At 62.4% G+C, this 47,694-nt stretch carries 50 protein-coding genes (1 of these 50 running past the window's edge); 36 read left to right on the plus strand and 14 right to left on the minus strand.

The window, feature by feature from the left end; translation table 11 throughout:
• The 12 genes from purH to FGU65_RS13560 form a co-directional block, all read left to right on the plus strand.
• Positions 1–853, plus strand: partial view of a bifunctional phosphoribosylaminoimidazolecarboxamide formyltransferase/IMP cyclohydrolase gene (gene purH / locus FGU65_RS13505; RefSeq protein WP_301665017.1) — the 3' portion only. Its footprint begins 632 nt before the window's first position; only the last 853 of its 1,485 coding nucleotides appear in the window; its start codon lies beyond the left edge, outside the window; its stop codon occupies positions 851–853.
• 55 nt (positions 854–908) lie between these two features.
• Positions 909–1,352, plus strand: coding sequence for a GNAT family N-acetyltransferase (locus FGU65_RS13510; protein WP_301665018.1), 444 nt, complete (start codon positions 909–911; stop codon positions 1,350–1,352).
• Between the two features lie 700 nt (positions 1,353–2,052).
• On the plus strand, positions 2,053–2,721 hold the full coding sequence (locus FGU65_RS13515) for a DUF4013 domain-containing protein (protein WP_301665019.1): 669 nt from the start codon (positions 2,053–2,055) through the stop codon (positions 2,719–2,721).
• Positions 2,722–2,935: 214 nt separating this feature from the next.
• Positions 2,936–3,631 (plus strand): DUF4013 domain-containing protein, encoded by a 696-nt coding sequence (locus FGU65_RS13520; protein WP_301665020.1) that lies wholly within the window; start codon positions 2,936–2,938, stop codon positions 3,629–3,631.
• 133 nt (positions 3,632–3,764) lie between these two features.
• On the plus strand, positions 3,765–4,451 hold the full coding sequence (locus FGU65_RS13525; protein WP_301665021.1) for a DUF4013 domain-containing protein: 687 nt from the start codon (positions 3,765–3,767) through the stop codon (positions 4,449–4,451).
• Positions 4,452–4,599: 148 nt separating this feature from the next.
• Positions 4,600–5,280, plus strand: a complete 681-nt coding sequence (locus FGU65_RS13530) for a DUF4013 domain-containing protein (protein ID WP_301665022.1) — start codon at positions 4,600–4,602, stop codon at positions 5,278–5,280.
• Between the two features lie 489 nt (positions 5,281–5,769).
• Positions 5,770–7,293, plus strand: coding sequence for a 2-isopropylmalate synthase (locus FGU65_RS13535; RefSeq protein ID WP_301665023.1), 1,524 nt, complete (start codon positions 5,770–5,772; stop codon positions 7,291–7,293).
• Entirely contained in the window at positions 7,265–8,941 is a 1,677-nt protein-coding gene (gene ilvB / locus FGU65_RS13540; RefSeq protein WP_301665024.1) for a biosynthetic-type acetolactate synthase large subunit, read from the plus strand. The genes FGU65_RS13535 and ilvB overlap by 29 nt, the downstream gene beginning before the upstream one ends.
• Complete coding sequence (gene ilvN / locus FGU65_RS13545; protein ID WP_301665025.1) at positions 8,938–9,441, plus strand: acetolactate synthase small subunit; 504 nt, start codon at positions 8,938–8,940, stop codon at positions 9,439–9,441. Before ilvB ends, ilvN begins: the two co-directional genes overlap by 4 nt.
• 207 nt (positions 9,442–9,648) lie before the next feature.
• Complete coding sequence (locus FGU65_RS13550) at positions 9,649–11,241, plus strand: sodium:solute symporter family protein (protein ID WP_301665026.1); 1,593 nt, start codon at positions 9,649–9,651, stop codon at positions 11,239–11,241.
• A 380-nt stretch (positions 11,242–11,621) separates the two neighbouring features.
• Positions 11,622–11,822 carry a hypothetical protein gene (locus tag FGU65_RS13555; protein ID WP_301665027.1) on the plus strand — a complete coding sequence of 67 codons (201 nt, stop codon included), beginning with the start codon at positions 11,622–11,624 and terminating at the stop codon, positions 11,820–11,822.
• Between the two features lie 13 nt (positions 11,823–11,835).
• Entirely contained in the window at positions 11,836–12,942 is a 1,107-nt protein-coding gene (locus FGU65_RS13560; RefSeq protein WP_301665028.1) for an FIST signal transduction protein, read from the plus strand.
• A gap of 53 nt (positions 12,943–12,995) precedes the next feature.
• On the opposite strand, the gene FGU65_RS13565 is transcribed toward FGU65_RS13560, so the two are convergent.
• From FGU65_RS13565 to FGU65_RS13580, 4 genes are all read right to left on the minus strand, one after another.
• Positions 12,996–15,833, minus strand: a complete 2,838-nt coding sequence (locus FGU65_RS13565; protein WP_301665029.1) for a PAS domain S-box protein — start codon at positions 15,831–15,833, stop codon at positions 12,996–12,998.
• Positions 15,834–16,026: 193 nt separating this feature from the next.
• Positions 16,027–16,308 carry an ATP cone domain-containing protein gene (locus tag FGU65_RS13570; RefSeq protein ID WP_301665030.1) on the minus strand — a complete coding sequence of 94 codons (282 nt, stop codon included), beginning with the start codon at positions 16,306–16,308 and terminating at the stop codon, positions 16,027–16,029.
• A gap of 70 nt (positions 16,309–16,378) precedes the next feature.
• Positions 16,379–18,088 carry a PAS domain S-box protein gene (locus FGU65_RS13575; protein WP_301665031.1) on the minus strand — a complete coding sequence of 570 codons (1,710 nt, stop codon included), beginning with the start codon at positions 18,086–18,088 and terminating at the stop codon, positions 16,379–16,381.
• A gap of 146 nt (positions 18,089–18,234) precedes the next feature.
• Positions 18,235–18,741: an HdeD family acid-resistance protein gene (locus tag FGU65_RS13580; protein ID WP_301665032.1), complete on the minus strand. Its 507-nt coding sequence runs from the start codon at positions 18,739–18,741 to the stop codon at positions 18,235–18,237.
• A 250-nt stretch (positions 18,742–18,991) separates the two neighbouring features.
• Here FGU65_RS13580 and FGU65_RS13585 point away from each other — a divergent pair, with 250 nt between their 5' ends.
• The 5 genes from FGU65_RS13585 (at position 18,992) to FGU65_RS13605 (ending at position 21,849) form a co-directional block, all read left to right on the plus strand.
• The gene (locus FGU65_RS13585) at positions 18,992–19,876 is read left to right on the plus strand and encodes a cation diffusion facilitator family transporter (protein ID WP_301665033.1); all 885 of its coding nucleotides are present in this window, start codon (positions 18,992–18,994) and stop codon (positions 19,874–19,876) included.
• A 92-nt stretch (positions 19,877–19,968) separates the two neighbouring features.
• Entirely contained in the window at positions 19,969–20,220 is a 252-nt protein-coding gene (locus tag FGU65_RS13590) for a hypothetical protein (RefSeq protein WP_301665034.1), read from the plus strand.
• Positions 20,221–20,513: 293 nt separating this feature from the next.
• Positions 20,514–20,816 carry a DUF2795 domain-containing protein gene (locus tag FGU65_RS13595; RefSeq protein WP_301665035.1) on the plus strand — a complete coding sequence of 101 codons (303 nt, stop codon included), beginning with the start codon at positions 20,514–20,516 and terminating at the stop codon, positions 20,814–20,816.
• A 40-nt stretch (positions 20,817–20,856) separates the two neighbouring features.
• Positions 20,857–21,561, plus strand: coding sequence for a 2'-5' RNA ligase family protein (locus FGU65_RS13600; RefSeq protein WP_301665036.1), 705 nt, complete (start codon positions 20,857–20,859; stop codon positions 21,559–21,561).
• A 75-nt stretch (positions 21,562–21,636) separates the two neighbouring features.
• Positions 21,637–21,849: a hypothetical protein gene (locus FGU65_RS13605; RefSeq protein ID WP_301665037.1), complete on the plus strand. Its 213-nt coding sequence runs from the start codon at positions 21,637–21,639 to the stop codon at positions 21,847–21,849.
• An 83-nt stretch (positions 21,850–21,932) separates the two neighbouring features.
• Here FGU65_RS13605 and rbcL read toward each other — a convergent pair whose 3' ends face one another.
• The 8 genes from rbcL to FGU65_RS13645 all read right to left on the minus strand — a co-directional run bounded on the left by rbcL (position 21,933) and on the right by FGU65_RS13645 (position 35,144).
• Positions 21,933–23,225: a type III ribulose-bisphosphate carboxylase gene (gene rbcL / locus FGU65_RS13610; protein WP_301665038.1), complete on the minus strand. Its 1,293-nt coding sequence runs from the start codon at positions 23,223–23,225 to the stop codon at positions 21,933–21,935.
• Positions 23,226–23,404: 179 nt separating this feature from the next.
• Positions 23,405–24,532, minus strand: a complete 1,128-nt coding sequence (locus tag FGU65_RS13615; RefSeq protein WP_301665039.1) for a hypothetical protein — start codon at positions 24,530–24,532, stop codon at positions 23,405–23,407.
• Positions 24,533–24,628: 96 nt separating this feature from the next.
• Entirely contained in the window at positions 24,629–26,485 is a 1,857-nt protein-coding gene (locus FGU65_RS13620; RefSeq protein ID WP_301665040.1) for a PAS domain-containing protein, read from the minus strand.
• A complete protein-coding gene (locus FGU65_RS13625; protein ID WP_301665041.1) occupies positions 26,482–28,746 on the minus strand; it encodes a PAS domain-containing sensor histidine kinase in 2,265 nt (754 codons plus the stop codon). Before FGU65_RS13625 ends, FGU65_RS13620 begins: the two co-directional genes overlap by 4 nt.
• Positions 28,747–28,840: 94 nt before the next feature.
• A complete protein-coding gene (locus tag FGU65_RS13630; protein ID WP_301665042.1) occupies positions 28,841–30,613 on the minus strand; it encodes a PAS domain S-box protein in 1,773 nt (590 codons plus the stop codon).
• A 35-nt stretch (positions 30,614–30,648) separates the two neighbouring features.
• Positions 30,649–32,508: a PAS domain S-box protein gene (locus FGU65_RS13635; protein WP_301665043.1), complete on the minus strand. Its 1,860-nt coding sequence runs from the start codon at positions 32,506–32,508 to the stop codon at positions 30,649–30,651.
• Between the two features lie 1,008 nt (positions 32,509–33,516).
• Entirely contained in the window at positions 33,517–34,680 is a 1,164-nt protein-coding gene (locus FGU65_RS13640) for a hypothetical protein (RefSeq protein WP_301665044.1), read from the minus strand.
• The gene (locus FGU65_RS13645; protein ID WP_301665045.1) at positions 34,677–35,144 is read right to left on the minus strand and encodes a hypothetical protein; all 468 of its coding nucleotides are present in this window, start codon (positions 35,142–35,144) and stop codon (positions 34,677–34,679) included. Before FGU65_RS13645 ends, FGU65_RS13640 begins: the two co-directional genes overlap by 4 nt.
• Before the next feature lie 251 nt (positions 35,145–35,395).
• Between FGU65_RS13645 and FGU65_RS13650 the strand changes: the two genes are divergently transcribed.
• The 17 genes from FGU65_RS13650 to FGU65_RS13730 all read left to right on the plus strand — a co-directional run bounded on the left by FGU65_RS13650 (position 35,396) and on the right by FGU65_RS13730 (position 45,607).
• Entirely contained in the window at positions 35,396–36,121 is a 726-nt protein-coding gene (locus tag FGU65_RS13650) for a hypothetical protein (protein ID WP_301665046.1), read from the plus strand.
• Positions 36,121–36,936, plus strand: coding sequence for a winged helix-turn-helix transcriptional regulator (locus FGU65_RS13655; protein WP_301665047.1), 816 nt, complete (start codon positions 36,121–36,123; stop codon positions 36,934–36,936). The genes FGU65_RS13650 and FGU65_RS13655 overlap by 1 nt, the downstream gene beginning before the upstream one ends.
• A 114-nt stretch (positions 36,937–37,050) precedes the next feature.
• The gene (locus FGU65_RS13660; protein ID WP_301665048.1) at positions 37,051–37,200 is read left to right on the plus strand and encodes a hypothetical protein; all 150 of its coding nucleotides are present in this window, start codon (positions 37,051–37,053) and stop codon (positions 37,198–37,200) included.
• Positions 37,201–37,486: 286 nt separating this feature from the next.
• Complete coding sequence (locus FGU65_RS13665; protein ID WP_301665049.1) at positions 37,487–38,014, plus strand: Na+/H+ antiporter subunit E; 528 nt, start codon at positions 37,487–37,489, stop codon at positions 38,012–38,014.
• Positions 38,011–38,268: a monovalent cation/H+ antiporter complex subunit F gene (locus FGU65_RS13670; RefSeq protein ID WP_301665050.1), complete on the plus strand. Its 258-nt coding sequence runs from the start codon at positions 38,011–38,013 to the stop codon at positions 38,266–38,268. Before FGU65_RS13665 ends, FGU65_RS13670 begins: the two co-directional genes overlap by 4 nt.
• The gene (mnhG, locus tag FGU65_RS13675; protein ID WP_301665051.1) at positions 38,265–38,627 is read left to right on the plus strand and encodes a monovalent cation/H(+) antiporter subunit G; all 363 of its coding nucleotides are present in this window, start codon (positions 38,265–38,267) and stop codon (positions 38,625–38,627) included. Before FGU65_RS13670 ends, mnhG begins: the two co-directional genes overlap by 4 nt.
• Positions 38,624–38,875 (plus strand): DUF4040 domain-containing protein, encoded by a 252-nt coding sequence (locus FGU65_RS13680; RefSeq protein ID WP_301665052.1) that lies wholly within the window; start codon positions 38,624–38,626, stop codon positions 38,873–38,875. Before mnhG ends, FGU65_RS13680 begins: the two co-directional genes overlap by 4 nt.
• Positions 38,872–39,156 (plus strand): hydrogen gas-evolving membrane-bound hydrogenase subunit E, encoded by a 285-nt coding sequence (gene mbhE, locus FGU65_RS13685; protein WP_301665053.1) that lies wholly within the window; start codon positions 38,872–38,874, stop codon positions 39,154–39,156. Before FGU65_RS13680 ends, mbhE begins: the two co-directional genes overlap by 4 nt.
• Positions 39,143–39,607, plus strand: coding sequence for an MnhB domain-containing protein (locus tag FGU65_RS13690; RefSeq protein WP_301665054.1), 465 nt, complete (start codon positions 39,143–39,145; stop codon positions 39,605–39,607). Before mbhE ends, FGU65_RS13690 begins: the two co-directional genes overlap by 14 nt.
• Positions 39,608–39,952 (plus strand): sodium:proton antiporter, encoded by a 345-nt coding sequence (locus FGU65_RS13695; protein ID WP_301665055.1) that lies wholly within the window; start codon positions 39,608–39,610, stop codon positions 39,950–39,952.
• Positions 39,949–41,523, plus strand: coding sequence for a proton-conducting transporter transmembrane domain-containing protein (locus tag FGU65_RS13700; RefSeq protein WP_301665056.1), 1,575 nt, complete (start codon positions 39,949–39,951; stop codon positions 41,521–41,523). The genes FGU65_RS13695 and FGU65_RS13700 overlap by 4 nt, the downstream gene beginning before the upstream one ends.
• A gap of 1 nt (position 41,524) precedes the next feature.
• Positions 41,525–41,869: a membrane-bound hydrogenase complex subunit MbhI gene (gene mbhI / locus FGU65_RS13705; RefSeq protein WP_301665057.1), complete on the plus strand. Its 345-nt coding sequence runs from the start codon at positions 41,525–41,527 to the stop codon at positions 41,867–41,869.
• Positions 41,869–42,303: an NADH-quinone oxidoreductase subunit B family protein gene (locus tag FGU65_RS13710; protein ID WP_301665058.1), complete on the plus strand. Its 435-nt coding sequence runs from the start codon at positions 41,869–41,871 to the stop codon at positions 42,301–42,303. The genes mbhI and FGU65_RS13710 overlap by 1 nt, the downstream gene beginning before the upstream one ends.
• Positions 42,300–42,965 carry an NADH-quinone oxidoreductase subunit C gene (locus FGU65_RS13715; protein WP_301665059.1) on the plus strand — a complete coding sequence of 222 codons (666 nt, stop codon included), beginning with the start codon at positions 42,300–42,302 and terminating at the stop codon, positions 42,963–42,965. Before FGU65_RS13710 ends, FGU65_RS13715 begins: the two co-directional genes overlap by 4 nt.
• Positions 42,958–44,193 carry a hydrogenase large subunit gene (locus FGU65_RS13720; RefSeq protein WP_301665060.1) on the plus strand — a complete coding sequence of 412 codons (1,236 nt, stop codon included), beginning with the start codon at positions 42,958–42,960 and terminating at the stop codon, positions 44,191–44,193. Before FGU65_RS13715 ends, FGU65_RS13720 begins: the two co-directional genes overlap by 8 nt.
• Complete coding sequence (locus FGU65_RS13725; RefSeq protein ID WP_301665061.1) at positions 44,190–45,197, plus strand: respiratory chain complex I subunit 1 family protein; 1,008 nt, start codon at positions 44,190–44,192, stop codon at positions 45,195–45,197. The genes FGU65_RS13720 and FGU65_RS13725 overlap by 4 nt, the downstream gene beginning before the upstream one ends.
• A gap of 5 nt (positions 45,198–45,202) precedes the next feature.
• Positions 45,203–45,607 (plus strand): 4Fe-4S dicluster domain-containing protein, encoded by a 405-nt coding sequence (locus FGU65_RS13730; protein WP_301665062.1) that lies wholly within the window; start codon positions 45,203–45,205, stop codon positions 45,605–45,607.
• On the opposite strand, the gene FGU65_RS13735 is transcribed toward FGU65_RS13730, so the two are convergent.
• Entirely contained in the window at positions 45,608–46,045 is a 438-nt protein-coding gene (locus tag FGU65_RS13735; protein WP_301665063.1) for a hydrogenase 3 maturation endopeptidase HyCI, read from the minus strand.
• Positions 46,046–46,168: 123 nt separating this feature from the next.
• On the opposite strand from FGU65_RS13735, the gene FGU65_RS13740 reads away from it, so the two are divergent.
• Complete coding sequence (locus FGU65_RS13740; RefSeq protein ID WP_301665064.1) at positions 46,169–46,345, plus strand: hypothetical protein; 177 nt, start codon at positions 46,169–46,171, stop codon at positions 46,343–46,345.
• Positions 46,346–46,466: 121 nt separating this feature from the next.
• Complete coding sequence (locus tag FGU65_RS13745) at positions 46,467–47,318, plus strand: PDC sensor domain-containing protein (RefSeq protein WP_301665065.1); 852 nt, start codon at positions 46,467–46,469, stop codon at positions 47,316–47,318.
• Positions 47,319–47,483: 165 nt separating this feature from the next.
• Here the strand turns inward: FGU65_RS13745 and FGU65_RS13750 are convergent.
• Positions 47,484–47,694: hypothetical protein (locus FGU65_RS13750; RefSeq protein WP_301665066.1), on the minus strand; the 211-nt coding region annotated here is incomplete at its 5' end.

Genomic DNA, 47,694 nt, shown 5'->3' on the forward strand with positions numbered 1-47,694 from the left:
CCCGCACCAGCAGGCGGCGGTCTACGGCGACACCGGCATCGCCGCAGAGGCGCCCCTGCAGGGCAAGCAGATGTCCTACAACAACTACCTGGACGTCAACGCCGCCGTCGGCCTGCTGCGGGAGTTCGACGAGCCCTGCGCCGTCGTCGTCAAGCACAACAACCCCTGCGGCGTGGCGACGGGCGACCGCCTGCTGGACGCCTACGTCGCGGCACGCGAGGTCGACCCGGTCTCTGCCTACGGGTCGATCGTCGCCCTGAACCGCGAGGTGACCCGCGAGGTCGCTGAGGAGATTACGAAGACCTTCGTCGAGGTCGTCGTGGCGCCGTCGTTCGCCCCCGACGCCCTCGAGGTGATGAAGCAGAAGGAGAACATGCGGATCCTCCGCCTCCCAACTCCATTGACCCAGGACGAGGTCAGGATGATCGACGGCGGCATCCTCCTGCAGCGGACGCCCGGATACCGGGAGACCTGGCAGGTCGTCAGCGAGCGCGAACCGACCGCCCACGAGATGCGGGCGATGCTGCTCGCCTGGAAGGTCTGCAAGCACACCAAGAGCAACACCATCATCTTCGCGAACGAATCTGCAGTCGTCGGCATCGGCGCCGGGCAGATGAGCAGGGTCGACTCGGCGAAGATCGCGATCGAGAAGGCCGGCACGCCCCTCGAAGGAACGGCGGTCGCCTCAGACGCCTTCCTCCCCTTCCCGGACACCCTGGAGGTCGCGGCGGCGGCGGGAGCGACCGCCCTCGTCCAGCCCGGCGGGTCGATCCGCGACGACGAGGTGATCGCGGCCGCAAACCGCCTCGATATCGCGATGATCTTCACCGGCGTGCGCTACTTCCGGCACTGAAAGACCGGCCTTCAATCTCCTTTTTCCGCAAAGCCGCATTCCGGCGGGGTCTCCTATGAAGATCGAACACATCTGGGAAGATCGGAAACGGTTCCTTGACCTGCTGCTCGCAGGGGACGAGCAGGAGTCCATGATCGATACCTACCTGGACCGCGGGGATATGTTCACCCTCTACGACGACGGTCTCAGGAGTGTCTGCGTGGTGACGTGCGAAGGCGACGGCATCTGTGAACTGAAGAACATAGCCACATACGAGGGGTTCCGGGGGCAGGGCTACGGCAGGCGGCTAATAGAATATATCTTCGAGCATTACCGGGGCAGGTGCCGCGTCATGCTCGTCGGCACGGGCGACTGCCCCCGTATCCTCCGGTTCTATGAGCGGTGCGGGTTTCGCGTCTCCCATCGCGTCGAGAACTTCTTTATCGATCACTACGACCACCCGATCTTTGACTGCGGCGAACGACTCGTCGATATGGTATACCTGAGAAAGGAACTCTGAATCTACGACGGAAAGTGCCGGCAGGAACAAACTCACGATTGTGCGAACCGATATATCCCCTGTTTTTTGGTAGTGCTCCAGCATATACCTGATACGTGATCTCAGAGAATCCGACCGAATTACGCTATCCACCAACCGGCGTTCATGACAAAAAAAGAACAGGGGGAGAAGATTGCCATTATCGGGCTTTGGCGAAGTTCTCTTCCGGCTGTCATGCTTCCCTGACGGGATTGGTGCCGAACCTGGCCTTTTTTCTCACGCATGCCCGCATGCCGTGGACCGTGGTGGCTATCGCCGTGGGGGCGGGGCTGACGGGGCTGACGGGGAGGAACCTCACCCCCCCACCTCGCCCGGCCTCCGCCCTCCTCCCCCGCCCCCAAGGGCGGGGGCAGTCATGCCGATACCCAGGGGAACGCCGTGCCCCGGGGTGCAATCAATCGGGAACACCCGGATGCGATCCCAACAAAGGTAGTAGCAGTTGTTTCGTAGGGCACTACCTGCTTTTTTCTCACGCCGGCCGCAGCCGGTAATGCAGGAAGAAAGGATCTCATAGCAGGATCCATGACAACCGCGGGGGATTATCTTCCCCGGAGAGTCCGCAGAATCTCATTTTCCTCCCGGAGAATTACTGAATTCCCGAAATACATTTCAAAACGCATTTATACCGATATCCTCCCATAATCCAATAGGTGTTTACCGCATGGATTACGGAGAGATGCTGAGCGATTCGTTCGGCTATGCAAAGGACGCTGTCTGGGGCAAGTGGACCCGCTGGGTTCTGCTGCTCATCAGCACGATCATCTTCCCGCTGATCATGGGCTATACCGTCCGTGTCTACAGCGGCGTGAAACCGGCTCCCGAGCTGGAGAACTGGGGAGGGCTCTTCATCGACGGCGTGAAGCTCTTCGTCATCGGCCTCATCTACGCCATTCCGGTCCTGATCATTGCGGCCATCTTCTTCATCCCGGCGATGCTGCTCGCCATCGGCAGCGGCGGAGATGACCCGGCCGCACTTGCCGCCGCCTTCGGCTCGTTCGGTATCGGCCTGCTGGTCATGATCGTCGTCGCGATCATCATCTCGCTGGTCTCGGCGATCGGTGTCATCCGGTTCGCACGCAAAGACAGCTTCGGCCAGGCATTCGCCTTCGGCGCTATCTTTGAGCACATCGGCACGATCGGCTGGGGAAGTTACATCATCGCCCTGATCATCCTCTGGATCGTCGGAGTCGTCTTCAGCGTCGTCATAACGCTGCTCGGCGCGATCCCGATCATCGGCTGGCTGATCACGCTTTTCCTCTACCCGCCCTGGATCATCTTCGCAGCACGCTACATGGCGCTAATCTACGAAAGCGCTCCGGCACCGGCATAAAACCCCATAACTCTTTTTACAGAAATTCCCGGCTGCGTTCAACCGTTCCCGGTTCTGCCCGGAGCCACAGGGAAAGGTGATCCCCAGAATGCTCCGAACCGAAAAAAGTATGACCCGAGCCGTCTGTTTCAGAATCAGGCACCTCGGAAACTGCAGATCAATTCAAATCTTTTATATAGGAGCGTTCTCCCATTATCGCATAGGTGTTTAACGTATGGAATTCGGTAACGTCATCGGTCAATCGATCGAGTACACCAAAGAGGGTCTCGTGGGCAAGTGGGGACGCTGGATCGTCCTGATTGTCCTCTCGCTCATCCAGATCTTTACCCTCTTCCTCGTCCCGCTCTACACCGGATACCTTGTCCGGGTGTACGGCGGAGCAAAGCCCGCTCCGGAAGTCGACCAGTGGGGCAAGCTCTTCGTCGACGGGTGGAAGCTGAACATCATCGGCCTGATCTACATGATCCCGGCGATCATCGTCTTCGTCATCTTCGGCGGCTTCGCCGTGCTCGGCGCCGTTGCATCCGAGGCGGCAGGCGGCGACCCATCGGCGGCGGCAGGAGCAGCGTTCAGCCTCATCAGCGGCATCCTCATCGCCGCCATTATTGCGCTCATCATCTCGATCATCGCAACCTTCGGCATGCTGCGCTTCGCCCACACGGAGAGCTTCGGCCAGGCTTTTGCCTTCGGCGCCATCCTCGAGCACATCGGCAAGGTCGGCTGGGGGACCTGGATCATCGCACTCATCATCCTCGTCGTCCTCTCGTTCGTCTACGGACTTATCGCCGGAATCCTGGGCATGATCCCGATCATCGGGTGGATCCTCGATCTCTTCCTCGCCGTGGCATTCGCAATCTTCTACGCACGCTACCTCGCCATCATCTACGAGAGCGAACCGGCACCCGCGTAACAAGGGCAAACCATCACCATTCTCCTTTTTTGTTCCGCAGCCTGATACTGCAATGCTTACAGCAGGGCACCCGCGGATAGGAATGTATAAATACTATGTTGCAAGCCTTCCCGCGAGGAGGGGAGACGCAACGATGGACGTCGCAAAGATGCTCGGTGACGCGTACGACTACACGCGCCGCGGGCTCTGGGGAAAGTGGGGAAAGTGGATACTGCTGGCGATCGGAACGATCATCTTTCCGTTCATCCTCGGCTATATGTTCTGGATATTTCGGGGAGTAAAACCGGCCCCGGAACTTACCGACGGGGTGAAGCTCTTCATCGACGGCATCAAGCTCTTCGTTCTCGGATTGATCTACTTCATGCCGGTGTACATCGTCTCGATACTCTTCTTCGGAGGGGCATACGCCCCGTTCGTCTCCGCCCTCGCCACCGGGAACATCCGGGAGTTTGCAGATGCGCTGCTCAATGCCCTGACCGGCCTTGCAGTCGGGTTCATCCTCGTGCAGATCCTGCAGATCGTCATCTTCATCGTGCTCATCATCGCGGCGGTCAGGTATGCCCGGACGAACAACATAGCGGAGGCCTTCAACTTCACGGCAATCTTCGAGCAGATCAACCGTATCGGGTGGGGCGCGTATATCGTTGCACTGATCGTCCTCTGGATCATCGCGGTCGTCTTCTCGGCCGTCGCCGCCGCACTCGGGCTGATACCGGTCCTCGGGTGGATCATCGTCTTCTTCCTCTACCCTGCGTATCTCATCTTCATCGCCCGCTACGTCACGCTCGTCTACGACAGCGCCGGATCGGATCTCACCTGAGACCGGAAAGGTTCCCTCGCCGCCGCGGAGCTCCGCCGCAAGCCCTTCCGCACCGGAAAAGGGCTGCTCGCGACTCTTTTCGCCGGAGACGTTCAGGTAGATATATCTGGATAAAAACAAACCATTTCAGTAGAGTAACGGTGATTCTATGGACTTTGGAACAATGCTCAAGGATTCTTACGAGTACACGAAGGAAGCCCTCTGGGGGAAGTGGACCCGCTGGCTCATCCTGCTCGTATCGACGATCGTCTTCCCGCTGATCTACGGCTATTTCGTCAGAATCATGCGCGGAACCACACCAGCTCCCGACACGGACAACCTCATCAGGATGTTCATCGAGGGGATCGTCCTTCTCGTGATCTACATCGTCTACGCCATTCCCGTCTACCTGGTGGCCTTCATCGGGATGCTGCTCTACTTCATCCCGGCATCGGTCACGAGCGGGCCTGTCCCGGTCGGAGATGCGGCTACCTCCACCGGCACCTCCGCAGGGCTCATCGTCGTGGTCATCCTGGCGATCCTGATCGTCCTCCTCGCGATCGCGGTCGGCCTGATCGCGAACTTCGGCGGCATCCGCTACGCCCGCACCGGCAGGTTCGGCGAAGCGTTCAACATCAGGGCGATCACCCGGCACATCGGCGAGGTCGGCTGGCTCTCCTACTTCGTCGCCCTCATCATCGTCGGGATCGTCATCGGGATCGTCGAGTTCGTGCTCATGCTCATCCCGGTCATCGGGTGGCTGCTCCTCTTCGTGCTCACCCCGGCGTTCGCCATCTTCAGCATCCGGTATGTCACGCAGATCTACGACAGCGCCCCGGCGCCGGCCTGAAGATCCCATCTTTTTTAGCGCTGGCGAAAAAATCCATGCCAACACATGCCTGCTGCTCTTATCCAAGATTATTCCCGGCCCCATGCTCGCCGCGACAGGAAATTGTCCCAAAACATTCCCACAGCCCGATGCAAGAGCCGGAGGACACGGCCGTAGTCAACATGCAGCGCAGGCCGGCCGGATCTGCCCCGCAGACATCGGACCGTGGCAGCAATCGCATGCGGGGGAGTGGGCCGGCCCCCTCCCCTGCCCCCACCCCCATGAAGATACATCTCACTGTCCAAGATCCGGGAATGCCATCCGCATCACCGTAAAACAGACAGCGGGCAGGAACACCAATCAACCACCCCGCACCAGGTCTTCTCACTGCCCCCCATCTCCGTACCCGGCCGCAGCGGCTAAACCTTTAAGTATCTCACCGCCGCATCTCTAGTCTGGTGACAGATTCCATGAGGGATTGTTTTATTTGGTGAATCGAAGCCAAACGGATTGTTAAACCGGAAAAACACATTCAGTGAACCAGTTCGCATTTTTGATACCACGCTGCGTGACGGTGAGCAGACGCCGGGCGTATCGCTGACACCCGACCAGAAACTCGAGATCGCCACGCATCTCTCGGAGATCGGCGTCCACGTCATCGAGGCCGGCTCCGCTGCCGCATCCGCAGGAGAGCGCCAATCGATCAAACTCATCTCCGACGCAGGGCTTTCGGCAGAGTGCTGCACCTACGTGCGTGCCCTTGCCCAGGATATCGACTTCGCCGCCGACTTCGGAGCCGACTCAGTGCACCTCGTCGTCCCGGTCAGCGACCTGCATATCGAGAAGAAACTGAGGAAGACCCGCGAACAGGTCTCTGCAATGGCCTGGAGCGCCGTCGAGTACGCGAAAGACCGCGGCCTCATCGTCGAACTCTCCGGCGAAGACGCCTCCCGCGCCGACCGGGCGTTCCTGCAAGAGCTCTTCCGCGAGGGGATCGACCGCGGTGCCGACCGGCTCTGCTTCTGCGACACCGTCGGGCTCCTGACGCCGGAACGGGCGGCCGAGCTTATCCCGCCGCTCTGCATGGCGCCGCTCTCGATCCACTGCCACGACGACCTCGGGTTTGCGCTGGCGAGCACGATGGCGGCGCTGAAGGCGGGGGCTACGTGCGCCCACGTGACCGTCAACGGCCTCGGCGAGCGGGCCGGGAACACGGCGCTCGAGGAGCTCGTGATGTCGCTCGAGGTGCTCTACGGGCACGCGACCGGGATCCGGACCGAAGACCTCTACCACCTCTCGACCGTCGTCTCCCGGCTGACCGGCGTTGCGCTCGCGACGAACAAACCGATCGTCGGGGAGATGGCCTTCACCCACGAGAGCGGGATCCACGCCCACGGGGTGATGCGGGATGCGAGCACCTATGAGTCGATCATCCCCGAACGGGTCGGCCGGAAACGCCGGATCGTCCTCGGCAAGCACTCGGGATCGGCAGCGGTCGAGACCGCCCTCCATGAGATGGGCTACCGGCCGGATGCGGGCCAGCTCGCCGAGATCGTACAGCGGATCAAGCAGCTCGGCGACACCGGCAAACGGATCACCGATGCGGACGTCATGACCATCGCCGACGCGGTCCTCGCGATCGAGTTCGCGCCGGCGCTCGAACTTATGCAGTTCACGATCGTCTCCGGGAGCAACGCAATGCCGACGGCGTCGGTGACCCTCACCGTCAAGGGCGAGGAGATCACCTGCGCCGCGACCGGCAACGGCCCGGTCGACGCCGCGATCAGAGCGCTCCAGCGCTCGGTCTCGGACGTCGGCACGGTACGGCTCGAGCAGTACCACGTCGATGCTATCTCGGGCGGAACCGACGCGCTCGTGGACGTAACCGTGAAACTCTCAAAGGACGGCGTCTCCGTGACCAGCCGGGGCGCCCGCACCGACATCATCACGGCAAGCGTCGAAGCAGTTATCGCTGGTATGAACAGACTATTACGGGAAGAGAAGCATGAAGACCGGAGCGAAAATTCTCATTGAAGCGCTGCAGCGCGAAGGGGTGGACACCATCTTCGGCTACCCCGGCGGCTCGGTGCTGCCGATCTACGATGAGCTCTACGACTCATCGATCCGGCATATTCTGGTGAGGCACGAACAGGCAGCAGCGCACGCAGCCGACGGGTATGCACGCGCCAGCGGCCGGGTAGGCGTATGCCTCGCCACCTCCGGTCCCGGGGCATGCAACCTGGTGACCGGCATCGCCACGGCATACATGGACTCGGTTCCGGTCGTGGCGCTCACCGGACAGGTGCCGACGGGGATGCTCGGGAACGACGCGTTCCAGGAGTCGGACATCACCGGCATCACCATGCCGGTCACCAAACACAACTACCTGGTGAAAAATGGAGCGGATATCGGCCAGGTCGTCCGGGAAGCCTTCTACATCGCCGGAACCGGACGGCCCGGGCCGGTCCTGATCGACCTGCCGAAGGACGTGACCACCAACCAGATGGCCGGCGACGGGGGCGACGGGGGCGAGGTCCTGCTCCGCGGCTACCAGCCGACCTACCGCGGCCACGTCCGCCAGATCGAGAAAGCCCTCGCCCTGGTCGGCGAGGCGGAGCGCCCGGTCATCTACGCTGGCGGCGGGGTCGTGCACTCCAACGCCTCGGCAGAGCTTCTGGCGTTCGCCGAGCGGGCGGCGGTCCCCGTGACCACCACCCTGATGGGGCTCGGCTCGCTCCCCTGCGACCACCCGCTGAACCTCGGGATGCTCGGGATGCACGGGACGGCGGCGGCGAACTACGCCATCACCGAGTCCGACCTCCTGCTGGCTGTCGGCGTCCGGTTCGACGACCGGGTCACCGGGAAGCTCGAGGCCTTCGCGCCGAACGCGACGATCGTCCACATCGACATCGACCCTGCGGAGATCGGCAAGAACAAAGCGGTCGATGTCCCGATCGTCGGCGACGTGAAGACCGTCCTTGCAACGATGCTGGAGCGGATGCAGAAGCACCCGCAGACAGAAGGCTGGCGAAACCGTGTCTCCGGCTGGAAACAGCGCCATCCGGTCACCTTCCCGGACGACGATCATCTCCGGCCGCAGTACGTCATCCGGCAGCTCTCCGATATCCTGAAAGGCGAGGGGATCATCGTCAGCGAGGTCGGCCAGAACCAGATGTGGACGGCGCTCCACTACTGTTTCAGAAAGCCGCGGACCTGGCTCACCTCCGGCGGCCTCGGCACCATGGGTTACGGGTTCCCGGCGGCCATCGGCGCCCATTTCGCCCGGCCCGACATGCCGGTCATCGACATCGCCGGCGACGGGAGCTTCCAGATGAACATCCAGGAGCTCGGGACGGTCGCCCAGTACGATATCCCGGTGAAGGTCTTTGTCTTGAACAACATGTTCCTCGGGATGGTGCGGCAATGGCAGGAACTCTTCTATGACCGCCGCTACTCCTACACCGAGCTGCCGCCGGTCGACTTCGTCGGGATTGCAAAAGCCTACGGCGTCGACGGCATCCGGGTTGAGGAGAAGGACGGCGTCCGCCCCGCGATCGAGGCGGCGCTCGCCGCCGACGGGCCGTTCGTCCTCGACTTCCGGATCGAGCGCGAGGAGAACGTCTTCCCGATGGCGCCTGCCGGAGCGGCCATCAACGAGATGATCGGGGTGCACCAGGAATGAAGTCGCATACACTCAGCCTGCTCGTGGAGAACCAGGCAGGTGTCCTCTCCCGGGTTGCAGGGATGTTCTCGCGGCGCGGGTTCAACATCGAGAGCCTCGCGGTCGGCACCTGCGAAGAGCCGAATATGAGCCGGATCACCATCGTGGTGTACGGCGACGACCTCCAGGTCGAGCAGGTGATGAAACAGGCGAACAAACTCATCGAGGTCGTCAAAGTCTCGGATATCACCCAGCGCGAGAGCGTCGCCCGCGAGCTCGCGCTGATCAAGGTGGTCGCCGAAACGGGCACCTCCCGTGCGGAGATCATGCAGATCGCCGATATTTTCCGGGCGCAGATCGTCGACGTCGGCACCCGGACGCTGGTGCTGCAGGTCGTCGGCGACACAAAGAAGATCGACGCGCTGGAGACGCTGCTCCGGCAGTACGGCATCACCGAGCTCGTGCGGACCGGGAAGATCGCGATGCTCCGCGGCTCCAAGACCGTAAAGAGCGCAAAGTAATAACCATTCTCTCTTTTTCGGATCGATTCGCTTCGATAGTCCCCGGCGATCGCGGATCGATCATGTTAATATGCAGCATGCTAACATATAGCACACCATGATTCTCGGTTTACCTCTGGAAACGGTACTTGCGGTCGGCGGTGTGTTTCTCATCATTGCCGCCGTGCTCCTGCTCTGGGGATTGCATTTCCAGGAGGAGGAGCGCCGATGATCGACCCGATCACTCTCGGACTGATTGCGCTCTACTTCATCGTCCTGATCGGGATCGGCAGCTGGGCGTCCGGCAAGATCCACAATACGGAAGATTACATCCTCGCCGGACGGTCGCTCGGGTTCTGGGTCTTCACGATCCTGATCGTCTGCTCCATCTGCAGCGGCATGACGCTCCTCGGAGTCAGCGGCTTCGGGTTCACCTCGGGCTGGCCCGGCATCTGGGAGCAGATCTTCGTCCCGCTCGCTGCCGCGTTCTGTATCATCGTCTTCGGCGTCAAACTCCACCACGTCGGCAAGGAACAGGGCTACATGACCGTCCAGGACTACCTTGCCCACCGGTTCGAGAGCCCGGAGAAACTCCGCGGCCTCTCCGCCGTCGCCGGCATCGTCGTCTCGCTCATCTACCTGATCGGGCAGTACACGGCCATCAGCATCGTCCTCGTCTGGCTCTTTGAGATCCCGCACACCTGGGCGCTGATCGTCGCCGGCATCATCATCACCGGCTACACGGTCGTCGGCGGACTTTACGCCGTCTCCTGGACGACGCTGGTGCAGGGCGGCATCCTGATCCTCGGCGTTCTCCTGATGGCGCCCCTCGTCGTGGTCGCGGCCGGCGGCCTTGAGCACATCAACACCGTCCTTTCAGGAGTGGACGCAAACTTCGTGCAGCCATGGTACCCCTCACCGGTCTATGCTGCCTACGCCTACGCCACGCCGGAATTCCTCGTCTCGTTCGGGATACTGCTGACCGTCGGGCTCGCCTGTGCGCCCCACGTCATCAACAACGTCCTCGCAGCAAAGGAGGATCGCTACTTCCGCTGGGCGCCGCTCGTCGCGTTCCTCATCTACGCCGTCGTGATGTTCCTGGTGAAGTTTGCCGGGTTTGCCGTCCGATCGCTCGTGGAGGAGGGGACGATCGTCCTCCCGGAGGCGATCAACGCCCAAGACTTTGCCTTCATCGCCGGTGTCCAGCATGCCATGCCGAGCGTCGCGCTCTGGGCGCTCTTCGCCGTCATCGTCCTCGCCGCCGTGATGTCCACGACCGACCGCCTGATGCTGACCGTCGGGACGATGTTCGCCTGGGACATCTACAAGAATATCCTCCGCCCCTCGGCGCCGGACAAGGAGGTGCTGCTCGTCTCGAAGATCGCGGTCATCGTCGCGGCCGGCGGAACGCTCCTGCTCGCCATCAGCCCCCCACCGATGCTGGCGTGGCTGATCTGGATGGGTATCGGGGTGATGCTCGCCACCTTCGCAGTCCCCCTCCTCGCCGGCCTCTACTGGCGGGGCGCAACCGCACAGGGAGCCATCGCCAGCATGGCGCTCGGCCTCGTCTCCGCAGGGGCGTTCGGCTACTGGCACCAGTACGTGGCGAAACTGCCGGTGCACTTCAGCCTCTTCGCCCTGACCATCTCACTGGTGGCCATGATCGTCGTCAGCCTGCTGACCCAAAAGAACAGCGACACCGTCCTCGACGAGACCATGACCGGCTGGTTCATCCAGCCGGGGTTCGCCGGGACAGGGCGGCCGGAACCGGCTCCCGCAGCGGTCTCTGCGCCCGCCGCAGAGCAGGACGAAATGTCCTGAAAAGCACTTTTCTTTCTTGCTCTGTGAATACTCCGTATACACCTCTCACGGAGACGCCACGGAGTGCCGGGTATCAGAACAGGGCTGGCCACCAACGAATGGCTCTTTACGGAGATCGCTGACCGAAACCACCCCTATACAGTTTTTTAGGGGAAATTCCGGGATATGCTTCAGAACCGGGTGCAGGGCACCGCCAGGTACGGAGAGCATCCTTCCCAACCGGGCGCAGATGGCAAAACAAAAAGGACTCCCCTGGAAAATCCGCATCAATTTTTAAGCCATAATATTAGTCTAAAAATATAATTATTCTTTTAAAATCTTCAGAAAATTTAGAAACTTTAAAGTAGGGTTCCGACATCCGATATACTTGGTGAATCGCGGTGGCAGGTCAGATCAAACACATGATCGATGCAATCATCCGGCAACGTTCAAATGGCAACCAGGTACTGGCAAACACGACCCGTACCAAGCTCATCATCAAAGGCTTTCATCCGGACAAGTATACAGCTGCGTCCGAAGATGATCCGGCCAGGATTGCAGAGCTGAAAGAAATCGCAAAGGACATGGGAGTAACCCTATAGGTGGAACCAGAGCATGAACGCAGTCACTCTATCATCAAACAAACCGTCTGTCAATGACGCCGTGAACGATCTGAAACAACAATGCGGCGATTTCGAGCCGAAGATGCTGCTCTTCTTCGCCTCGTCGAGGTATGAACCGGAGGCCCTTGCAGGAGCAATGAAGGACGCATTCGGGGATCTGCCGGTCTTCGGCTGCACGACGGCAGGCGAGATAGGAAATGGCTCTATGCTAAAAGAGTCTATCGTGGCAATGGCGCTCGGCGACCGGATCGTCGAAGACCTGAAGGTGGGCATCGTCCGGGATCTCTCGGATCCCGATGCCATCAGGAGCGTCTTCTCGGACTTCGAGTCTTATTACGGCAAGCCGGTGGCGGAGCTCGACTTTACAGAATACGTCGGAGTTATCCTGATAGACGGCCTCTCCGGCGCCGAAGAGAGGACGATGGACCGGATCGGCGACCTGACCAACGTGCTCTTCGTCGGCGGATCGGCCGGCGACGACCTCGGGTTCAGAGCGACATACGTCTTCGCCGACGGGGAGGCGTACACCAATGCCGCCGTGCTGGCGCTTCTGAAACCGGCGACGGAGTTCGATATCATCAAAACACAGAGTTTCGCTGCCATGGACACGAAGCTCATTCCGACGAAGGTGAACGAAGAGGCGCGTGAAGTGCTTGAATTCAACGGAAAACCTGCCGCAACCGCGTACGCAGAAGCCCTCGGTGTCTCTCCCGAAGACCTGCCGGCGCATTTCATGCAGCACCCCGTCGGGCTTCTGGCGGGCGACGACATCTTCGTCCGCAGCCCGCAGCAGGTGGCAGGGGAGAGCGTCATCTTCTACTGTAGCGTCAAGGAAGGAATTGATCTCTCTCTGCTACAGTCGACGGATATTGTGGCCGACACCAGAGCGGCGGTGGAGGAGAAACTCCAGAACCTCGGCGGCATCTCCGCGCTCATCAACTTCAACTGCATTCTCCGGACACTCGACCTCGAGGCCGGGGGGCTCTCCGCCGCGTACGGATCGCTCTTTTCAGATTTCCCGGCGATCGGGTTCAGCACCTACGGGGAGGAGTATATCGGGCATATCAACCAGACGGCGACGATGCTCGTCTTCCGCTAATCTTTTTTTCCGACGAAGATCTCTGCCGATAGCGGCATGCAGGCCATTGTGTCTCATATCCCTTCACCAGCACCGGCCTTCCGGAGCGTAAACCGGAACGCCGCCCCCTCCTCCGGCCGGCCGCACGCCCGGTCCTCAACCCGGACCTCTCCTCCGTAGCGGGTAACAAGCATCCTGACGATGTAGAGCCCGAGCCCCTGTCCGGTCGCCCGGCCTCGTCCCCGTTCGAACCGGTGGAAGATCGCCTCCTTCTGTGCATCCGGGATCCCGGGTCCGGTGTCCTCAATGGAGACCAGCACCTCGCCGTCCAGCTCCTCCACCCGGACGGTGATTGCAACATCGGAACCGCCGAACCTGACGGCGTTGCCGATAAGATTTCCCGGAACCTCGGCGAGGAGCTCGTCCGCCCAGACCGTAACGGGAAACCCGTCGTACGTGATCGGAACCGACGGAACGTGATCGATCTCTCCCCGGAGAACCGCGTCAAGATCGACCGGTTTGAGAGCAGGACTCTCTTCATGGATCTTGCGGATGGTGGAGACGCTCCGCAGGATCTCGATGCTCTTCTGAATGCTTGCCCGGAGCTTCGCTGCATAGAGGGCTTTCTCTCCCTCAAGCGTCTCCAGCAGGAGATCGGCGTAGAGGGTGGAAACGTTCTCGGTATTCCCGATGTCGTGCGTCAGGATATCGAGATAGAGGTTCGCCTCCTGGTGGGCGTCCTCGAGCTGCTGCAGAAGCAGCATCTTGAGGAGCCCGGAACCAACGGCGCGGCCGACCGCCTCGAGAATAGTCTTCTCATCGGATGAGAACGCCGCCCGTTTCCTGGTTCCGAGATACAACGCTCCGACGACGACAGAATCTGCAAGCAGGGGAATGCAGGCGAGTGCGGAGACATCGAACCGGTTTAAGAGCCTTCCGGCGGCGGCGCCGATCCCCCGTGTCCTGCCGATGTACCAGGGCTGCCCGGCGACGAAGACGAGGTTCTCCGGCCAGTGACGGATATCGAGCACTCGGTTCTGGGCGCGCTGCGCCTCCGGGATTCCGTGCTGCCAGCGGAGATGCGCTTTCTTCCGGGCGGGGTCGAGGATATAGATGGCACCACGGTCGACGTCCAGCAGGGGGAGGACTTTCAGCAGCACCGATTCGAGCAGGTCGTCGAGCGAGAGCGAGGCGACCGAGATGCCGATCACCTCGTTCAGTACCGAGAGATACCGGGCACGCCGTTTCAGCTCGTCCTCGGCCCGTTTCCTATCGCCGATATCGATGAAAGAGACGGCGATCCGGCCGGGCTGTTCTGCGGCGCCGGCGATAGCCCTGGCAGAGAGAAGGATGGTGGTCGTTCTGCCGTTGCGCCGCCGCCCCGGGATCTCCCCGCGATAGCTGCCGGTCTCGAGCAGTGCCCGGGTGATAGCTTCCGCCGCATCGCTGCTCGACGTAAACTCCCTGACATTCCGGCCGATAAGAGCCGCAGCATCGTCATAGCCGAGCTGCTCGAGCGCCGCGGCGTTTGCAGAGGAGATCGTGCCTTCCGAGGTCGCAATGAGGAACGGCGTTGGGGACGACTCGATGGCGGCGTCCCGGATCCGCAGCTGCTCCTCCACTCTTTTGCGAGCCGTGATGTTCCGGCTGATCCCCTCAACGGCGACCAGGTTCCCGGTATCGTCGAAGATGGGGGTGACATGGTGCTCCATCCAGATGACCGTCCCGTCTCTGCTCCTCTCGCGGAGGGTGAGCGTCGCGCTCTCGCGCAGATCCCCCCGGAGGAGAGAATCGATCTTCGGCCGGTCGTCCGGATGGATTATCGAGAGGTAGAGACTCGGATCGGCATAGAACTCCTCCGGCACATGGCCTGTGATCGCGGCCACCGACGGGCTCACGTACGCAACGTGCAGAACCGGGGTGTAGACGAAGCGGTAGATGATATCCTGGGCATGCTCGGCAAGCAGCCGGAACTTCTCCTCATTTTCGCGAAGCCCCGTCTCGGCGCACCGCCGCTGCAGCGCGATGGCGGCAAGGCCGCGGAACGTATCGACGGTATCCGTATCGAGCGCTTCGCCGCCCTGCCGGGTGAAGATGACTGCAGAGCCGAAGACTTCACCCTTCCAGGTGAACGGAATGCAGTAGACTGCTCCGATGCGCCCGTACTCCTCAAGCCTGCGGCAGACCTCTTTCGGAAGCTGCCCGAGCGCCGCCTCCGCAATTCCGCCCAGAACCGTTTCGATGCCCCCCTTCAGCATGATGGAGCGGATCGCCGGCGGCAGGGTGAGCGTCATGCCCCGCATATCCGCACCGAGTATCTCCGCCGCGCCTGCAAGCAGCGCCGCATCCCCGGCGACCGCCCGGGTCGTCAGGGTGCCCCTCCGGATATCGGCCGTACTGACGATGACCGTCGCACCGGGAACCAGGGCACAGAGGTGCCTCGCGATCACCGCGTAGATATCGGTATCCGGAGAGAGGCCGACGAGCTCGGTCGCCGCGTCCGCGAGGAGCGATGCGGTTCTCCGGCATCGCTGCAGCTCATTTTCAGTGCGCACCTTGCACGTGACGTCGTGGAGGCGGACGATCCAGAACGGTTCGGATCCGGGTTCCTCCTGCAGCCGGGCGCTCGAATAGTCGTACCACCGCACGCCGGTTACGGTGCGGACGGGGCAGGTGAGATGGGGAACCTCCTCGGATCGCCGGAGCGCGGTGAGGAGCGCGGACCCGCACGGCTCTTCGCCTGGGAGAAGGGGTATCAGCCGGGATTCGAGGACGAAACCGAGATCCGCGCCCCGGGCGTCGTGAAGCGTCAGCCCCAGCAGGCGCTCCATAGTCTGGCTCATCCAGATGACGGCCAGGTCGTGTGTGGCGATGAGAAGTGCATCCTCCGGGTCGGCGATCGCCTGCAGCACCCGGGGATGAACACCTCGCCTATGGGTTGATGTATCCGCCGGAATCGGGCGCCCCCCCCGCATTCGCTGAGTGATGCACCCATTGTGGTTCGGGGTATTAACACCTTTGGAGGGGAGATGAGACCGGGCAGACGTATTGTTTCCTACGGGATACCGGTCGGGCGGCGGGATGCAAAAAAGGAGGAAACGGCAATCACCGGGCTGCCGGCTGCGCTATCTCCTGCGTCTCCCGCTTCTTTATGGCCCGGTCGTACACCAGCCAGTTCTGCTCCCAGCGGACGTTCCGGCCACGGAGCTGTTCGAGGACACGGCGCCGGACCTCCTCCGTCGAGATCTCCTCATGGACGACCCGCTCGACAGCCTGCGCGATCCGCCGCGCCTCATCGGGTGGAGCACCGGCTTTTACCGCACTTACGACGATCTTTTCGGGAACAAACTCCTCACGTCTGCCATCACGTTTTACGACACTGACCATTCGGCCACCTCCGGGAGCGGAAAAGTGCGCGCGAGGAGATAGATGTTTCGGTGAGGGGACTGTTCCGGTGTCAGATCAGTTCGTTTCTCAGGAGGAACTCCCGGATCTTCCTCGACTCGATCCAGCCTTTGTCGAGCTGCCGGATGATATCGTTGATCCGGCGCACCTGGTCGCGGACACTTGCACTGATCTCCGGGTCGTCCAGAAGATCGGCCCGCGCCTGGATCACCTGCAGGGGATGGCGGATGTGGTCGCCCAGGATGGCGAACTGCTCCATGTTCTGCTCGATCTGGCCGAAAGCCTGCCGTTTGATCTTTTCTGCCATCTTCCTCTCAAGGATGTCCCGGTTCACGCTGATATACCCGGTCACCCGGCCTTCGGCGTCGCGAAGCGGAGTGATGCTCGATTCGAGATAGATCGGGCGTCCGTCCCGGTGGTGATGGACCACCTCCGTCCGGTGCTGCCCGGTGCTCTCAACCAGCCGTACGATCCCACCCAGGTCGTCGATCCGCTTTGCCGGACTGAAGAGGTCCTGCACCGGGCGGCCGCAGGCCTCGTCGGCGCTGTAGCCGTACAGCTCCTCGGCGGCCCGGTTCCATGCCGTGACAATGAGATGCTCATCGGTGGCGATGATTGCGTCGTTGACCCGTTCAAGAAGAGAGGCCTGATAGGCCAGATGCTGCTCGAGGTGTTTCTGTCCGGTGATATTCTCCACCATCGCGATGATCCGGTGGGGATGCCCGTCTGCGTCCCGGAGGAGCGAGACGATCACCCGCACCCAGAGCACGCTGCCGCTCTTCGTGACGTACCGCTTCGCGCTCCGGAACTGCTCGAGCCGCCCTGCCCGCATCCCGGCGTAGGAGGAGGCGGCTGCCGGAGCATCCTCCGGATGGGTGATCTCCTCGATAGCGGTTCCCGAGAGCTCTTCCCCGGTGTAGCCGAGCATCTCCTGGAGAGCCGGGTTGGACTCGATGATCGAACCGTCCAGATCCGCCAGCAGGATCCCGACCCCTGCATCCTCAAAAATGCCCCGAAACCGCGCCTCGCTCTCACGGAGCGCACGCTCGTTCCGCTTCTGGCTGGTGACGTCGTACGCCGCCCCGACGATGCTGCACGGCCGGCATTCGGCGTCCAGAAGTGGTTCCAGCGTCATATCGCGGACATGGAGTGTCCCCCCGATGGTCAGCAGGACCTCTCTGCGGATCACCTCGCCCGTCTCCAGCACCCGGCGCTTCAGTGCGGCCAGTGAAGCGGCGTCTTCGGGCAGGAAGAGGTCAGCATCCGTCTTCCCGATGACCGAAGCATCGGTGACGCCGAACTGCTGGTTATACGTCCAGGTATACCGCAGATCCGTATCCTGGGCGAAGACGACCACCGGCGAGTGATCGAGCGCGGTCCGGAAACGGCGCAGGTCTTCAGCCGCGGTGACGTCCCTGACGATGACCGCCTGCAGGCCGGATACGGGCGGCTTGACGGTGACGGAGAACCACTGCACGGTGCCGTCGGGGGAGCAGATCCGGTAGGTCTGTCCGGCCGCTCCGGCAGGGCTCTTGAGGATCCGCTGGGCTGCAGCCTCGCCGAGAGTGCGCGCAAGCGGCCCTGACAGAGCGCCGGAAGCATCCGCTCCGGCAACGTCCTCCTGCCTGACGCCCAGCAGTTTCTGCAGCGCCTGGTTTACCCTGACAACCCGCCGATCCGCATCAAGGAGAAGGATGCCGTCGTTGAGATCGTCGAGCACCAGGGAGAAAAACAGCGCGTCGTTACGGTCGATACCTGTCATCGTTCCCAGAATGTATTTTGTAGTTTCCGTCTGTGGTCGCAGATATACTCGCGCCGAGAAGGCAAAATAGTTTGCTGTTCGGGTCTGAAGGTGCCGATCCGTCGCGGTCGGCCGCTTCTGCCGTCGGGAAAAAGAGGGGAGAGATTTTACGTCCGCAGCGTGAATGAAGCGGCGATCAGGGTGATGCCGCCGATGACGCCGAAGATCCCAAGGACGAAGACCAGCGCCGCAGCCCCGACAAGCGGGTGGGCCAGGAGCAGGATACCGAGGATGATGCTGACGATGCCGAGCGCGGTCGCCCCGAGGCCGGCGCCCTTGACACCGGAGACGATGTTCAGCACCCCGATGAGAATTCCCCAGACACCGATGAAGATGGCAAAGAACGAGGGGATGAAGAGCGTGCTGAAGAACGGGTACAGGAGCACCAGTACGCCTGCAACGATCCCGAGGAGACCAGAGACGATCCGCCAGCCCCGGTATTCGCTCACCACGAAAACGCTTGCGAGCGTGACGATACCACTGACCAGCCAGTACGCGCCGAGGAAGGTGACCAGGATGAGCAGGGTCTCGATCGGCCATACGAGCAGCAGCACGCCGAGGCCGAGGGTTACGATCCCCTGGAGGAGCACGAGCCACCACGGGAGGAGAAGCATCTCGACGCTTCTGAATGTGTCTGATGAAACGGTTTCATTTTCCATAACAGTTCACGAAAAGAGGTTTACGGTGCGAAGGTTATAAAGGTAGCCCAATTGTTTCTCCGGAGAAGGCCGCAGAGGGCCAGATTCTTTCTGCTGCCCTCCCGGAGGAGGAATTCTGTGGCTTTGAGCCCGGAAATCACCTGCGCCCGGGAGGAGACCGTGCCCGGGCGAAGGTTTTTCCGGGACGCAGGCAGACCGGACGGTCATGCCCGCCCATGCTCACGACGACCGGAGCGAGCGGAATATCAGGACTGCCTTCTTTCTGAACCTCGCGTTCACGCTTTTTGAGTTCGTCGGCGGGGCATACACCGGCAGCCTGGCCATCACCGCCGATGCGCTGCACGACCTCGGCGACTCCTTCGCGCTCGGGCTCTCCTGGTTCTTCGAGCGCGTTGCCCGGCGGGAGCGCACGCCCCTCTTCTCGTACGGCTACCGGCGCTTCTCGCTCCTGGCCGCCCTGATCAACGCCGTCATCCTGGTCACCGGTTCGATAGTCATCCTTGCCGGAGCAATTCCCCGGATATTTGAACCCAGCATGCCGGACGCTGCCGGAATGTTCGTCTTTGCCCTGATCGGCATCGCCGCGAACGGGCTTGCGGCGCTCCGCGTCCGGGGCGGGGCGACCCTCAACGAACGGGTCGTCGCCTGGCACCTCCTGGAGGACGTCATGGGCTGGGTGGCGGTGCTGGTGGTGAGCATCGTCCTGCTCTTTTGGGAGATCCCGGTGCTCGATCCCGTCCTCGCGGTGCTCATCGCCCTCTTCGTCCTCTGGAACGTCGGGAAGAACCTCCGCCAGACGGTGGTGATCTTTCTGCAGGGCGTTCCGCCGACGATCACCATCGGAACCGTCCGGGAGGCGCTCACCGCCATCAACGGCGGCAGGAGCATCCACGACACCCACCTCTGGTCGCTCGACGGCGAGCACCACATCCTGACCACCCATATCGTGGTAGCGGGCGGGGGCGGTTACGGCGCAATGCGGGAGATCAAATGCAGGGCGAAGGAGGCGGCGGCAGGTCTCGGGATCAGCCACGCAACGATCGAGATCGAGCAGGAGGGAGAGGGATGCCCGGTCGCCGGGGGGTACTAGCGGGCTGGATATTCACATGAGGATTGAACATTCAACGACGAAACTAATTTCAGGGGCGCGGGTCACCTCTCCGTGAGAGCGGGAGCTCGTGGATGGCATCAGGACGACACAATGAGGATCTGCGGTCAGGTTCTGAGAGAGAAGCCCTCGCCATCTCCCGGGTATCCGTGACTGCGAAGTCTCCCGGGGTGCGCGTGAGGCTGGAAGAGGAGGTGCACAGGCAGGAGCGGCAGATCTGTTCTTCCTGCGAGTACTACGATGCCGACCGCAGGTACTGTACCTATCTCCAGCTGCCCGCCCCGCTTCTTTTCACCTGCCCGTTGAACCTGAACGCCCCGAAGTGACCGATATATCAGCCGTCCGAGCCGCGGAGAGGAGACGGGCATGCGGCCGATGCCCGCCCGGCGGCGCAGCGGCGGCTCCGGCACGCAAAGAACCCGGAAGAGCGAAAAAAGCGATAGAAACGCGGCAGAAGGTCTGCAATGGCAGACCGGAGGAGCGGAACGGTTCGCGATTCCGGGGGACGACGCCTTCGTCGTGAATAATCGAACCGTTGAGGCTTGACGAAGAGCCGGGGTTTTCGGAGGGAGACCGGCCACGGGAGGCAGACGGAAATCCCTCCGCGTGCAGAGGAGGCATGGGCATCCGGGGAGGAGGCGAAGCAGCCACTGCAGGAAGAACGAAGGGTCGAAGGCTCCGGCATGCCGGAGCCTTCGACGGCGACAGCATATGCGACGATGGCGGGCGAGGACCGGCGACCGGGGCATATCCGGCAGGAAAGAACGACCTCATCGATCAGGCAAAGAAGAACGATGCTCCCCCGGAGGTCATCGACGTGCTTGAGCGGTTCGGCGGGGAGGAGTGCCGCTCGCCTACAGAGGTGAGTCAGGAGTTCGACAGGGTTGCCGAACAATCTTTTTCCTGCTTCCTGCCACCGTAACCTATACGATGCCGGGTGTCCGAAGAGCAGGTGAGCGGCTATGTCCCGGCAGCGGAACTGCTACAACCTGCACGTGACGGTCTTCGACCGCGACGTCAGCGAGATTGCCAGGCGCACTGCGGGAGCGTTCCGGCTTGGCCACCGGGTCCAGTGGTATCCGCACGTGACCGTTCTGAGCCACTTCCGGCTGCGCCCGGGCGTCCCCGAGGAACGCCTGCTGCAGAGCATTGCAGAGCGGGCACGCCCTTTTGCGTTCCTTCCGCTGACGATCGACGGATTTTTCCTGCTCGCCAACCACCGTGACGGGAATTACGCAATCGCCCACCGGGTCATTCCCTCCGGAGACTTTACCGCGTTCTGGCATCCCCTCGCAGAAGACCTCTTCCATTACCGGCTCTTCCCGCCGGGTGCACCCATCGCCCGGGCGGAGAACACGACCGATATCTACCCGGAGAAGAAGTCGCTGCATATCACCATCGCCCGTTACCTCTGCCGGGACGAGGCGGACGCCCTCTGGCAGGCGATGCAGAACCACCCCCGGATTCAGCCGCTTGCGAGGACCGTCGACGTGCTGCGGCTCACACTGGGCAGAAACATGCGCATCCATGCCGAGTACGACCTTCCCCGGAGAACATGGCTTTTTGGCGAGGAGATATTCTCGCGGCTCGAATGGGCGAAGACGGCCGATGCCTACGAGGAGCAGAGAACGCCGCCGGGTTTCGTCCCCGACCGGGACGGATGCTGATGTTTAAGTATCCCGGAGGCATGATCGTGCCAGGCCCTGAAAAGCCGGGTCATGTCCAGGAGGGAAGAGGTGCATATGGCAAAGAAAGAGAAGCGGCCGGATCCGGAGATACCGTTTGAGGAGAAGGGAACCGACACCGTCTACAGCCCGGTCCCAAAGGATATCGACGAGCCGCCCATCGAGAGCAATCTGCCGCCGGAAGCGCCGGATATGCAGACCACCCGCGTCGAGAAGACGATTGCAAAGCACTATCAGAAAAGGACCGGCCGAAAGCGGGAGAAGGAGTAGCCGGAAGAGCAGGGGAGGGGACGTCCGCAATAGAAGCGGGAAGCCATCGATAGCGGATTTCTGTCAGAACCCAGAAAAAAGGATCATTTGGGCTTGTAGTGCCCCCACTTCTCGAGAGCGGCACGGAGCTCGGGGGCTTTTGCTGCCTTCTCCTCGAGCGTCTCGCCGTCTCTCCAGGCCTCGATCGCTTGCATGGTGGCCTCCGCGCCCGCCCGGGTGCCTTGCGGATGCCCGTGGATGCCGCCGCTGACGAGCAGGACGAGCTCGGTGCCGTAGATATCGAGGACGTCCGGGACCAGCCCGGGGTGGAGCCCGCCGGACGAGACCGGGAACGCACTCCTGATGTCTCCCCAGTCCTGCTCGAGCGCCGTCTTCTCCACCGCGCCGACGCGGCGTTCGCGGAGCATATCCGCAAGCAGCCTCGCCTCCTCCTTTGTGCCGACGAGTTTTCCGACGGCGGTGCCGGTGTGGATCTGGCTCACGCCGATGAGGCGCATGAGCTTTGCCAGGAACAGCATCGTCATCCCGTGCTTCGGATCCCGATCGAAGGCCGCGTGCATCGCCCGGTGAGCGTGGATCGCAAGCCCGAGGTCGGAGCAGTAGTCGCGCATGGTCGCCACAGCGGCGGTTCCCGCGACCACGACGTCGATCATGGCGTAGTTCCAGCCGTTCTCGGCCAGCAGATCGGCCCGCTTCTTCATCGTCTCGGTGTCGGCGCTGATGTTGATGAACGCCGACTTTCTCTCGCCGGTGAGGTTCTCGGCCTTATCGCGCAGCTTCGTGAGCAGGGCGACCCGGTCATCGAACCGGTTGAACGGCATGGACGTCAGGTTCTCGTCGTCCTTCACGAAGTCGAACCCGCCCATCCAGGTCTCGAACCCGACCTCTGCGTGCTCCTCTGCAGAGAACCCGACCTTCGGTTTCGGCACCGCACCGGTGAGCGGCCTGCCACGGGCCCGCATCATGGTGCGGATCCCCTCCATCCCGAAGTGCGGGCCTTTAAAATGCTGAAGATAGGCGGGCGGGAACGAGGCGTCGATGAGGCGCAGGTTCGCGAGCGCCTTCATCCCGAAGATGTTTCCGGCGATGCCGCTTAAGAGCTGCACCGCGTTCCCCTCCTCCCAGAGTGCCAGCGGGTAGGCAATCTTCACGTAATTCCCGTCGATCTCAAACGCCTTCGCCTGCAGGTCCCGCATCCGCGGCGGCAGGGTGTGCAGGGTCGTCCATGTCCCGGTCGAGCTCTCCGAGGCTATCCGGCCGACCGCCTCCTCTCTGCTGATGCCTTCGGCAGGTTCGAAGTAAAAGAGAGCAACGAGTTCATCCGCTGCAGGCTCGTGCTCAAGGTCGACAAATTCCTGGTACCAGTCAATCGCCATACTACCACTCACATGAAACACGAGCGCAAAGGTGAAAAACCTTCCACCCATGCCCATGCACACGAAGGGCTGCAGCACCGGGCTCCGGTCTCGGCAGAGATGCGGACGGAACGTCGGACAGATGATTGGGGATCCTGATGGCAGGCATCGCGGAGAGAAGGTCTGCAGGGATCGGGCGCTCACCCGTCGACCCGGATCCCGTAGTAGTTGACCAGGTTCCGCCACCGGCCGTAGTGATACGGATCGAGGGACGAACCCATTGCCTGCAGTGAGTTCCACTCCTTTGCGTCCTGGTACTCCTTCCAGATGCAGTCGAAGGAGGCGCCGTCCGCGATCGCGACCACGACGGGATCGGATGTCAGATGGATACCGCCGTCGAACTCGCCCTCTGCATCGGTCGGGATGCTCGGGGCGGTGCTCTCGATGAAGGCGTACCCGGAGCCTTTGTAGGCGTACTTCGCCGGCACCTTTATTCCCGCAGCCATATGGGCTTCGTCTTCAAAGAGGAAGACAGCGGAGCCGTATCCCAGCTCACCGAGCAGGAGTGCCAGGAGAAGCGCCTTTTCATCGCAGTCGCCGTTGTTGTGGTAGAGGACGTGATAGGGATACTTAGCGAACGTATCATGGGGGTAATCCTTATACGGGATGTGCTGGACCATGCTGATCGCAACCCTGACCCGGTCGTCGTCGGTCTCTGCCGATGCCCGGATGTTCTCGACCAGACTCCGGAGGTACGTCCTCTGGACGCTGCTTGCGACATACTGCCGGTAATGATCCTCATAGGTGTCATAGTCTTTCGGGTACTGTGACGAGAAGTACTCGGAAACACCCGTGTACGCATCGAAACCGACCAGGCCCGGCCTTCCCTTCAACCGGTACGGGTACTGGAGGGAGACCGGGCCGGTCTCCAGATCGGCTGCGGCCATCTGCGGGTCATCCGCCTGCAGGTGCCCTGCGGGGCTACCCGGATCCAGAAGACCTCCGGCAAACGAGAGAATAGCACCCCCGAACACGGCGATACAGCAGACGGCGAGGACGATTGCAGCAGGGAGCAGAGCCTTCCGGGCGAGACCGGCGGTCCGCCCGGAACCCGGCTGCTTCAGCTTTTGATAGTAATGTGCATGTATCTGCCCCGCTTCGCCCTTCTCAAACCAGACACGATAGTCGACCGCCTCCCCGGGAAAGTTTACCACTTCTCCGTAGGGGCGGGACTGCTGCTCTCCGAACCAGGACGCCGTGTCCTGCAGAACCCATTGCGGCGGATCTGCGATCTCCTGCCACCCTCTCCAGTCACCTTCCCGCTGCATTGCCGTATGGAGAGATTCACCGAGCAGGAGAAAAAGATTCGTAAACGTTTCTTCAGAGCGCAGAAGACAAAAGGGTTCGCCCCCGGCAAAGGGACCTCACGTCATCTCGTTCTTCCGGAGGAACTCCCGGATCGCACGGGATTCTATCCATCCCTGGTCGAGCTGCCTGACGATATCGTTGACCCGGCGCACCTGGTCACGGATACTCGCGGCGGTCGCTTCGTCCTCGAGCAGGTCCGCCCGGGCCATGACCACCTGCAGCGGGTGGCGGATGTGGTCGCCGAGGACGGCAAACTGCTCCATGTTCCGCTCGATCTGGCGGTACGCATCCCGCTTGATCGTCTCCGTCACGATCCTGCCGGTGACGTCCATCATCTGGATGAGATACCCACGGAACGCTTCGGTCTTCGGGTCGATCACCGGACCGCCGAAGAGATCGACGGCAACGGTTCCGGAACGCATCGCCGCGGCGCCGCAGAGCCGCTGCACCTGGTCGGGGTCGAGTGTAACCGTAGCCCGGATCTGCTCTCCCCGCCGGATCCGCTCCCGCACACCCGTCGGGAACAGGGGGGATTTGAGCAGATCCAGCCGCTCCAGTGCCTCCCGCGAGGGAGCGCCGAACACCCTGAGGCAGGCTGTGTTGGCAGCAACCAGCCGCCCCTCCGGTGTATAATAGCAGATCCCGATCGGCGATTCATCGAAGATCTGCCGGAACCGCTGTTCGCTCTCCTTCAGTGCGCTCTCTGCCATCTTCCGGTCGGTGATGTCGCGGATGACGCTTACGTATCCGGCGAAGGTTCCGCCGTAGGCGTAGATCGGCATGCAGCTCTCCTCAACGAAGATCGGCATGCCGCCCGCGTGGTGGTGGACGGCTTCCCGATGCCCGCTTTCGCCACAGGACGCACCGCATAGATCCGAACCGATGACGTCCGCCACCGGCCGGCCGATCGCCTCATCGGCGCCGACACCGTACAGCGCCGCGGCGGCCCGGTTCCAGGCCGTGACGACCTGGCGCTCATCGGTCGCGACGATCGCATCGTTCAGCCTGTTGAAGAGCGATGCGTGGGAGGCGAGATGCTCTTCCATCTCCTTTCTCTCGGTGATATCGGAACCGATCAGCGCGAGTTGGTTCTCCTGCGGCCGGTAGATCAGCAGCGAAAGATGCCGCCCGAGAATCTGTGAGTACATCTCAAACTGCTCCGGCTCACCGGTAGCGGCAACCCTGTAAAAGAGCCGGAGCATTGATCTGTTCACCGGAGAATACTCATCGAGCAGGTTTTTGCCGATCAGCTCCCGGGCAGGACGGCCGAGAGCTCTCGCGGCAGCCTCGTTCAGTTCGAGATACCGATACCCGATCGGGGTTCCCTCCTCATCCCGGAGAATTTCATAGAGAATATACGCTTCGAGCATCCGGCCTGCGAGGAGGCGGAACTTTCGCTCCGCCGTCACGCGGCCGGTGACGTCGGTGAGCGAGAGGACCAGGCCGGCGACCCTGCCGCCGGCGTCCCGGACGGGCATGAGGCTCCAGTCCCAGTAAGTCACGCCGCGTTCTGGCCGATTCTCGTAGACAAAAGGCTTTCCGTATACCCGGAACGGCTCGCCGGTCTCGCGCACCCGCTCGAAGATCGCCTGGTTTTCAGCGTTCGGGAAGAGGTCGAAGTGCTTTTTGCCGATGAGGTCGTCTGCGGCGTATCCGGCTCCTTCTGCATACGCCCGGTTGACCCGGACGAACCGGAACGCACAGTCGAGGTAGGCAAGGTGGATATCGGTGCTCTCCATGATCGTCCCGAGAAGCGAGCGTTCCTGCCCGGCACTCCGGTCCCGCCGGACGAGGGCATCGATCCCGTCGCAGAGCCGGGCGAATGTCCCGGGATCGACCGAACGTTCGACCTGCTGCAGGTCCTGCGCGAGACGCTGCCGCAGGTCTTCCGATGAGCCGCTGATCCGGGTCACCCGACCCCCCCCTCGTCCCGCGCCAGAACGCCGTCTCCCGGGTCTTCTGCCTTCCGGAGCGTGAACCGGAACGCCGCTCCCTTCCCGGGGCGGCCGCACGCCCGGTCGTCGACCCAGATCTTGCCGCCGTAGCGCTCGGCGAGGATGCGGCAGATGAAGAGGCCGAGGCCTTCACCCTTTCCTTTGGCTCTGCCCCGCTCGAACCGGTGGAAGACTGCCTCTTTCAGATCGTCCGGCACCCCCGGGCCGGTATCCTCGACCGAGACCCGGACGGTTCCGGCCGCCTCTTCCACCCGGACGGCGATCTCCACATCCGGCCCGCCGAACTTGACGGCGTTGCCGATGAGATTGACGAAGATCACCGGCAGAAGGCCGTCTGCCAGCACCTCGGGCGCAGGCCCGTCGTACCGGACCGACACACCCGGGAACCCCTCAACCTCCGCCCGGATGACGGCGTCGAGGTCTACCGGGAAGAGTGGGGCCGCCTCGGTGTGGATCTTTCTGATCGTGTCGACGTTTGCGAGGATCTCGGTGCTTCGCCGGATGGCGTCCCGCAGTTTCCGGGCGTAGAGCCACTGGTCGCCGGCGAGGACGTCGACCAGGAGGTCGGCATACGCGCTCGATACGTTGTTTGCATTCCGGATATCATGGGTCATGATGTCGAGGTAGAGGTTCGCCTCGGCGTGCGCCTCCTTAAGCTGCCGGATCAGGCGGACGAGATCGGCTGTGCGGCGCGCCAGCGCCGCCTCGGCCTGCCTGCGCTCGTGGATATCCTCCACCATCCTGATAACATGCTGCGGATGCCCGTCGGCGTCCCGGACGAGGGTGGCGGTCACGCGCCCCCAGAAGACGTAGCCTGTCCGGGCGACGTAGCGCTTCTCCATCTGGTAACGCTCCCGCATCTCTGCGATCAGCTCGTCAAAGAGAGCCAGCTCGTCCGCCTGGTCGTCCGGGTGCGTAAAATCGGTGAAGTGCATACCAGAGAGCTCGTCGGCACGGTAGCCGAGCATGTTGCGGAGCGCGGGATTGCTGTCGACCATATGCCCGCCACGATCCACAATCCCCATACCGATGCCGGCATTCTCGTAGATCCCCCGAAACCACGCCTCGCGCTCCCGGAGCGCCCGCTCTGTTTCTTTCTGCCGGGTGATGTCGCGGACGGTGGCGGATGCGCCGGTGACCCTGCCCGCTGCGTCCCGGATCGGTGAGACCGCAAACGAGACCGCGACCGTGGTGCCGTCCTTTCGGAGGCGGACGGTCTCCGTCTGCTCGACCGGTTCGCCTGCGGCAAGCCGGTCGATGAGCGACCGCGTCTCGTCACGCCGTTCGGGCGGTGCGAGGAGCGATGCCGGGCGGCCGATGGCTTCTCCCGCCGTATACCCGTAGATCCTCTCGGCCGCGCGGTTCCAGCTGGTGACCGTCCCGTCGCGGGCTAAGCCGACGATGGCGTCGTCCGACGCCTCGACGATCTCTGCCAGGTGCAGCAGCCGCAGCTCCGTCTGCTTCCGCGCGGTGATGTCTCTGATGAACCCGAGGTGCTGCCCGGGCAGCACGTTTAGAGCGACCCGCCATGCCACCCGAAGGCAGCTTCCATCGCTCCGGACGATCTGCTGTTCACCGGAGATCTTTCCTGCCGCACAGGACATCTCCCAGCGATGCCGGGCGGCATCCCGCTCGCCGGCAGGCAGAAAATCGAAGATCGTCCGGGTAAGCAGTCCGTCACGGGCGCAGCCAAGGAGCAGGGAAGCAGCCGGATTGGCGTCGATACACCGGCCGGCGTCGTCGACGATCAGAACGGCGTCCGGCGCGTTGTCGAAGATCGCCTGGAGGCGGCACCGGCGCTCCTCCGCCTGCACGCAGAACGGTTCCCTGCCGGTGATATCGTTGACCCAGAGAAGCCTGCAGCCCTGAAACGGTTCTGCGGCGATGATCCGCGATGCGAAGGTCATCACCCGCACCTCTCCGTCGGGCGTTTCTATGTGACATACGGCCTCGGCAGACCCCGCGCCCTCACGGAATGTGCGGATGACCTGCCCGATACAGCCGCCGTCCCGTACCCGCGGCGCAAGATGCGCCTCCAGCATCGCTGCGGCATCCCCATCCCCGATGCCGCCGTCCCGGATGCCCAGGCTCTCCTGCAGCGACCGGTTGATCAGGAAGATGCGGCCGTCCGGTGATGCGATGAGCAGGCCGACGTCGATATCGTCGAAGAATGTGCAGGCGACGGCAGCCTGACCGGAGAGGTGACTGGGCGGCAACATGGGATCGGTTCTGCTCTTATTGTGAGTATGCACCCGCCGGTTCAAGAACCTTCCCGCCGGGGCATAAACCGGAAGGGTTGAAACGGCCTTCTCCTTACAGAAGTTCGTTTTTGCGCAGGAACTCCCGGATCTCGCGGCTCTCCACCGATCCCTCGTCGAGCTGCCGGACGAGGCCGTTGATCCGCTTCACCTGCTCCCTGATATTCGCGGCGGTCGCTTCGTCCTCGAGCAGATCCGCCCGGGCCATGATCACCTGAAGGGGGTGGCGGATATGGTCGCCGAGGATCGCGAACTGCTCCATATTCTGCTCGATCTGCTCGAACGCCCGCTTTCGGATCGATTCTGCCACGATCCTGGCGGTCACGTCCCGCGCAACGAGGATGTAGCCGGTAACTCCGCCGTCCGTCTCTTTCAGAGCGGTTGCAGTGATATCGGTAGAGAGAGGCTGGCCGCCCTCGCGATACTGCATCAGCTCGCCGCGGTACGACCCCTCCTGCTCCAGTTCCCGGAGCACTGCAGCGGGTTCTGCTCCGGGGGTGTCCGAGTGGATCAGCTCGGTGAGAGCGCGGCCGATCGCCTGCTCCGCCTCCCAGCCGTACAGGTCTTCCGCCGCCCGGTTCCACGCGGTTATCATGAAATGCTCGTCGGTGGCGATGACCGCATCGCTGACATGGTCGAGGAGATAGGCGTGGTAGGCGAGCTCTTCACGGATCCTTTTGCGGTCGGTGATATCCCGCCCGATCGCCTGGAACCCGGCACAGTCCGCGGCGGAGGGGACCGGCGAGACGTTGAACTCGAGCGTGACAACAGCGCCGTTTTTGTGCCGCATCTCAACCTGGTAGCCCTCGACCGCCCCTTCCCGTGCCATCCTGACGAAGTCCAGCACCTCCGGCTGCTCTGGTTCCACAACGTAGTCCAGCCACCGGGTGCCGGTGACGCTCTTCGGCTTATATCCGAGAATCCGCTTCACGGCCGGCGAGATGTAGGTGATCCGGCCGTCGCAGTCGACGGTGACGATGACGTCGAAACTCCGTTGCGTGATCGAGCGGTACATCTCCTCGCTCTTCCGGAGCGCTTCTTCAGCCAGTTTGCGATCCGTGATATCGGTCAGGACGCCGATCAGGCCGACCAGGCGGCCGTCGTCCGTAAGCGGGCGGCTGGACGTGACGACGTGATGCAGCGAACCGTCCCTGTCGAATACCCGGAACTCATGCGGCTCCTGCGCACCGGCAAGCGTCCGCCCGAAGCTCGCCTGCAGCCCCGGGAGGTCTTCAGGGTGAACGTACCGGGAGAACGGCTCTCCGACGACCTCGGATACCCGATATCCGGTGAGCCGTTCCAGCGCCGGGCTCATGTAGGTGATGCGGCCCTGCGGGTCGACGGTGAAGATCACCTCGCTGATCCCCTCAACCAGCGTGCGGTACTTCTCCTCCGAGAGCCGGAGAGCCTCTTCGGCGCGCTTCTTCTCGGTGATGTCCATGAACGATACGACGCTCCGGTCCGACCCGGGGATGAGAGCGACCGTGACCACGACATTGCGCCGCGCCCCGGAAGCATCGCGAAGTGCCGCCTCGTACGTCCGCGGAGCGGCCGACGGATCCACCCGGCGGGCGCGGTGGTAGTGGATCATCCGCTCCCGGTCGGCACTGTCGGGGAGCCTGTCCCAGAAGGCCGTCCCCTCGAGGTCGGATCGCGGATAGCCAAAGCTCTTTTCGAACTCGGCGTTGGCATACACTACTGTCCCGTCGCCCGCGACGATCATGATGGCAGTGCCGGTGTTCTCGACGATCGTCCGGTAGAGGGTCTCGGGTGGTGAGATTCTGTCAAAGGCCTGCTGCCCTGTCCCGTTCTTGCTGCTCCTCTTCATCGTGCATCCGCCGGCTCTCTATCTCCGGTAATCGCTCATTCTCCGCTTCCGGGTGCGTGCCCCGGCAACCGGAGCGTGAACCGGAAGGCCGCCCCTTCCTCCGGTCGCCCTGCCACCCGATCGTCGACCCGGATCGTTCCGCCGTAGCGTTCGACGAGCGTGCGGGCGATGAAGAGACCGAGACCTTCACCCCTGCCTTTGGCTCTGCCACGCTCGAACCGCTGGAAGAGTTTCTCTTTCACCTCGTCCGGCACGCCCGGGCCGGTATCCTCGATCGAGACCCGGACGAGCCCGTCCTCCTCTTCCACCCGGACGGCGACCTCGACGCCGGGCCCGCCGAACTTGACGGCGTTGCCGATGAGGTTTGCAAACACCATCGGCAGAAGACCGTCTGCCAGCACGCGGACGTCGGCACCGCCATAGCGAATCGCCGCTCCCGGAAAGTTTCCGATCTCCTCACGGATAACCGGATCAAGCCGCATCGGCAGAAGAATGTCCGAAGCATCCTGAATCCTGCGGATGGTGGCGACGTTTGCGAGGATCTCGTTGCTTCGTCGGATGGCGTCCCGCAGTTTCCGGGCATAGATCTGCTCTTCCCCCTCCAGCAGTTCGACCAGGAGATCGGCGTACATGCCCGAGGCGGTGTTGGCGTTCCGGACATCGTGGGTCATAATGTCGAGGTACAGGTTCGCTTCGTCGCGTGCGGCTTCGAGTTCCCATGTCCGCTGCCGGAGGGCTTCCTCCGCCCGTTTACGGTCGCTGATATCCCGGAAGATCGCCCAGTACCCGGCCGGCCTGCCACCGGTGTCCGCGATCAGCCAGACCCGGATGTTGATCGGGAAGACCGTCCCGTCTTTGCGGACATACTCCTTCTCGTACAGGTCGGAGTAGCCGCTAGGTACGATCTGGCTCTCCAGGATCTCCTCTTCCACGGCATGCCACCGGGCAGGCGTCAGCTGCTGGTAGGTCATTGACCGCAGTTCGTCGCAGGTGTAATGGAGCAGCCGCTCGGCCGCGATGTTGGCGTCGACGATACAGCCCTCCAGATCCGCACAGATGATGGCATCGCGGCTGGACTCAAAGAGGCTGCGGAAACGCATTTCGCTCTCCCGCAGCGCTTCTTCAGTCTGTTTCCGGTCGGTAATCTCTTCCACCATGGCCACGGCGAACCGGGGGGCGCCACGACCATCACGCACCAGCGAAACAGTTCGCTGCCCCCAGAGGATTGCTCCGTCGCTCCGGACATAGCGCCGCTCGACAGTGTAGCGGTCACGCCTCCCGGCCGCCAGGTCCCGGAAGAGGTCGACGTCCGGGTGGAGGTCATCCGGACAGGAGTAGCAGGTGAAGTGCTTCCCGACCAGCTCATCGGCACGGCTGCCCAGCATCTCCAGGAGCCGGGGGTTGCACTCAATGACCCGGCCGGCGAGATCGATGAGCACCACTCCGATACCGGCGCCCTCAAAGATAGCCCGGAACGTCGCCTCACGCTCCCGCAACACCTCATCCGACCGTGCGGTTTCCCGGAACCTGATAAGGTGTTTTCCCCGGTACGGCCCGTGCTGCATCTCTCGGCTCGTGACAAAGAACCGGCGCGATGCACCCCGGGCCGTCTGCACCGCAAGATCGATCTCCCGCTGCCCGCCGGTGCACAGCAGACCACGGATGCGGTCGACGGCCGCCTCGTCCGGCAGATGCTCCGCAAGATGACGGCGGACGAACTCGTCCGGAGCAAGCCCTATAGCAGCCTCCCGACCGACGGCAAACATATCCTGAAAGTACTCGTTCAGCCAGACGACCGCTCCGTCAGAATCCGTAATGAGGACGCCCTCGTCGAGTTCGTCGGACCAGCGGTAGATCGATGGCGATTCGGCGGATCCGGCCTGGCGTGGACACATAGGAGTCTCCATACGTAAGCATGCAAGAGTGCATTCTGGCAGTCGGTATCAATAAAACTTGCCGCGTTCACTCTCGGCCGCAGTCACCCCGGGTTACCGGGCAGCGGATTGAGGCGAAGTCGGCCCGGCATCGGTCGTGAACGCAACGGGAATCGTGATCGTGTGAAAGAGGGCTCTGCGTCTGGTAGTGCTCCAGCATATACCTGATACGTGATCTCAGAGAATCCGACCGAAATTACGCTATCCACCAACCCGCGTTCATGACAAAATACCATGGGGAGAAGATTTCCAGTATCGGGCTTTGGTGAAGATCTCTTCCGGCTGGCATTCTTCCCTGACGAGACTGGTGCCGGACCTGGCCGGTTCCCGAAGTTCGGCCTTTTTCTCACGCATGCCCTCATGCCGTGGACCGTGGTGGCTATCGCCATGGGGGGTGGGGCTGACGGGGAGGGGTCTCCTCACTAGCGCTACCCTGAGATATGGGAATTCAAGCGTATACCGCGTTCTTCCCCTGATGAGGCTGGTGCCGGACCGGGCTTGTCCCGGGGACGACCATTTTCCCGGCCGTCTCCCCATGCCGTGGACCGTGGCGGCTATCGCCCCCGGGGTGGGGCCGACGGGGAGGGGTTTTCCCCTCCCCTGTCTCCCGCGAAGATCCACCGACCTCATCACCCCCACCCTACCCGGTCTCCGGCCTCCGGCCTCCTCCCCCGCCCTGGGGCGGGGGCAGTCATGGCGATACCCAGGGGAAAGCCGTGCCCCGGGTTGCAATCAATCGGGAACACCCGGATGCGATCGCACCAAAGGGAGTATCAGTTGTTTCGTAGGGCACTACCCTGCGTCTTCCAAAGCGGATCGTCTTGGTCTCTTCCGGATCGCTACCGCCCGATGAGCTCCTTCCCGGATATGCCCGGGGCGGTCGTGCGTCAGGTGCCTCCCGGGACAGAGAAAGGGGCTTTCAGCCCCGGTGCCGGGTGCGGGAAAGATCTGATCGCAGGTCAGCCCCGTCTACCGCCTACGCCGGCGCACCGCAAGCCCGAGAGCCGCCGCGAGAAGGGCGAGCAGGGCCGTTCCCGGCGTCAGGGGAGTGCTCCTGGGAGGCGTGCCGGCGGTCTCCGGCTGCGCGGGCGTCGTCGCCGCCGGAGCGTCGGGCGCTATCTGCGTTACCTGGTACGCGTAGGGCGTCTTCGAGCTCCAGAGGACGTATCCCTCCCGGATGTCGTAGAGTCCGTACACGCCGGTGATGAGCGGTCTGCTAACGCCCGTGTCGATATCGTATGCACAAAGCGTCCCGTTCATGTCGGCGTTGCTCTCTCTTTCGACCCAGACGATCGTGCCGTCGGAGATGCAGGCGTCCGCGATTGTGTCCAGGTGATATACCGGAACAGTGGATGCCGACGCCGGATCGGTCAGCATAACATCGGCTCCGGATAGTACGGAAAACGGTTCCTCTTCAGGATCGGTTCTCGTCCACACCGCCAGGTCGCCCGATATATCGCCGTAGCCCCACGTCCCCTCGGATCTGCTCTCCGGGATGACGGAGTCCTCCTTTGCGCCGATCGAGTAGACGTGGATCTCCCTGCCGGTCCCGCCGTCGGTGCGCTTGCAGCCGAAGAGCACGCGGTCGCCGTCGATCGCAAGGCTGTATATCTGATCATTTGACAAAATGACATCGGTATTCCCGGTCGAAAGCGTATGCACCTTCAGGGTGCCGCCGTTCAGGCCTTCGTCCCAGGCGAGGTGATCGCAGTCGGCGACGATGCGCACGATCCTGCTGCCCCAGGCGTCGTCGATCCGGTAGAGGAGCGACTGCGTTCCCGCGGCGATATCGTAGCGGTACAGGTCGCCGTATTCGTGTCGATCGTTCGTTTCGTACCAGTAAACGGAGCCGTTCGATACCGCCAGCGTGGTCGCGTGCGAGGTGTTGCCTGCGAGAGGGATCGACGTGAACGGCTCTCCGTCGATGGTGAAGACGTCGATCGCCTGCTGGGTGTGCCGGGCGACGGCGACGTACTCGCCGTCGAACGCGGCGAAGGAGAGCTCCGAGATCGAACCTGCAGGCGCGATGAATACGTCCCCGGAACCGGCGGTGCAGGGTGCCGCGGCAAGAGAGAGGAGGAAGGCAATTGTCAGGCAGACGGGAACGGACTGGAAGGGGTTTCTGTGCGTCATACTACCGGCCCGCAAACATTCGCACCGAAACCGGGGCGAAGGGCGTCAAGACCTTTGGCCTTCTCCATAAGAGCGGCGACGATGTCATCGTCCGCTCCGTTCAGGATGGCATTGCTGATCGAGTAGTCGGTATCGTAGATCACGCCGTATTCGTCGTCGACGATCTTACAACCCGGGAGCACCTCTTCCGGTGGGTAGCGGTCGCCCCAGTAATGTGGCTGGCTCCTGAACTCCTCAAGGGTCTTGGGATCTACGTTCTCTTCGATCTTTTTGACGTCCTCGGGATCGTAGGCGATCCTCTGGAGATCACCGTTCGTGATATTCTCGCCCCAATGTTCGTTCAACCACTGCTGACCCTCTTCGGTGTACGTACCGGAGATCTCGAACGCGCTTACCGCAGGGACGGCAAGAAAAAGCAGGACGGCAAGCCCCGCCAGCAGAGATCCTTTCTGTTTGACATTCATTTCCATCACTTCGTTCTGTTCTGCGATCAGATCCAGGACGACCGCGTACGGCGCCCGAACCTGAACGGGAGTAGGATCTCGGCGGAGTTGTCATAACCATTATTCCAAAATCCTCTACATATGCCGGCAATTTACAGGAAGGATTCGGAGAATGTAGAGAGTTTTGGAATAATGGTTTTATAGCGCAAAAGTGTATTGCTACCATGGAAAGACGCGGGCGCCCGCTTGGCGCCCGGAGCCGGAGAGGGAAGATGAAACCGAAGACGATCCTGCTGTTGCAGCTTCTCCTGCTGCTTCTGACCGTTCCGGTAAGCGCGTCCGCCGGGTTTGAGATCTCCGGCACGTACACCGAAGAGGGGCAGCGGTGGCTGAACGAGCACTGGGGGGAGAACATTACAAACGGCGATCTCCAGAGGATCGCCTATGACCCTGAGATCGTGAGACAGATCGAAGAGAACGTAGATCCCAAGACCCTTGAGGAGTTCAGGAGCCAGCCACATTACTGGGGAAGCAGAGAGCCCTGGGGGGACGAAGGGCACCCTGAATGCCCGTACGGCGCGAACGTCTGGAACGAGAGCGGCCCGGTGCAGATCAGCGCCCTCAGCGATGCTGAAAAAAAAGAGATGCTTCTTGAAAACGTCGTCACCGACAGGAGCGGGTATCGGATTGTCGGGCGCATGAACAACTCGGTCTCCGAAGGCGAGATCGCGTCCTTCCAGCGTGAGATGCCGGAGGGTCTCTCTGCCTTCGGGTTCGATCTCTTCTGGGAGAACCGGAGTTCCTCGCTGAAGGCCACCATCTTCGCACCCGACGGCGTCATGGGGCCTTACTACGATGCGGACGACGGAAGAGAGAACGGGCGGATATTCCTGCACGTCTCACGGCCGGAGGGGATCGCGCCCGGCGACTGGTACGTGGTCGTCGAGGCCGAGAAGGCACCGGCCGGCGGTCAGCCGTTTATGATGGTGATCTACTGATGAGAGGACGGCGATGCGTGCCGGCGCTGGCGTGTGCCGCACTTCTCCTCCTGATCTGCCAGAACGCCTCCGCAATCGAGACGGGAGGGTACGTCGTCCGGCCCGGCTACGATGCCTATCCTGAGTATAGCGACATCTACTTCGAAACGATAACGATGGGCGATCTTCGCGAAGAGCCGAATCCGCTCCCGATACCTCCGGAGGATCTCCCGCTCTCCGTCCTCTTCGTTCTTGGGATCGTGGCGGCGGTGCCGCTGATTGCCTATCTGGCAAAGCACCTCTCGCTCTCGCACCTTCCCATCATCGGCGGGCGTTCGCGGATCTCGAAAAAGAGCCTCTTTGAAAACCGGACCCGGGAGACGATCCTCCGCGCGGTGAAAGAAAATCCCGGGATATCGCTTGCAGAACTCGAGGCGATGGCCGGCTCGACCTACAAGAACCTGCGCTACCACCTCGACATCCTGGAGAAGTTCGGGATGGTGGTACGATACGAATCCGATACGTTACGCTACTTTGCACACGCGGGGAAGTTTTCTCAGGACGAAAGACGGATGCTGGCGTGTCTTGGGAACCGGCGGGATAAGATGATCATCGACGTGGTTGCGGGCAACCCCGGGATCTCCCGGCAGGAGATCGGCAGCGCCGTCGGGATATCGGGTCCTTCCGTGAGCTGGCACGTCGGCAGGCTCGAGAGAGAGGGCATCCTCGTCAGGCAGAGGGACGGGAGCACGGTGCGGCACTATCTCGCCGACGACCTGCTCGATACCTATCGGGCGATCACAGCGGAACGTCGGCAGTCCCTGGTAGAAAGCTGACCATCCCTGTGGAAAAAGGCAGACTGCAACCGCCGGACGACCCTTCACCCCGGTCACCGTTCCGGCGGTCGCTGTCACGTCCGGGATACGCTTCGTGCACCGAAAAGCCGTCAGGTGGCGTTCAAGGCGGGGGTTCTGGTCCGCCCGGCACTTCGAAGGACGCCTGCTCTTCCGGCGGGCATTCCGACAATTGCACGTTGCAGTGGCCGGGCGTTCCTGAACTTCGCGGCGGTCGCGCTGCTCAACGGCATTGTTCTCTATTAACATTCCTTCGATATTGTTTCCGACCGGCGGTTCAGCACGGTGACCGCCGCTACAGCTCGCCTGCACCGGAGCATCTCTCCGGTGATGGAACCCAGAGATGGATTGGATCTCCCGCCGTCTCCCGACCACCCCTTTGGCTATATTTAAGTATTTCGCGCGCAAATTGCTATTGCCATTATAAATCATGTAGAATATCTCAATCGTGAATCTGCAGGGGTTACCGGTTCCGCAACATTCTACATGAGTACAGGTCAAACAGGATGAACAGTATGTATCGGGTGATATCGTGATTCCGTTCCTGCTCACTGCAATCTTTGCATTTCTTTTGTATCTGCTTCTGACTGCAGGGAGCGGCAACCTTGGTGTCTGGTCGCCGGCAGAACTCGTGATGGGTGCGTTCCTTGCCCTGATCGTGGCCGCGATCGCGAGGACGTTTCTGTGCAGGAACCATACCTACCGAATGGCAAACCCCCTCCGGTGGCTGGTCCTTGCGGTGTATGCAGTCGTGCCGTTCTTTCTCGAGATGGCAAAGGCGAACCTGGACGTCGCCTACCGGGTGATCACCGGGAGGATTCGCCCCGGCATCGTCAGGATAGAGCCGGGTCTGAAGACCGATCTCGGCGTCCTGCTGCTCGCAAACTCCATCACGCTGACGCCGGGGACGCTCACCGTCGGCGTCGACGAGGAGACGAACGACCTCTTTGTCCATATGATACACGTCAAACCGGGAGCCGAGAAGAAACCGACACTGGACGCAACGGAGATCACGGCCTGGTTCGACTTCCCGGCATGGATCCGGAGGATTGCCGAGTGACCGACGCAATGCTTCTTTCGGTCGTGGTGCTCGCCGCCCTGATCGTCCTTGCCATGGTGCGGCTCTTCGCCGGGCCAACGGCTCCGGACCGGGTTGTCGCGCTCGACGCGGTCAACACCCTGACCGTCGCCGCGATGATCCTGCTCGGCGTCGTCTACCAGCAGATCATCTTCATCGACGTCGCCATCGTCTACGCGCTCCTCTCGTTCGTCGGAACGCTCTACATCGCCAAATACCTCGGAGGCGAGATATGACCACGATCCTCGATACGGCCATTATGATCTGCCTCGCCATCGGGCTCATCTTCAACGCCCTCGGCGTCATCGGCATCCTGCGCTTCCCGGACGTCTACACGCGGCTGCACGCCGAGACGAAGACGACGACCTTCGGCACGATCTTCATCGGGCTCGCGGTGGTCATCTACGGACTAGCGGCGCTCCTCGAGACCGGGGAAGGGCAGTACCTCACCCTCTCGGTGCACACGATCATCGCCGTGGTCGCTCTCGCGTTCACCAACGCCACCGGGGCGCACGCCATCGCCCGGGCAGCCTACCGGTGCGGCTATAAGCCGAAGCCCGCGGTCGTCGACAGAATGGCGGAGGCGAATCAATGATAGCAATGATTGCACACACCCTGGTGCTCGTCGGCCTCGTCATCGCCGCGGCGCTGGTCTTCCGGTTCCGGGATCTCCTCTCTGCGGCGATCGCGTTCGGGGTCTTCAGTTTCCTGCTCTCTCTTGAGTTTTACATCCTGCAGGCGCCCGACGTCGCCATCGCCGAGGCGGGCATCGGCGCCGGCCTGACGACCGCGATCTACATGGTCGCGATCAAGGGGACAGAGCGGACGGAGGCGGAGGAATGAAGCAGTATATCAAAGCAGCGGTCCTGCTCGTGCTGCTGGCCGCCTTTCTGGTGCCGACGCTTTCACTGGACTTCGGCAACCCTGCCGAAACGAGCCTGGACGACTACTTCATCCGCTACGGCCAGGAGCAGACCGGCGGCAACAACATCGTCGCGGACGTGCTGATGGACTTCAGAGGATTCGATACCCTCGGCGAGGCGACGGTGCTCTTAACCGCGGTGCTCGCGGTCGGCCTCGTCTTCCGGCGGCTGCATAAGGAGGAAGAGTATGAGTATGAGTAAGATCGTCCGGGCGGCCGCCGACATCATCTTCGTCTTCATCCTCACCTTCGGGTTCTACATTGTGGCGCACGGCCACCTGACTCCCGGCGGAGGATTCCAGGGCGGCGCGGTCATCGCGACCGGGTTCGTCCTCCTCATCGCGGCCTACGGCTCCCGGGCTCTGCTCGACCGGTTCGGCAAGGAATGGTTCCGGAGCAGCGAGGCGCTCGGCCTGCTCGTCTTCATCGGCACTGCCTTCGTCGCCCTCTTCCTCGGCGCGACGTTCTTTGCCAACTGGCTCGCTAACGGAGGGCTGATCTTCGGGGAAGCGGTCGCGTTTGGGCCGAACCCCGGCGACCTGAACACCGGCGGCGTCATCCCGATCATGAATATCGCCGTCGGCATCGAGGTGCTGGGGGCGCTCAGCCTCATCGTCCTCTACATGCTGTCGGGAACCGAGGAGGGAGCATAAGTGTACTATAATCTACCGTTCATCATTGCAGCAGTCATCGCCGTCATCGGCATCGGAGCGATGCTCTTTCGCCGGAACCTTATCAAGGTGATCATGGGCCTCTCGCTCGTCGAGGCGGCGGTCAACCTCTTCCTGGTGGCGCTCGGCTACCGGATGGACGCGATCGCCCCGATCTTCACGAACGCCCCCGGAACCTCGATGGTGCTGCCGACGGTGCAGGCGATGACCCTGACGAACATCGTCATTGGGATCGCGACCACGGCGCTGCTCCTCTCGTTCACGATGATCATCTACAAAAAGTACGGCTCTGCGAACACCGACACCGTGAGGAAGCTGAGAGGATGAACGGCGATTTTATTATTCAGAACGCCCCGGCGCTCCTTCTCGCGGTGCCGATGCTCGCCGCCTTCGCGACCCCGCTCATCGGCCGGCTCGGAAGCCTCGCCCGGAACATCTGGGTGATCGCGGCGATGACCCTGACCTCTGCTATCGGCCTCCTCCTCGCCTACGACGTCTTCACGGCCGGAACGGTGCTCTACACCTTCGGCGCCCTCGATCCGGCGAGCGCCCTTCCCCTCGACTCGGGCGGGATCCCGGTACGGATCATCTTCACCGTCGACGCCATGAGCGCCTTCATGGTGATCATCGCGGCCATCTCCGGGTTTGCAGTCATGCTGTACATGATGGCGAGCGAGGCGAAGGGGAGCGGGAAGGACGGGTTCTACGCCCTCTTCCTGCTCCTGATCGTCGGCATCCTCGGCATGGTCTGCACCGGCGATATCTTCAACTTCTTCGTCTTCCTCGAGATCAACTCGCTCGCAGGCGCCGCGCTCGTCGCCTACCGCGTCGATAAAGGCGTCGCGGTCGAGGCGGGGCTGAAGTATGCCGTCATCAGCACGATCGGCGGACTCTTCGTCCTCTTTGCGATCGCGCTCCTCTACGGGCAGTACGGCGCCCTGAACATGGCCGTGATCGCGAGCAGCATGCAGTACACGGGGCTCGACAAGATCGCCCTCGTGCTCTTCCTCTCTGCGCTCGCCATGAAGTCGGGTGCGGTGCCGATGCACTTCTGGACGCCCGACGCCTACTCGATGGCGCCCGGTTCGATCACCGCGCTCCTGGTGGTGGCGAGCCAGGCGTCGCTCTACGGCGTCTTCCGGGTCGTCTTCACGCTCTACAACGTCGCGCTTGACTACGCCGCCGTCGGCTGGATCATCATCATCCTCGGCGTCCTCTCTATGTTCGTCGGGGTCACGATGGCCCTCGTGCAGAAGGACGTGAAGAGGCTGATGGCCTACCACGCCGTCTCCCAGACCGGCTACATGCTCCTCGGGGTCGGAGTAGGCCTCGCCGTTCTCGGCCAGCAGACAGCCTTCGACACCTTCGGATTCGTCGCGATGGAGGGCGGGATCTTCCACATCCTCAACCATGCGATGTATAAGGGTCTCCTCTTCCTGACGGCCGGGGCCATCTTTTATCGTACCGGAACGCGAAGCTTAAATAAACTCGGTGGTCTCGGCCACTCGATGAAATGGACGATGATCTTTTTCATAATCGGGGCTCTCGCCATCGCCGGAATCCCGCCATTCAACGGGTTTGCGTCCAAACTCCTGATATACGAGTCGGTGTTCCTCTTTAATCCGGTTCTCTCGATCATAGCGATGGTGGTGAGCATCCTGACGCTGGCGTCCTTCGTGAAGGTCTTCCACGCGATCTTCATGGGGCCGAAACAGCCGCAATACAGCGACGTACAGGAGGCGCCCCTCCCGATGCTCGTCGGCATGGCCATCCTCGCGGTGATCACCATCGCATTCGGGATTGCGCCCGGGCTCGTGGTCGACAGCATCGTCGCCCCGGCCGCGACGGCGCTTGCAGACCAGGGCGGGTACATAGCCTCGGTGCTGGGAGGGCTCTGATATGGACATCGTAGCAACACTCGTGACCGGATTCGGGTTCTGGAACCCGATCATCTGGCTCGCCGTGCTCGCGGTCGCGCTCGTGATCGCCTACCTGATCTGGCTCACCGGCGAGAGCAGCTACAAGCCCGGCACCGAGCAGACGAAGCCCTACCTCTCCGGAAACCCGGAACCGGCGAAACAGGACGTTCACGTCGGCGGCGGACACCTCTACTGGGGGTTCACCGAGGCAATGCGCGGCTACTACGACCGCATCGTCCCGCTTCATACCGGTGTGCTGACCGACTATCTCCTGTGGTTCTTCGGAATTGCAGCCATCCTGATACTCATCGTAGGTCTGATCTGATGAAACTGACAAAATCGTTCAACCGCTCGCTCTGGGCGTTCCACTTCAACTCGGGCTCCTGCAACGGCTGCGAGATCGAGATCGTCGCGGCGATCACCCCGCGCTACGACCCGGAACGGTTCGGGATCAAGCTCGTCGGCAGCCCGAAACATGCCGACATCCTCCTCGTGACCGGTCCGGTCGTTAAGAAGATGCGGGATAGGCTCGAGCGGGTCTACCAGCAGATGCCGGACCCAAAAGTCGTGATGTGCGTCGGCGCCTGCGGAACGTCGGGCGGCCCGTTCTACGACTCCTACAACCTGGACGGCCCGGTCGACGACGTCATCCCGGTCGACGTCTATGTCCAGGGATGCCCGCCGAGGCCCGAAGCCATCATCCACGGCGTGGTGGTAGCCCAGCAGAAGCTCGAGCGCCTGGAGGGTGAGAAGGCATGAAACCCGCAAAACTGCTGACCCCGGAAGAGGTCGTCGCCGTCTTTGCCAAGAAGTTCGGGAAAGGCATCCTCGAGAGCCGGATCACCGAGCGGTGCGAGGGCGTCGGGAAGCGTCCGAGCTACGATATCTGGCTCGACATCGACCGCGACACGCTCCACCCCGCAGTCAGGGAGCTGATCGCGATCCACTTCCCACACCTCGGGGTCATCTCCGGCACCGACATCGGGGACGCGGTCGAGCTGAACTACCACTTCTCGATCTACTACGGGACGAAGCACGGAGAATACATGGTCACCCTGACCGTAGCCCTCCCGAAGTCCGACCTCCGGGTGGCGACGATCGCCGACCTCATCCCGGGTGCGGTCTTCTCGGAGCGGGAGAAGCAGGAGATGCTCGGCGTCGAGGTCGTCGGGATACCGGACGGCCGCAGGCTCTTCCTCCCCGAAGAGTTTCCTGAGGGCGTCTACCCCTGGCGGAAGGACGAGACCGGGATCCGGGACGGTATGGTCAAGGATCTCTGGGCGGTGGGGAGGCCGGCGAACCGCCCCGCCCGCCCGGCGATACCGCCGGAGGAGGAAGGCGTCGTGCAGGCCGCAGAAGTGGCTGAAGCAAAAGTAACGGCGCGCGAGCCGGCGCCTGCGGAGGAGGAGCGGCATGAGTGACGATCCGCAGAAGAAGATGACGCCCTACACCGTTCCGATCGGCCCGACCCACCCGGCGCTGAAGGAGCCGGTGATGTTCACCTTCCAGATGAACGGCGAACAGATCCTGAAAGCGGACTTCGCGCCCGGCCAGACCCACCGCGGGATCGAGTGGATGGGCATGCGCAGAAACCCGGTCCAGATCGTGCACCTGACTGACCGCATCTGCGGGATCTGCGGCGTCTCGCACTCCCTGGCTTTCGCCCGGGCGATGGAGCAGATCATGGAGATCGAGGTGCCCGAACGGGCCGACTATGTCCGCACCATCATCGCCGAGTTCGAGCGGATCCAGTCCCACCTCCTCTGGGCGGGCGTCGCGGCCCACGAACTCGGGTTCGACACGCTCCTCCACCTCACCTGGCGCGTCCGCGAACAGGCGATGGACACCATCGAGCTTCTGACCGGCAACCGCGTCAACTACGGGATCATCCAGGTCGGCGGCGTCCGGCGGGACTTCACGCCCGACCAGTTCCCGGCGATCGAGGAGACGCTCCAGTACTACAGCGACCTGAAGAGCAAACTCCTCAAGATCTTCCTCGAGGACAAAACCATCCAGATGCGCTGCCGCGACTGCGGCGTCCTCTCGTACGACGACGCCCTCAAGCTCTGCACCGTCGGGCCGACCGCCCGTGCGTCGGGGCTTAACATGGACGTCCGCGTCGACTACCCGTTCGCGGCCTACGGCGACCTTGCGATCGAACCGATCCTCCCGGACGCCTACATGGGGGAGACCCGCGGCGACGTATTCGACCGGATCGTCGTCCGTCTCCTCGAGGTCGACCAGTCGGTCGACATCATCCGGCAGTGCCTCGACCGGATGCCGGCAGGCGAAGTCATCGCCGAGCCGAAACTCGCCAAGCTCCTGAACCAGTTCAAGAAGGCCCACGGCGAAGCGCTCGGGCGGCACGAGGCGCCCCGCGGCGAGGTCCTCCACTACGTCCGGATGGACGGAAAAGAGCACCCGACGTCGTGGAAGGTGAAGGCCTCCTCGTACAGCAACCTGATGAGCTGGATCCCGATGCTCGAGGGCGAGCAGATCGCCGACATCCCGATCATCGTCGCCTCGATCGACCCCTGCCTCTCCTGCACCGACCGCGTGGCGGTCGTCCGGAGCGGCGAACGGGGCATCATGACCAAAGAGGAGCTGCACCGTCTCTCGGTCGAGAAGACACGGAGGCTGAGTGCATGACTCTCATCGAGACCATCCTTGCGGCAGTCGGCGGCACCGTCGCCATGGCGGTCTTCGGTATCGTCGCCGGGCTCTTCTTCCTCGGCGTCGACCGCAAATTCGCGGCCCTGATGCAGGCCCGGATCGGCCCGCCGCTCCGCCAGCCGTTCATCGACGCGGCGAAGCTGATGCGCAAGGAGAATATCGTCCCCGAGAACGCCATCCCGTGGATCTTCAACGGCGCACCGATCCTGGCGCTCGCATCGGCGATCACCATCCTGCTCTACCTTCCGGTCGGCAGCATCATGCCGGTCCTCGGGGGCGCCGGCGACCTGATCCTGGTGATGTATCTCCTCACGATCCCGGCGCTCGCGATGGTCGTCGGCGGGTTCGCCTCCGGTTCGCCCTACGCGACGGTCGGCGCCCAGCGTGAGATGGTCATCCTGATCGCCTACGAACTCCCGCTCGCGATCGCGATCATCGCGATCGCCTGGCGGCTCTCGATGGCGGGAATAGCCGATCCCTTCTCGCTCACCACAATCGCGGCAAACCCGGTCTGGGGCGTCGTCGGCCCGGTCGGGGCGGTCGGGCTTCTGATCCTGCTCGGGATCCTCGCGTGGGTGACGCCCGCCGAGCTCTCCCGCATCCCGTTCGATGCGCAGGAGGCCGAGACCGAGCTTGCCGGCGGGCTGCTCGTCGAGTACTCGGGGAAGAACTTTGCGCTCTTCTACCTCGCACAGGCGGTGAAGACGATCGTCATGGCGGCGCTTGCGGTTGCACTCTTCCTGCCCTGGAACCTCTCGAGCTTCGTCGCGATGGCGCCTGCAGTCGCCGTGGCCGCGGACTTCGTCTTCTTCCTCGCGAAAGTGCTGCTCGTGGTCTTCTTCTCGATCTCCCTGATCCGGGTCTCGATGGCGCGGTTCAGGATCAACCAGATCGTCTCGATCTACTGGGTCTGGCTCGGCCTCGCCGGATTCGTCGGCCTGGCGCTCGTGATGATCGACGCGATACTCGCAGGAGTGTGATGCGAATGGCAACATTACCCATGATACCGGAACTGCTCCGGCAGCTCTTCAGGACCCCGGCGACGAACGCATTCCCGGCGAAGTACCTCCCCTCCTCGGTGACGGAGTTCCTGGCGAAGGTCGGCAGGGGTGAAGCTGCGATACACCCCCCGGTGCCGGTGCCGAAGGACTTCCGGGGCAAGATCACCTACGACCCGACGGGCTGCACCGGCTGCAGCCTCTGCGCAAAGGTCTGCCCGGCCCACGCCATCGAGGTGCTGAAGGACGAGAAAAGGATCCGGATCTACGTTTCGCAGTGCATCTTCTGCTCGCAGTGCACGGATATCTGCCCGAAAGGCTCGCTCGCGATGAGCGATGCGTTCCTGCTCGCCGACGAGAACCGTTACGCCGATCACCTCATCGTCGAGTGATCAGAGCACCGGAATATCTTCAATATCCCCTTTTTTCAGGACCGTGATCAACCGTTCCGCTCCTTCCTGCACGGGCTCGCTCAGGTACTCGCCGTCCCGCACAATTGCCGGCTGAATCCCGATGAAGAGGATCGTCTCCGCAACGCCCGCGAGGAAGTCGATGAGGTGCGAGAGCGGGAGCGAATGCGTGCCGATGCTGACGTCCTGGATCCGGCCCTTTGGAACTATCCGGAACTCGCCCGGCGGGACGCCCATATCCGCCGCGTCCACGAAGACGAGGAGAGCCGGGTGATTCCGCCGGACGACGCCGGTGAAGTTCTCGGGCACCGTCCCGCAGTCGAGGGCGTTCCAGTCGCCATCTTCCATCCGGTGGGCGACGTAGCTTCCCACGCCGTCGTCGCCGCGGAGGGTATTGCCGACCCCGAGGAGCATCTTCATAATCGGAGGAACTGTGGGCGGGAGAGGTGATAGCCCTGGCGATCGGCGCTCTCCGGCCCCGGATTGCACTGCAAGATGCGCTTTACGGAACCCAAATCCAGGGATCCCAAATTAAACCGGAATATGCCCATAAATTATCCAGTAAAGTGTGGATTTTGCATAAAATTTATATCCAAACCGATCGTTGGTAGATATATCCCACCTCGGGAGGGAGGTGTTACGCTCATGGCAGCAAAGGATAAGAAGGCTCAGGCTCAGGAGAAGAAGCAGGGGAAGCAGGAGAAGGGAAAGAAGAACTAACCTCTTCCTGGAACCACCCTCATTCCCCTTTTTCCGCCGCTATTGTTCTATCGGATACCGTATCTCTTCTCCCTGTGCACTATCCGAATGCCTCATGTAGTATGCGGTCAAGATGTTCGTCGTGAAACGGAAGACGTCTGTTCCGGTCTGCGTGCTCCTGCTGCTCACCGCTGCCGTATGCGGATGCACCGGCGCATCGGAGACCGGAGATGCCTGCAGCGACGTTGCAGAGCAGAAGGAGATGCTCGTCCGGCTGAATCTCCTACAGGGCAGGATCGACGGTGCCCTTGCACTGCTCGACGCACGGGTGGAGACTACGGCACAAAACCTGACCGCGACCGGTCTTGCCGGCGCCGACGCAGAGGCGCTGCTTGCAGAGACCCTCGCGGCGGATCGGTCCGTCACCACCGCCATCACCATCGCGAGGAACGGGACCTGCCTCGCCGCCGTTCCGGGGTCCGTCGCCTCGCTCGTCGGCGAGGACCTCGGGGAGCGTGAGGTCGTCCGGGAGACGTTTGAGCGGAAGGTGCCGGTCATGACCGACGTCGTTCCACTCCAGGAGGGCGGGCAGGCGGCGATCATCGAGTATCCCGTCTTTTCGGAAGACGAGCGCCTGGCCGGGGCGACGAGCATCACCTTCGATCCCTGCCTGCTGTTGCGGGAGGAGATCGAGCCGGTGCTAAGCGGCACGCCCTACACCGCGATGGTCGCCGAGGCCGGCGGCCGGGTGCTCTACGACCCGGACTCGGCGGAGGTCGGGAAGGAGACGTTCAGCGAGTCGCTGTACGCAGAGTTCCCGGAGGTCATCGCCTTCGCCCGGACGTATGCGGGCAACTGGTCCGGGCACGCCACCTACTCCTTCTACGACACCGGGTTTTCCCGCACGGTGCAGAAAGAGGCCTACTGGACGACGGTCGGGCTGCACGGCACCGAGTGGCGGTTGATCGTTATCAGGGAGATTGGCGGGGCGTAACGGAGCGCCCCCCTACTTTTTCAGCCAGACTCCGCCGGGGTATCTCCCTTCGGGAAGAGAGGAGTCCCGGGAATACCCTGCAGATCAGTCTGCGGCTTTGAAGGCACTGGAAACACCGATGGCTGCCGGCAGGAGCAGGACGTGAAAATAGAGGTGTTTTTCGGGTTACCGCTTCATCAAAAAGAATGCGGCGGCCGCGACGGCGATGACGGCGATCACAGCGATGAGAACGGCGAGCATCGGGAGTTTTTCTGCGCCCGTTTCTGCCGGGGCGGTGGTCGGGACGCCGGTCGCTGCTGTGGTGGGAACAGCCCCGGCCGCTTCGGTGAAGAGGAGGGCGTAGACGCTGAAGTGCGTGATCCGGGCGGTCACGGTT

The organism is Methanoculleus frigidifontis (assembly GCF_030464345.1).
GTDB lineage: Archaea > Halobacteriota > Methanomicrobia > Methanomicrobiales > Methanoculleaceae > Methanoculleus_A > Methanoculleus_A frigidifontis.

What these genes read in the sequence shown, in the direction of transcription:
- FGU65_RS13615 (WP_301665039.1), bottom strand. Translation starts at nt 24,532, where the DNA reads ATGCAGCGGGAAGGTGACTGGAGAGGGTGGCAGGAGATCGCAGATCCG.
- FGU65_RS13600 (WP_301665036.1), top strand. Translation starts at nt 20,857, where the DNA reads ATGTCCCGGCAGCGGAACTGCTACAACCTGCACGTGACGGTCTTCGAC.
- mbhI (WP_301665057.1), top strand. Translation starts at nt 41,525, where the DNA reads ATGGACATCGTAGCAACACTCGTGACCGGATTCGGGTTCTGGAACCCG.
- FGU65_RS13730 (WP_301665062.1), top strand. Translation starts at nt 45,203, where the DNA reads ATGGCAACATTACCCATGATACCGGAACTGCTCCGGCAGCTCTTCAGG.
- FGU65_RS13550 (WP_301665026.1), top strand. Translation starts at nt 9,649, where the DNA reads ATGATCGACCCGATCACTCTCGGACTGATTGCGCTCTACTTCATCGTC.
- mnhG (WP_301665051.1), top strand. Translation starts at nt 38,265, where the DNA reads ATGACCACGATCCTCGATACGGCCATTATGATCTGCCTCGCCATCGGG.
- FGU65_RS13515 (WP_301665019.1), top strand. Translation starts at nt 2,053, where the DNA reads ATGGATTACGGAGAGATGCTGAGCGATTCGTTCGGCTATGCAAAGGAC.
- rbcL (WP_301665038.1), bottom strand. Translation starts at nt 23,225, where the DNA reads ATGGCGATTGACTGGTACCAGGAATTTGTCGACCTTGAGCACGAGCCT.
- FGU65_RS13520 (WP_301665020.1), top strand. Translation starts at nt 2,936, where the DNA reads ATGGAATTCGGTAACGTCATCGGTCAATCGATCGAGTACACCAAAGAG.
- FGU65_RS13645 (WP_301665045.1), bottom strand. Translation starts at nt 35,144, where the DNA reads ATGAATGTCAAACAGAAAGGATCTCTGCTGGCGGGGCTTGCCGTCCTG.
- FGU65_RS13640 (WP_301665044.1), bottom strand. Translation starts at nt 34,680, where the DNA reads ATGACGCACAGAAACCCCTTCCAGTCCGTTCCCGTCTGCCTGACAATT.
- FGU65_RS13735 (WP_301665063.1), bottom strand. Translation starts at nt 46,045, where the DNA reads ATGAAGATGCTCCTCGGGGTCGGCAATACCCTCCGCGGCGACGACGGC.
- FGU65_RS13740 (WP_301665064.1), top strand. Translation starts at nt 46,169, where the DNA reads ATGCCCATAAATTATCCAGTAAAGTGTGGATTTTGCATAAAATTTATA.
- FGU65_RS13635 (WP_301665043.1), bottom strand. Translation starts at nt 32,508, where the DNA reads ATGTGTCCACGCCAGGCCGGATCCGCCGAATCGCCATCGATCTACCGC.
- FGU65_RS13700 (WP_301665056.1), top strand. Translation starts at nt 39,949, where the DNA reads ATGAACGGCGATTTTATTATTCAGAACGCCCCGGCGCTCCTTCTCGCG.
- FGU65_RS13680 (WP_301665052.1), top strand. Translation starts at nt 38,624, where the DNA reads ATGATAGCAATGATTGCACACACCCTGGTGCTCGTCGGCCTCGTCATC.
- FGU65_RS13595 (WP_301665035.1), top strand. Translation starts at nt 20,514, where the DNA reads ATGGGCATCCGGGGAGGAGGCGAAGCAGCCACTGCAGGAAGAACGAAG.
- FGU65_RS13525 (WP_301665021.1), top strand. Translation starts at nt 3,765, where the DNA reads ATGGACGTCGCAAAGATGCTCGGTGACGCGTACGACTACACGCGCCGC.
- FGU65_RS13715 (WP_301665059.1), top strand. Translation starts at nt 42,300, where the DNA reads ATGAAACCCGCAAAACTGCTGACCCCGGAAGAGGTCGTCGCCGTCTTT.
- FGU65_RS13655 (WP_301665047.1), top strand. Translation starts at nt 36,121, where the DNA reads ATGAGAGGACGGCGATGCGTGCCGGCGCTGGCGTGTGCCGCACTTCTC.
- FGU65_RS13725 (WP_301665061.1), top strand. Translation starts at nt 44,190, where the DNA reads ATGACTCTCATCGAGACCATCCTTGCGGCAGTCGGCGGCACCGTCGCC.
- FGU65_RS13630 (WP_301665042.1), bottom strand. Translation starts at nt 30,613, where the DNA reads ATGAAGAGGAGCAGCAAGAACGGGACAGGGCAGCAGGCCTTTGACAGA.
- FGU65_RS13575 (WP_301665031.1), bottom strand. Translation starts at nt 18,088, where the DNA reads ATGACAGGTATCGACCGTAACGACGCGCTGTTTTTCTCCCTGGTGCTC.
- ilvN (WP_301665025.1), top strand. Translation starts at nt 8,938, where the DNA reads ATGAAGTCGCATACACTCAGCCTGCTCGTGGAGAACCAGGCAGGTGTC.
- FGU65_RS13510 (WP_301665018.1), top strand. Translation starts at nt 909, where the DNA reads ATGAAGATCGAACACATCTGGGAAGATCGGAAACGGTTCCTTGACCTG.
- FGU65_RS13605 (WP_301665037.1), top strand. Translation starts at nt 21,637, where the DNA reads ATGGCAAAGAAAGAGAAGCGGCCGGATCCGGAGATACCGTTTGAGGAG.
- FGU65_RS13710 (WP_301665058.1), top strand. Translation starts at nt 41,869, where the DNA reads ATGAAACTGACAAAATCGTTCAACCGCTCGCTCTGGGCGTTCCACTTC.
- FGU65_RS13625 (WP_301665041.1), bottom strand. Translation starts at nt 28,746, where the DNA reads ATGTTGCCGCCCAGTCACCTCTCCGGTCAGGCTGCCGTCGCCTGCACA.
- FGU65_RS13650 (WP_301665046.1), top strand. Translation starts at nt 35,396, where the DNA reads ATGAAACCGAAGACGATCCTGCTGTTGCAGCTTCTCCTGCTGCTTCTG.
- FGU65_RS13530 (WP_301665022.1), top strand. Translation starts at nt 4,600, where the DNA reads ATGGACTTTGGAACAATGCTCAAGGATTCTTACGAGTACACGAAGGAA.
- ilvB (WP_301665024.1), top strand. Translation starts at nt 7,265, where the DNA reads ATGAAGACCGGAGCGAAAATTCTCATTGAAGCGCTGCAGCGCGAAGGG.
- mbhE (WP_301665053.1), top strand. Translation starts at nt 38,872, where the DNA reads ATGAAGCAGTATATCAAAGCAGCGGTCCTGCTCGTGCTGCTGGCCGCC.
- FGU65_RS13720 (WP_301665060.1), top strand. Translation starts at nt 42,958, where the DNA reads ATGAGTGACGATCCGCAGAAGAAGATGACGCCCTACACCGTTCCGATC.
- FGU65_RS13570 (WP_301665030.1), bottom strand. Translation starts at nt 16,308, where the DNA reads ATGGTCAGTGTCGTAAAACGTGATGGCAGACGTGAGGAGTTTGTTCCC.
- FGU65_RS13560 (WP_301665028.1), top strand. Translation starts at nt 11,836, where the DNA reads ATGAACGCAGTCACTCTATCATCAAACAAACCGTCTGTCAATGACGCC.
- FGU65_RS13690 (WP_301665054.1), top strand. Translation starts at nt 39,143, where the DNA reads ATGAGTATGAGTAAGATCGTCCGGGCGGCCGCCGACATCATCTTCGTC.
- FGU65_RS13585 (WP_301665033.1), top strand. Translation starts at nt 18,992, where the DNA reads ATGCCCGCCCATGCTCACGACGACCGGAGCGAGCGGAATATCAGGACT.
- FGU65_RS13590 (WP_301665034.1), top strand. Translation starts at nt 19,969, where the DNA reads ATGGCATCAGGACGACACAATGAGGATCTGCGGTCAGGTTCTGAGAGA.
- FGU65_RS13580 (WP_301665032.1), bottom strand. Translation starts at nt 18,741, where the DNA reads ATGCTTCTCCTCCCGTGGTGGCTCGTGCTCCTCCAGGGGATCGTAACC.